The organism is Chitinophaga sp. ARDCPP14 (assembly GCF_051362515.1).
GTDB lineage: Bacteria > Bacteroidota > Bacteroidia > Chitinophagales > Chitinophagaceae > Chitinophaga.
The window spans coordinates 1,095,758-1,153,428 of sequence record NZ_JBKIXB010000001.1; the positions used below are offsets into that span (position 1 = coordinate 1,095,758).

Consider the following 57,671-nt stretch of genomic DNA (forward strand, 5'->3'; position numbering starts at 1 on the left):
AACTAGTAGATGCTGATAGTAAACCCACAGCGCCTGCCAGTAATAAGTACTTTTTGCTTGCCATAATTGTTTTTTTTATTAAAAACTGTTAAAAATTTACTAATAACCCGTTTTTTACCTAGCAAAGGTAAATATCATAAATGAATATACAAATTTTTCTTGCAATATTATTTTCATTGATAAGTCCTTCAAAATTAGAGCTTAAATGAAAGTATTTATATACCTTAATTCCAGTTAAGTTAAAGATCTGTATAACTCGTGTTAAAGGATTCCTTAACTCGTGTTAAAGGAATGTTATACTCCTTATACAAATTAAAGGCCAAAATGTTAAAATGTGATTTATAAAAGTTAGCTTAGCAATCCTTTTTTATTTAATACATGGACGATATTAAACACCTGATAGGTAAAGAATTACAGGATTTTGAAAGTAAGTTCGCAGATTCAGTAAAAAGTCATGTGCCGTTACTGGACCGGATCATGCATTATATTGTAAAGCGAAAAGGGAAGCAGATCAGGCCCATGTTTGTTTTATTATCCGCCAAACTTTTCAGTGACAATATCCAGGAAAGCACTTATCGGGCCGCCGCCCTGGTGGAACTGCTGCATACCGCCACCCTGGTACATGACGATGTGGTAGATGATGCCAACGAACGCCGTGGCCTGTTTTCCATTAATGCCCTCTGGAAAAATAAAATAGCGGTACTGGTAGGCGACTACCTCCTTTCAAAAGGACTACTGCTGTCTCTTAACAATAATGATTTCCGAACTTTACAGATATTATCAGAAGCTGTTAAAGAAATGAGTGAGGGAGAACTGCTGCAGATCGAAAAAACCCGCAAACTGAATATCAAGGAAGATATTTATTTTGAAATTATCCGCCGCAAAACCGCTTCATTACTGGCTTCCGCATGCGCTGCCGGCGCATGGAGCAGCAGCAACGATGACCATACCACCGAACAAATGCGCCTTTTCGGCGAAAAAGTAGGCATCGCCTTCCAGATTAAAGATGATCTCTTCGACTATGGCTCCGCCAAAATCGGTAAACCTACCGGCATCGACATCCGGGAGAAAAAAATGACCCTTCCGCTTATCTATACCCTGGAACATGCTTCCACTGAAACACGCAGGAGGATTATTAATATCGTCAAAAATCATAATACAGAAAAAGACCGGGTAGAAGAAGTTATCCGGCTGGTAAAAGCATCCGGTGGCATTGACTACACCAGGAAAAAAATGTTTGAATACCGGGATGAAGCCCTTACCATCCTGAATAAATTCCCTGAAAACGCTGTCAGAAACGGATTAGAATCCCTCGTACGATTTACAACTGACAGAACATTTTAGTAAGAATAAAAAATAATGTAATATGCGGAAGAAGCGGGAAGCTTAAGCCTTTAAAATATAATAATGCAAAAACGCTGGACAGTAAAGGCATATCAACCAAACCAGGAACAGTTACTACAGTCATCATTACGCATACATCCGTTGTTATGCCGGTTACTGGTACAACGCAATGTGACCAACTATGAGGCTGCCCGGCAATTTTTTCGACCTACACTGGAAGATCTGCACGATCCCTGGAAAATGAAAGACATGGACAAAGCCATTTCCAGGATTGAACTGGCTTTTTTCCAGCACGAAAAAATACTGATCTACGGGGATTACGATGTAGACGGCACTACCGCTGTTGCTACCGTGTACGCCTTTCTGCAAAAACTCTACAGCAATATTGAATTTTACATTCCCCACCGCTACCGCGAAGGATATGGTATTTCCATACAGGGAATCGAATACGCCAGGGATAATGATTTTAGCCTGATCATCGCGCTCGATTGCGGCATTAAATCAATCGAACATATCACTACTGCAAAGGAATGGGGTATCGACTTTATTATCTGTGATCATCATTTGCCGGATGCAATACTGCCGCCTGCCGTGGCGATCCTGAATCCGAAACAGCACGATTGTCCCTATCCTTATAAAGAACTGAGCGGATGCGGGATCGGATACAAACTGATCTGCGCCTTCGCACAAAAAAGAGGCCTCCCCCAGTCGGAAGCCAATAAATTCCTGGACCTGGTGGCTACCAGCATTGCAGCCGACATCGTTCCGATGACCGGTGAAAACAGGATACTGGCTTTTCATGGTCTTATAAAAGTAAATGAAGATCCTTTACCTGGTATCAAAGCACTGATTACACTCAGCGCGCTGAAAGAAAAACTGACCATTGCCAACCTCGTATTTGTAATTGCCCCACGGGTAAACGCCGCCGGCAGAATGGACGATGCCCGCAAAGCAGTGAACCTCTTCATCGAAAACGACGTGGAAAAGGCTGCTGCCATCGCAGCCGTACTGCACGCCGATAACTTCGACAGAAAAGAAATAGACAGCACTATTACCCAGGAAGCAATCGTTCTGTTACAAAATGATGTGGATATTGCACGCAGAAAATCAACCGTGCTTTACCAGGCCCACTGGCATAAAGGAGTGGTAGGCATTGTGGCTTCCCGCCTGATCGATAAATATTATTATCGCCCTACTATCATCCTCACCCAGTCGAATGATAAAGTAGCCGGCTCCGCCCGTTCTGTGATGGGGTTCAATGTATATGAAGCCATCCACCAGTGTAAAGATCTTCTCGAAAATTACGGAGGACATTTTTATGCGGCAGGGATGACCATGAAAACAGAAAATGTAAAAGCTTTCCAGGAACGCTTTGAAGAAGTGGTAGCCCGGACCATCCACCCGGATCAGCTGGTACCGGAAATAGTGATAGATACCGAAATCCATTTCACGGAAATCACTGCTGCATTTTATAATATTCTCCGGCAGTTTGAACCACTGGGACCAGATAACCTACGCCCTGTTTTTCTTGCCAGAAACCTTGTTGACAACGGCTACTCGAAGATTGTGAAAGATGACCATATTAAATTCTCCGTCAAACAGGGGAGATATGGTCCCACTATGTCCGGAATTGGCTTTTATATGGCGGAGAAATTTCCGTTGATGGCAGATAAAAAGCCTTTCGATATGGCATTTACACTGGATGAAAATGAATGGAACGGACAAACGTCCCTCCAGCTGAAAGTAATTGATATCAGGACTGCAGCTATCCAGTAGCTTTATAAAGAGAGATGAAGGCAGTTACAAGTGTTGCTTCAGCAGCCAGGTATAAACATCCTGGTTGGCGTAAGCCCTTGTCCAGGCATCATGGCCGCCGTTTGGATATTCCGTATACTGCACATTATTACCCAACGCTCTTAATGCCTTTACCAGGACACGTGAATTCTCCACATTTACAGTAGGATCGTCTGCTGAATGGAAAACCCATATAGGCATGGTTTTCAGATTTTTCATACGGTTTATATCACCTCCCCCGCTGATAGGAACAATGGCGGCAAATTTTTCGGGGTGTGCAGAACTCCAGTCCCAGGTTCCGTAGCCGCCCATGCTCAAGCCGGTCAGATACACCCTTTTGGGATCTACATGATATTTGCTGATCACTTCTTTGTATAATATATCAAGGTACTGTGGATTCCACCATCCGCTCAGGCATTGTGGTGCAATTATCACAAATGGCTTTCCTGCTGACACTTTTCCCAATCCAACATTCCTTATCATATCAATATTGTTCCCCATTTCCCCTACCCCATGAAGAAATATCACGATCGGCCATTTGTAATCTTTCTTCTCGTTATATCCATCAGGGATATAAAGCAGGTAGTTACTGATGTTGCCTCCTTTGGTGTCTATTTTTTTCGCAGTGATGCCTGTTTGCTGTGGAGGAAAAGTATCGCCTGGCGGCGGCGTTACCGGTATGGTATCCCCCGGCCGATTAGTTACCGGATTAGTCATTTCTGTTTTTGAACAGGAAAAAAATGCGAGCGCACTCAGCACAAAGACATGGCACAAAATTTTAATTGCTCTTTTTTTCATATAACTAGTACAAACTAAAGTCCCCCGGCCATACGCCGGGGGACAGTTTTACAATATTTTTCGTTTCAGTTTTTCTATTGCAACAACTGCAAATAAAAGACCAAAAGAGCAAACACCGTTAATTTTTTTTATTGTGCCCGTCTTATTATTTTTTCTCGCCCATCAATTCCACACTTCTATTCACAAATGCTGTAAGATCTGCACCTGTCAATAAATTCTGGGACAACAGCGCCAGGTCTGCCAGGTTCTTTATCTGCTTCTGTTGCAATGCGTTGTCTCCTTCCTTAAGAATTTGTGTGTATACCGGGTGGTTGGCGTTGATGGTCATATTTATTTCATCAGGCATACTCGCATACCAGCTCATTCCGCCGCCGCCCATGGCTGCCATATCTTTCATACGACGCATCAGCTCCGGACGGGTTACAATTACCGGTTGCGCTTCTGCGCTGAGTCCTTTCATTTCTACTTTGATATTGGGTTGCGTTACCTGGGAGCCAAACAACTCTTTCAAAGCACCCTCCTGTTCTTCAGATAATACGGTAGTGGTATTTTCTTCTTTATCAATCAGGTTATCGGCAATATCTGCATCCACACGGGTAAAGGAAACGTTATCCCATTTGATCTCCATGTTGTTGATGAATGCAGCATCCACCATTGTTTCCATCTTTACTACCAGGAAACCTTTATTTTTTGCGGCCTGCACATAGCTGTCCTGCTGCACAGGGTTGGTAGCATATAATACCACCAGTTTCTGTTCTTTGTTGGTTTGCAGGGCTGCTGCGGCAGTACGGTATTCTTCCTGTGTATAGAATTTACCGCCTTCCACATCTTCCATTATCAGGAACTTATTGGCTTTTTCCATGAACTTGTCGTCGGTCATCATACCATACTTCACAAACAGTCCGATGGAATCCCATTTATCTTCAAAGGAAGCGCGGTCGTTACGGAATATTTCATCCAGTTTGTCCGCAACTTTTTTGGTGATGTGAGCATTGATCTTTTTTACGTTAGGATCACCCTGCAGATAGCTGCGGCTCACGTTCAGCGGAATATCCGGGCTATCGATCACACCATGCAGCAACATCAGGAATTCCGGAACAATATCCTTCACTTCGTCTGTTACATATACCTGGTTGGAATACAGATTGATCTTGTCTTTCTGCATCTCATAGCTCTTGTTGATTTTCGGGAAATACAGGATACCGGTGAGATTAAAAGGATAGTCTACGTTCAGATGAATCCAAAACAAAGGAGGTTCTGCATATGGATATAATTCTTTGTAGAAATTCTGATAATCTTCAGTGGTCAACTCGCTTGGTTTCTTTGTCCAGGCAGGAGTGGTGTTATTAATCTGCGTGCCTTCAAAAGTTACCGGAACAGGCAGGAATTTACAGAACTTTTCGAGGATAGTGCGGATGCGTCCATCTTCCAGGAATTCTTCGCTTTCCTCGTTGATGTGCATTACAATTTCAGTTCCCCTGTCGGCCTTGCTGATTTCTTCCAGTTCATACTCAGGGCTTCCGTCGCATTCCCAACGTACAGCTGGAGCTTCTTCTTTCCAGGATTTTGAAAAGATTTCCACCTGGCTGCTTACCATAAAGGAAGAATAAAAGCCGAGGCCAAAATGACCAATGATATTGGTACCATTTTCCTGTCCTTTATATTTTTTCAGAAATTCTTCTGCACCGGAAAAGGCGACCTGGTTAATATATTTATCCACTTCTTCTGCAGTCATACCGATCCCATGATCTGCAATGGTGATGGTTTTCTTTTCCTTATCTACTCTTACATCAATAGCAATGTCTCCCAGTTCTCCTTTAAATTCTCCTACACTGGCCAGGGTTTTCAATTTCTGGGTTGCATCCACGGCATTACTTACCAGTTCGCGGATAAAAATTTCATGATCTGAATACAGGAACTTCTTGATAATTGGAAATATGTTCTCTGTCTGAACACGTATTGCACCTTTTTGCATTGATATCTGATTTTTTTGGTAACCTTTTTTCAAAGTGTGTGCCAGCGGGATGAGGGCTGACAAGATGACAACACACAAGTTGAAAAAATATTAAATATGAATATTGTGGCTGTGAATATACACTACCTGGGTTTATCCATCATTGTAATTTAATTCTGAAAAAAGGGCAGTGCAGAAAATATCTATAACAAATATGAAAATAAAATCATATTACATTCCGTCAAATTAACAAAATAATCATATTAAAAAAACCGCCGAAAGGGTTTATTCAGTAGATTTATTGTATCGAAACCCGGATTCCCCAATTTTTCAAATATTACTATGGAAAGACCTCTACTCATCTTCTTATTTATGGCTTTTTTTGTTTGTGGTAATGTAAGCGCACAAACCAATCCGGCTGTGCAGCCATTACCGTATGAACAAAATTTTGACGCGTTACCATCGACTGCCGTGATATACCCGGCGGGATGGCAGGGATGGCTGCTCAGCGGCGCTCCTTCCGGCAGCTTTAATACAGCGGCACCGGCATCCGATAAACCACTGATCAGTAACGGCAGTGCGTCGGCTACCGCCAATGGTGTTTATAACTACACCGGTAAACTGGGCTTCCTGAACAGCGGCAGCGCCGACAATTCACTGGTGCTTTCCCTTAGTACCAGCGGACAGCAGAATGTACGTTTAAGCTACGATGCCATGACCATCAGGAATCCTTACGATGGCAACTCCAATACGAGGATCAATGAAATGGTTATTCAATATCGTATAGGCGTAACCGGTACCTTTACCAGTATCAATGAAACGGCCTATCAGAATGACACCATTCCGCAAACCGGTTCAGGTGTTACCTCACCGCAGCACCTGGTGAATATGTCAGTGATACTGCCGCCGGATTGTAATAACCAGGCAATAGTGCAACTGCGATGGGTAAACCGCCAGATCAGCGGCGCGGGCTCCAGGCCGGGATTTGCCATTGATAACATCACTGCATCCGGCAGTGGCAGAGATACCACTCCCCCGGTAATCACCCTCCTGGCACCGGTTAACGCGGCAGCAGACGTGTCGCCTGTCACATCTCCCGAAATTATATTCAGCGAAAACATAAAAGCCGGTAACGGGTACATCAGGTTGCACAACAGTAACAGTGGGATAACAGACAGTTTTCCGGTAACCGGTAACGCTATTGTAATTAATAACAATAGCGTTACCCTGAAACAAATCCTGCAACCCCACAGTCATTATTACATCACGCTGGACAGTGGATTAGTAAAGGATCTGTCGGATAATAATTTCGCAGGTATGGCAGATACCACGCAATGGAATTTCACTACTGGCAGCCAGGAACTCAGCTATAACTTCAACGACTGTACGCCAATTGGCAGCAGCCAGTTGAGCGGGGGTTTCACACAATACAGTGTAACTGGCGCGCAGCTATGGGGATGTACAAATTTCGGTCAGCAGAACAGCAATGGTGTACAGATAAATGGTTACAGTGGCGGAGCTGTTGAAAATGAAGACTGGCTGATATCTCCCGTATTTGATCTCACCGGTTTGCAATTCCCGCTGTTACAATTCAGCAGCCGCACTGCGTTTGCCGGACCCGCACTTAGTCTGCGTGTTTCCACTAACTACACGGGCAGCGGCGATCCGCGCAGTGCTACCTGGACTAGGCTGAATGGCCGTTTTCCTGAACCCGGCAGCGACGTGTGGACGCTATCTTCCGGTATTAATCTCGCTGCCTACAAACAGACAGGCGTTTATATTGCTTTTGTTTATACATCCGGCCCTGCCGTTCAGGCGGCACGCTGGACGATTGATGATTTCAGGCTGACGGATACCACCGCTGCGCCGGCGCCGAGTTTGAACAGCAGTCCTGTTGCTATTGACTTCGACTACGTAAAATCCGGGCAAATATCAGAAGCACAGCGTGTTAGTTTCTGGGCCAATGATTTTACCGGAGAGCTGAAAATCACTGCCCCGGCAGGTTTCATGGTATCAGGTGACAGCTCCAGTTACAGCAGTCAGGTCATTTTCACTGCAGCAGCATTGGCTGCCGGTCCGCAGGAAGTATTTATAAAATTCGCTCCCACGGCTGCTGATCAGGCTTACAGCGGCCAACTTACCTTCAGCGGTCCCGGTTTCCCCGGCCGTTCCATTGCACTCAGCGGCACATCGTTGCGGTCATTAAAAGTGGTGAACTGGAATATAGAATGGTTTGGCAGCCCGGCTCAAAACCCGGCCAACGATAGTTTACAGCAAGCCAATGTAACCACCATCCTGAAAAAACTGGACGCCGATATTTTTGCGTTGGCAGAAGTAGTGGACACTGCCCGTTTCCGTGCGGTGGTGAGCCAGTTACCGGGTTATAGCTATGTGTTATCTGACTTTGGCTCTTATGCAGATAGTACCACGGATGCTGATTATGTTTCGGCGCAGAAGCTCGCGTTTGTGTATAAAACGGCTGTGATCCGTAAAATCAGCACTTACGGCATATTAAGACAGGGAGGCAGCAGCAATGCTTATTATAACTGGTCGTCCGGCAGGTTCCCTTATGAAATGGAGGCTACTGCCAAACTGGGTAATGACTCGGCGCGTATCCGGTTCATATTATTGCATGCGAAGGCCAATACAGGAACAAAGCCCGAAAAGATTACTTCCTGGAATCGTCGCAAAGATGGGTTGAAGGAGTTGAAAGATACGCTGGACGTGCAATATCCGTATAGCAATATTATTATGCTGGGAGATTTTAATGACGATCTGTCAAAAACTATTACAACGGAGTTATTACCGGATACTACTACTTCATATATTGACTTCATCCGCGACAGTATCAATTACCGGCCGTTGACCCTGCCCTTGAGTTTATCGGGTCAGCGTTCCACCGTCAGCTACGCCTCGGTGATCGACAATGTGATCGGTTCCAACGAGGTGGGTGTTGCTTATTTACCGGCATCCGCACGGATACAAACCCAGGTAGCGGGGCTGGTAAGCAGTTATGGTACTACTACCACGGATCATTACCCGGTATTAAGCAGGTATAATCTGGGTATTTTGGGTAATCCTTTACCGGTAGAAAACTTCGATGCCCGGGCCGATGGCGGTAAAGTGCTGGTTAGCTGGCATATGCCTTATGAAATCAACAGCAGCAGGTTTGTGATAGAACGTTCCCGGAATCTCCGGACTTATGAGGCGGTGGACACGGTGGCTGCTCATGGCAGTACCGCGGAGGCATCCGATTATATTTCCTATGATGAGCAACCCTGGCCGGGATTTTCCGCTTACCGGTTAAAAACAATTGGGCTGGACAGCAGCGTAAGGTACAGTCCGGTTAAAATGGTATTGGTAACGGACAAGGACTTCTGGCGGAAGCTGTTATGGTGCATATTTGGCCACCAGTTGCAGTATTGGCTGGATTGGCCCCGCAGTGGTGATGCTAATATAACGTTGCTGGATGTGCAGGGTCGTGTTCGTTACCAGGGCAGAACTACCTTTGTAAAGGGCCGGAACTACAGAACTATCGCTACCGACCAGTTACCTGCGGGCATATATTTCCTGAGAGTGCAGTCGGGTGAATTGGTGCAGGTGACCAAGATTCTTATTAATCAGTGATCTTTTTTGAAAAAACCATGCAAATGAGACGCCGCCCTGTTTACCGGGGCGGCTTTTTATGTATGGGTATCAAGTAATTACGCATTATTCTCTATAAAAGGCAAGATATTTAGGGAAATCGGCCTTTCATGCGTGGAAATAAGGAATAGTTCAGTATCTTTGCGGTCCTAATTTTTTAATTAAACCATTTAAAACAGGGAATTATGAACTACGAATTGATGGTGATCTTTACCCCTGTGCTTTCTGAGGACGACTACAAAGCCGCCCAAAAGAAATTCGCTGATATCATTAAAGATAACGGCGGAGAAATCACGCACGAAAATCCCTGGGGATTAAGATCACTGGCGTATCCTATCCGGAAGAAGACTACAGGAATGTATGTTGTTCTGGAATACAATGCGCCATCCGACCTCAATGAGAAGCTGAAAATCCAGCTGAATCGCGATGAAAATGTATTACGTCACATGATTACTGCGCTGGACAAGCACGCTGTTACTTACAACGGTCGCAAAAGACATGGCGTAAATGCTGAATCTAAAACCACTGAAGCTTAAAACTATGGCAGTTAAACCGAAACAAGAAATCAAGTACTTAACGGCCGTAAAAACCGAGAAACGTCAGAAGAAATACTGCCGTTTCAAGAAGTTGGGCATCAAGTACGTAGATTACAAAGACGCGGAGTTTTTGAAGAAATTTTTGAACGACCAGGGCAAGATGTTGCCACGTCGTATTACGGGTAACTCCCTGAAATTTCAGCGTAAAGTAGCCCAGGCTATTAAGAAAGCTCGTCAAATGGCTTTATTGCCTTATGTTACTGACCTTTTAAAGTAAGAAGTTATGCAAATTATCTTAATACAAGACGTAGATAACCTGGGTCAGAAGAATGAACTGGTTAGCGTAAAAAATGGTTACGCCAGGAATTTCCTGATTCCTCAGAAATTTGCGGTAGAAGCAAGCCCTTCCAACATGAAGCAGCTTCAGGAACGCCTGAAAGTGCAGAAAGTGAAAGAAGAGAAACTGCTGGCTGAAATTGCGAAAGTAGTAGAAGTGTTGAAAGCTTCTCCTGTTAAAATTGGCGCTAAAACCGGTACATCCGGTAAGATCTTCGGTAGCGTAACTGGTGTTCAGATTGCCCGTGCAATTAAAGAACAGAAAGGTTATGAAATTGACCGTCGCCGCATCCACATCCTGGATGATGTTAAAGAACTGGGTACCTACAAAGCTCGCCTCGATTTCGGTAAAGGCAACGAAACCGAACTGGAATTTGAAGTAGTAGCTGAGTAATATTCCAACTTGTTTGGAAAGAAGAAAGTCCCGGGCTGAATCAGCCCGGGATTTTTTTGTATCAATATGATTGCATTTATGTTTCATTAACGAATGGCAACTGAGTTGTTGATAGATTTGGTTATATTTGTAATGTAACCACAATGAAACCAGCAAAACACATATCAACACCTGATCCTAAAGTCATCACTATTCTGAAGAAGATGATAGCGGATAAGAAATTGATTCATGATTACATTACGAACGGCCGTGATTTATCTGAATTAAAATCTAAAGGTATTAAGTTTGTTCAGCCCTTATAAACTCACAGAATTAAAAGTCGGGTTATATCAATTTACAACTGATCAAGAGGTTGTTTATAATGTATATTTTGGGGATGGCATCTGCTATTTTCAGGATTATCCGGAATTTTCCGATGATGTAATGACATTCGGATTTGACAGGATTAGTAGCCCCCACTCTAAATCCCGCGCCGACATAAAAATCCGCTTTACAATTACCCATCACATTCTTAATCTCCTTAATGAAAAGCAAGACAAAATCTTATTTTTTGTCTGCGATAGTGCAGACAGCAGAGGAACGGCCAGAATGAGAATGTTTGAGCATTGGTACCAGCAGCAAAAAATCAGTTTTCTTGAAAAATATAATGAGTCTATCACCACATCAGAAATAGATATTCACTGTTCCATCATTCTTCATTCAAAAAACGTTATGAAGGAACACATCATTTCCAGCTTTCGCAATCTCAGTAAATCCACCGCCGAAAAACTCAAATCTTATTAGTATTTTCATACCAATATTCCGCCATGAGTATGAAAAAAATTATCTTCTTCTTTATCGTTGTTGTTACCGCCTCGGCCTGCAGCACCAGAAATCACAGGCCCGGACTTCCCCGGCTGACCACCATCAGCATCCAGGGAGAAAGCATGCCCCAGTATACCTTCCGGTATGATCAGCAGGGCAATCTCGCTGAACTGGTACATCACCGGCCATTAAACGATACCATCAGCACTTTTTCCTATGATCATTCCCACCGGATTACCGGAATGGTATTATCCAACCGGGAAAATAACGTCACAGCAGTAAAAGAGCGCGCTAAAGTCACTTCCTGGGATAAAGATGGTAACATCGCTACCGTACAATACTTTGATGCAAAGGAACAACTGCTCCGCGTTACCAATGTTCGCTGGAAGAACGGGTTACCTGCTGCCATGAAGTACTCCGATTCCACACAGGCAGTCAGCTGGAATTATGATGCCGCAAACCCAGTAAGAAAAGATATCTGTATCGATAGTTTCTCAGGCAAAAAAGAAGATACCTTAGTTACTTTGAGAACTGCAAAATACGAATGCGAAGATTCTATTAACCCCCTGCATCCCCTGGCCAATCAGTTGCTGCTCAGTCATGCTGTGGCTCCGGTCGTCAACCTTTCTCCCCAGGGTGACTTATCAGACGCTTTTCTGCACCTGAATACCCATAATCCTTTTCTTATCAAGATTACAGAAAAAGAAAAAACACGCTGCCAGCAAGGTTTACTCGAATATGACCGCACTACCACTGTTCAATATGCCTACTATTTCAACGGCGGCCGCCAATATCCGGCTGGCGCCTGGGTGCATTTACACAGTGAAGGATATACCAAATTGGGAAGTGACAACCATTTTGCACTTGAATATCAATACGAATAACGCGCAATTGGGGATTTTTCATTAACTTTTAGGAGATGAAAATCACAGACCGATTAAAGGAGATGCCGGTTACACTGGTGTTGATCGGCATAAACGTACTTGTATTTCTTTACACCATACTAACAGGAATGAGTATATGGTGGGGAGATGGAACCCACCTGCTGCATGCTGGCGCCAACTATTGGTCACTGACCATAGAGCAACAGCAGTACTGGCGGCTATTTGTCAGCATGTTCCTGCATGCAGGAATGGGCCATCTTTTCACAAATATGCTGGGACTGTTTATTGGAGGCATTTTCCTGGAACCGGTATTGCGTAGTTTCCGTTATGGCCTTGCCTATATGATCACAGGATTAATATCCGACTATGTCAGCATCTGGTATCATAAAGGCGCAGTGGGTGTAGGCGCTTCCGGTGCTATTTTTGGTATTTACGGTGTATTCCTGGCGCTGCTCACCACTCCCCTCTTCCCGGCGGAGATAAGGAAAGCGTTTCTGGCTTATATTGGTTTATTTATAGCATTAAATGTAATAGCTGCTGCGGTTTCACAAGGAGTGGATAATGCAGCACACCTGGCTGGCTTTCTGAGCGGCGCCCTTACCGGGTATCTTTTCTTTTTTACACTGACAAAAGCAGATGGGGAAAGACTTACCCGCTAAACCTCTTCCGAAATTCTAAATACTTACATTTGTACACTTAAATGCAACAAAAGATGATGAATAAGTTATGGTTTCTGCTGTGTGTATGCGCAATAATGATATTGAGCTGCAAAAACAAAACAGCAGATAACACCAACGCCACTGCCAACGATTCCACACCGCCTGCTATTAATAAAACTCCCGATGATACCGTTCAGCTGGGTAATAAAACCTTCTTCGTGTACTTTATCGAAAAAACAGATTTCGATAAATTTCCGCTTGCTCCCCCGGATTCCAGCGAAGCAGATGTACTGGCAAAAGACAGCCTCGTAAAAAGGGAAGGTAATAAACTAACCATCCAGCTGGAAAATGGAAAGCAAAAGATCATGGCGAATAACAACAACGACGGCGAAGATTATATCGGCTATACCTATGCCGGCAGTTATCCAGCTATCAAAAGAAAAGGATTTTTTATTACCTACTACGAAGGCAGTGCCTTTGAGCTGGTAAATACCCTGAATGGCGATTCTATGGTAACCTGGTCGGCCCCCGCCGTTTCACCGGATAAAAAGTATATCATCACCGCATCAATGGACCTCGTAGCCGCTTTTGATCCTAATGGGTTTCAACTGTTTTCTGTAAATGGTAACGACATAAAAGCCGTGGGAGAAGCCAGCCTCGACGACTGGGGTCCGGGCCTGGTACACTGGATCAATAACAAAACCATTCTATCTGAATACATTACAATAGACGAGGAAGGAAATACACAAATACGCTATGTAAAAATGGTAATGCAATAACAGTATTTAGTATATTTAGTGAGATATCGCATATCAAATCCACGCTCATGAAAAAACTGTTCACCGCTGGTTTATTAATAGCACTCACCTCTTGCTATACCGCTTTTGCCGCGCTCTCCCCAGTTAATACAAGATTTCAGGCGCCTACCATGAATGTGGAGGGAACTGCCAGTTCAATCGTGAGCAAACTGGATAAATCGTTGATCCTTACCGAAACGCAAAAGCCCAAACTACTTAATATCGTAACTAATTACCTGCGACAAAAAGTCAATATCCAACCACTGCAACAAAGTAACCTGAAAGCTTATACTACCAAGATGAACAGTATGCAAAATGGATTGCATGCAAAGCTGAAACCCCTGCTAACACTCACACAATACACAGAGTTCCTGGGGCTAAAACCTAAATCCTTCGACGACACAAATGTTTTGTCGCAATTATATTACTAAGCAACGCGGATTTTGTCTTGGCTCAGGATTACGCTGATTATACTGATTAGTTTGATTTTTACTTTTGGATTTTTTCTGATTTTTAGATTCAATAATAATTAAGGGAGATAAGAGCGAATATATCCGCTTCTATCTCCCTTAATCCTTTATAAAATCCAAAAGTAAAAATCAAACTAATCAGTATAATCAGCGTAATCCTGAGCCAAGACAACATCAAATGATAATCTGCCGGTCGCGCGCTACGATACGCCAGTTGGCGACCACCGCATTGCGCTCCGCTACATATGCTTTTTCATATAGCGCCACGGTGGGGCATATATGTTTTGGTACTCCATACAACACTGTGCCCACGGGATATTGGGTTGCATCCGCTACTTTCAATACCAGGTGCTCTTCACTCTGCGATACCGGTTCTGCTGCCGGTGCATTCAGGAATTGCACCCTTGGCTGCGGATTCTCTGCTGCTACGGATTTATGCCCGAGATCAACGCAAATATGCTGTTCATCGATAACAGAAATCACGCGGCTGATCACCAACGCAGCCCATTTAAACGGCTGCTCCGGCAGGTTAGCTGCGTAGCCCGCATCCCAGAAAATGAAAGTACCCGGACTGCAAGTGATACCTTTCCTTGCTGCATGTACCGGGAACGTGGGTGTGCCACCTGCAACAATCTCCGGCTGTGGTAACCCACTATTTGTTACAGCCGCTGCCAGTGCAGCAACAGGTGCATATGCTTCATCACAACGCCGTTTTCGTATATCCATATCCGTATCATGCAGGTGACCGTCGTATGCGTGTAACCCTACAGGCACTACTCCCGGCAAAGTGTTAAGATATTGGTATACCTCCAGCGCGTTGGGCCCGGGCCTGACACCGGTGCGGTTCATTCCTATATTAAGATCCACATATACGGGCAACCGGCGCCCCTGCGCAGCGAAAACAGTACTGATAGCCAGGGCAGCATCAGCGTTGTCGGTAACACAGGAAAAAACGGTATGCGGATATTTCTGTACCAGTTCCAGCAAACGCACAATCTTCGGTCCCACCGGCTGATAAGCCATTAAAGCATCAGCTGCATTTACCATCCCCAGCATCTCTCCTTCGGCAATGGTGGCAAACTTAAAACGTCTTATTCCCTCTTCCATGATCAGCTGTATTACCTCAGCGATCTTACTCGTTTTTACGTGTGGGCGTAACCGTTGTATGTCATCGATCATTGTTTTTAGCAATGAGATGTTATCCTTTATCCTGTCTTTATAAATAACAATTGCCGGAGAATCAATCTGCGCAGCATTTGTAAGTTGATACCATTCCATGCAGGGAAATTTAAACTATACTACGTATAATCATACACGTTATACAAACAAACTTAGGATCAAACAGCCAATTAAACCTGTTACTGATACAATAGTTTCCATTATCGACCAGGTTTTAATAGTGTCTTTCACAGACAAGTTAAAGTATTCCTTAAACATCCAGAAACCGGCATCATTTACATGGGAAAACATCAGGCTGCCCGCACCGGTAGCCAGTACCATCAGACTCGGATTTACACCGGATGCAGCAATCATAGGCGCTACAATCCCGGCGGTTGTGAGTCCTGCTACAGTAGCAGATCCTATACACACCCGGATGATAGCCGCAATACCCCATGCCAGGATTAACGGGTGCAGGTGCATATTCTGAAGCGTGGTAGCAATGTAACTGCTAACTTTGCTGTCGTGCAGCAACTGCGTAAGCGCACCGGAGCCGCCTATTACCAGGATGATAACGGCTACATCCCGCACGGCATCATCCATTATTACCATTACTTTTTTTGCGGGCATTCCTCTTCTCAATCCCAATAAATACATGCCGTTCAACACTGCCAGCAACATCACTATCAACGGCTCTCCCAGCCAGTTGGCCAGTCTGAAAAGAAAAGTATCTTCAGGTATCCATAACTTGACCAAAGCCGTCACCGCCAGTAAAAATACCGGTAACAACGCAGCAAAGAGACTCACAAACATACCCGGCAATTGTTCTTCCGGAATCGGTGGCGCCACAAACATTTTTCCCGGGGGATTGGTGTAGTGTTTCAGGAAACGCGAAAATACCGGTCCCGCCAGCACAATAGCCGGAATAGCCACCATAACACCGTACAACAAAGTAAGCCCCATGTTGGCATGAAACTGCTGTATCAACGCAGTTGGAGAGGGATGCGGCGGCAGGTATCCATGCGTTACTGATAAAGACGCGAGCATAGGAATACCGAGATATACCACCGGTAACTTTGTACGTGCCGCCACGGTGAAGATCAGGGGCACCATCAGCACAAACCCGATATTGTAAAACAAGGGAATCCCCACTATAAAACCAGTGAGCATCAACGACCATTGCACATACTTTGGTCCGAACAGGTTCATTAAACCGCCGGCAATCTTTTGCCCGGCGCCGCTTTCCGCCACCAGCTTTCCAAGCATGCTGCCGAAAACAATCACCACAATCAGGGACCCTAACGTTTTACCTATGCCTGTTTGAATAGACTGCGTGATGTCTGTTACGTTCATATGTAACGCCAGTCCCATCAGCAAAGACACTATAAGGAAAGAGAGGAAAGTATTTAAACGCCACCAGGCGACCAGTATTACCAGCAAGAGGATGGCCGCAATAACAATTAATAAGGGCATACAGCTGTTGTTTTACATGAACATGGAAAACAACAAGATAATAAAATATTATTCGTATCTCAAGGCTATAATCGGATCTAATTTGGAAGCCTTATAGGCAGGATATAAACCGGAAACGAGCCCTACTGCAGCACAGATAGTTACTCCAATAATGATCCAGAACCACGGTACAATGAAAGCAGAGCTCAGTAATACGGAAACAATATTTCCCAGGAGCATGCCCATAATTACACCGATCACCCCTCCCATTACACTGATAATAATAGACTCATACAGGAATTGGGTACGCACCACGTGACTAGTGGCTCCCAACGCTTTGGTAACACCTATTTCGCGGGTTCTTTCGGCTACCGATACCAGCATAATGTTCATCAGTCCAATAGCAGAACCAAAGAGCGTAATAAAGGCAATAACAATAGCAAAGAGGTTCACTTTGCCCAAACTGGAAAAAAGCATTTCTGCAATACTATCGCTCTTGCTGATCTCAAAATTATCTTCTTCATTAATATTCAATCCGCGTATAATACGGAACAGGCCTGTGGCCTCTCCCTGGGCGGCGTCCATTTGCTTGATATCTTTTACGGCTACTGCTATCTGGTAACTGGCGTTGGGCCGGTTAAATACCCTGCGGGTATTATTCACCGTGGTGATCACCACGTTATCGGCGCTCATCATTTTGCTGCTGCCTTTTGATGCCAGTACCCCTACTACGCGGTACCGGATGTCTCCCACGCGGATCGTACTGTTCACCACATTTTTAAGCTGTTTGCCAAATAGTTTCTCCGCCACATCAATTCCAAGAATAGCCACATTTCTGCCGGACTGAACATCCAGCTGGTTAAAATCCCTTCCCTGTGAAATCTCATAATTGGAAATCTGCAGGTAGTGTTCATCTCCCCCTATCACCTGTACATTGGGATTCGTTTTCTTATCATCTTTATATACCGTGGCAATACCGGTGGCCTGGAAAGACACACTCACCACAGCCGGGAAGTGATAACGGTCCCGGAAGGCCACTGCTTCCTGGTAACGGATAATTTTATTGCTGTTGGATTTTTTTACCTTTTTTACATGCTTGTTTCCCTTGGAAGCTTTATTGTTATCATCCCCGATATGCACCTGCATCCCCCGGTTACGGATAGAGAAACTGTTAGCGCCCATGCTCGCAAAGCTGCTGTAGATGCTGTTCTTCATACTGTCGATCGCCGTAAGAATACCTACCAGTACCGTGATACCCAATGCAATGATGGACACAGTAAGACCAGTACGCAACTTGTTGCTGGTTACAGAACGGTATGCCAGGGAAAAAATATCTCTTGATTGCATAATAACGGGTTACCTATAAAGTTAACGTAATATAGCTATTTAATCCATTCAATTTGGGATGAACGGCGGGTAACGGCGATCAGTATAAAAGAGAAGACCGAAGCGGATCAGGTAAATCGCTTCGGTCTTCTCCCTATGTTATAAGCTCACAGCTTTTACATCCAGCATAATAAAAGGTTCGGGAACAGGCCCAATACCAGCACCAGTGCTATGGCCAGGATCAGGGCAGCCTTAAAACCGCCTGAAACAGGTTCTACTTCGGGTTCCCCCTGTTTAAAATACATGGCAATGATCACGCGGAAGTAATAGTACACGCTGATAGCAGCACACAATACTGCTATGATCACCAGCCATAAAATATGACCATGTTCGATAGCCGCGGCTAAAACAAAATATTTTGCAAAGAAACCAGCTGTAACAGGGATACCAGCCAGGGAAAACAGGAACACTGCCACCGCTGCCGCCAGCAAAGGCTCCTTGCGGGCCAGGCCGTTGAATCCTTCAAAGGTATAATCCTTCAGTTTCATCAGTACCGCAAAAACGCCGATAGTGGCAATACTGTAGGCGGCGGAGTACAGGATAATTCCCTGCGCGCCCCTGTTATTCATAGCCACTACTGCAAACAGCATAAAGCCTGCCTGCGCAATACTGGAATAAGCCAGCATCCGTTTCACACTCTGCTGGAAAACTGCGCTGAAGTTACCAAGTATCAGGGTCGCTGCTGTGATAATAGAAAGGATCAGTGTCCAGTGTCCGCTGATGCTGCCACCGGCAAAGCTGGTGTGGAACATCCGCAGGAAAGCAACAAATCCACCTGCTTTTACCACGGTAGACATAAAGGAAGTGAATACAGTGGGGGAACCATCGTATACATCCGGTGTCCAGAAGTGGAATGGTACTGCAGATACTTTAAAAGACAGGGCAAATACCATCAGGATGATGCCGCATAACGCCAACGGATGCACGCTTTCTGCACCAAGTCCTAATGCTGCAATATCAAAAGTGCCGGCGGCGCCATAAATCAGGGTAATACCCATGAGCAGGATACCGGTAGAAAAAGACCCCATCAGGAAATACTTCAGGGATGCTTCATTGCTTTTGAGGCTTTTCTTATCTGCTCCCGCAAGAATATATTGCGGGATAGACATAATTTCAATCGCCAGGAACAACATCAGCAGGTTACTGAACGAGGTAGCCAGCGAAATACCCGCCAGGATAAAGAATACCAGGGCGAAATAATCAGCTACATGTTCTCCTACCTTTTCAAATTCACTGCCCGACAACAGGAAATATAACAAAGTGGCGCCCAATGCTACAGCGTTGAACAACACACCAAATTTGGTCACTTCAATCATGCCATACATGATATACCCGCCCTGCTCTACAGACGGATATTGCGCCAGATTAGCAATAAATGCTATGAGGATGGCCGCGATGGCAAAAAATTTAATATGCTGCTTATTGCGTACAAATAAACCAACAAACATCAGTACAACGCCCGATAAAGCAGTAGAAATTAGTGCATTCATATTTTTGCGTTACAAAACCCCGTTACAAATTTTTCCATTCCGGTATTCAGTTTTTGGCTGAAGATCAGAATAATTTACTTACCACATCAGACGTGCCGCTCACCAGATCCAGCATAGGTTTGGGATAAACGCCCAATACTATGATCATGATCACCACCAGGCTCAGTGCCAGTGTTTCACCCGGCTGCAGATCTGTAGTAGTTTCGGTTAATTCATTTCCTTCGCCAAATATCACTTTCTGAATCATACCCAGGGTATATACAGCAGAGAGAATGATACCTAATCCGGCAAATGCCATAAACCAGTGATTATATTGGAACAATCCGCTGAACATCAGGAACTCACCAATGAAACCATTGGTCAGTGGTAAACCGATGTTAGCCAGACTGATAATAACGAGGAAAATAGCCATGCGTGGCGCCTTCTGTGCCATGCCGCCCATCTGGTCGAGATTTTTGATCCCTAAACGGTTCTGAATGACTTCCACGATGATCCACAAACCAATAATATTGATACCGTGGTTAAACATCTGTACCATTACTCCCTGCAGGCTTTGTTCGTTATTGGCGAAAATAGCGGCGCACATCAAACCGATGTGGGCAATGGAAGAGTAAGCAATCAGGCGTTTCAGGTCGTTTTGTACCATTGCAATGCAGGAAGCATAGATGATACCGATGATACATAATACAATAGCTACATCAGACCACATGGCAGCGCCCTGTGGCACTACCGGCAGCAGCCAGCGGATCACCCCAAATAAACCCATTTTCACCATTACCCCGGAAAGGATCATGGTAACAGGGGTGGGCGACTGCTCGTAAGTATCGGGCTGCCAGGTGTGAAACGGAAATACCGGCATCTTGATGGCGAATGCCACAAAGAACAGCCAGAACAGCCATTTCTGGTCGTCCGGATTTAGCGCCGCACTTGTAAAGGAAGCCCAGCTGAAGGAATGATCCGGTGTTTGAAAGTAGATATAGATAATACCTACCAGCATCAGCAACGAACCGAGGAAAGTGTATACAAAGAATTTAAAGGTAACGGCGATCCGTTTTTCACCACCCCATAAAGAGCAGAGGAAATAAACAGGTATCAGGGCCAGTTCCCAGAATATGTAAAACTGCAGGGCATCGAAAGCGGTGAATACACCAGTTAAGCCAGCCTGCGATAATAACATCAGACCATAAAAGGCATTGGCCTTTTCGTAGTTGCGGTTATAAATAGTAATGAAAACAAGCAGAGAAGCAATCGCTGTAAGTAAGCAAAGCATCACACCCATTCCATCTAATCCAACACGGAATTGACTTCCCAGCTGCGGAATCCAGTCGGCAACAAAGTTCAGGCTGTCGGGAGCAGTACGAAAGCGGCACCACGATCCAATTGCCAACACCACTGTTGCCAGCGATGAGATCATGCCCAGCACTTTTGGCCCGGACCCCTTCAGACCAAATGCAATAAGGCCCGCTATGAAAGGAATCAATATTAATAAAACTGTCAACATAATTTATCTGCGCTTGTAACTTCTGCTATTGGTTTATAATAAGAATCCGATCACAAATAATACGATCATACCGATGACCATGGCAAAGATGTAAAAACCTACCTGCCCGTTTTGTACCAGGCGGATCTGCTGACCTCCCCATTGTACACCGCGGCCTACACCGTTCACCAGCTTGTCGATACCCGCCTTTTCCACCGTATCACGGAAGAAACGGGACGACAATTCATACAATGGTTTTACGATAATAGTATCATACAGTTCATCTATATACCATTTGTTTTCGAGCACTTTTGCCAAACCAGTACTTTCTGTACCCGCATCTTCAAACTTCGTAAATTTCTGACGCGCCAGCAGGATAAATACAATCACCAGCACACTGCTCACACCCATCAGCAACCATTCTGTACTGTGCGACAGGTGATGTTCCACTGCAAAAGGTGCAGATGGTGCAAACACCGGCGCCAGGTATTCGGCCAGCATATTCTTTGTTCCAAACACTTCGGGTAAACCAACATAACCACCTATCACGGAAAGTACTGCCAGGATTACCAAAGGAATGGTGATAGCAGAAGGACTTTCATGCAGGTGATGCTCCTGTTCGTGTGTGCCACGGAATTTACCAGTGAAGGTGATGTAGTATAAGCGGAACATGTAGAAGGCAGTCATCAGTGCGCCTAACAGGCCCAGTACATATAATACCGGGTTGTTGGCAAATGCCTGCGCCAGGATTTCATCTTTGGAGAAGAAGCCGGAGAAACCGGGAATACCCGCAATCGCCAGGCATCCTACCAGGAAGGTCCATGCAGTAGTAGGCATGAATTTTTTGAGGCCACCCATCTTCCTGATATCCTGTTCGCCACCCATTGCGTGGATCACGGAACCGGAACCCAGGAACAGGAGGGCTTTGAAGAAGGCGTGTGTCATTACATGGAACACAGCCGCTCCATAAGCGCCCACACCGAGGGCAAGGAACATATAACCTAACTGGCTCACCGTAGAATAAGCCAGTACTTTTTTAATATCGTTTTGCTTTAAAGCAATAGAAGCTGCAAACAGGGCAGTAGCCAGACCGATGATCGCGATTACTGTCTGGATATGCGGCGCGAGTGTATAAATCACGTTGCTGCGTGCAATCATATAGATACCGGCGGTCACCATCGTAGCAGCGTGGATCAGCGCAGACACCGGGGTAGGACCAGCCATCGCATCCGGTAACCAGGTATATAAAGGAATCTGTGCTGATTTACCCATTGCGCCAACAAACATCAGCATGGCAATAGCGGTGATAACGCCATTGTTCATTCCCAGCGGCGCCGCTTTGGCAAACACGTCGGGGAAAGTAACCGTACCAAACTGCAGGATCATGAAGAAGATAGCAATCAGGAAACCAAGGTCACCGATGCGGTTCATCACGAATGCTTTTTTAGCAGCATTGTTATAGCTGGTATTTTTAAACCAGAAACCGATGAGGAGATAGGAACAAAGACCAACACCTTCCCAGCCGATAAACATCATCACATAGTTGGCGCCCAGCACCAGTATCAACATGGAAAACACGAAGAGGTTGAGATAAGCGAAATATCTTGCAAAGCTTTCGTCACTTTCCTCATGCATGTAAGAAGTAGAGTAGATATGGATCAGGGTACCTACGCCGGTGATCACCAGCAGGAACAAGGCACTTAACTGATCTACCTGGAAGGCGAAAGGAATCTGCAGAGAACCTACAGAAATGAAATCAAACAGGTGTACTGTCTGAGCAGAAAATCCGGGAGCTTTAACTTCCAGGAATATTAATAAGCTAATCACAAAGGACGCCAGAACTGCGCCACTGCCAACAAATCCTACCAGGGACTTGGATAAAAATCTGCGTCCCAATCCATTCACCAGGAAACCCAATAATGGTAAAAATGGTACCAGCCAAACTAGATTAATCATTTATCAATTCTATTTACGACGTCGAAAAATTTAATAATTAAGACAGCAGAATTATTAATTTTTCAGCCTGTTAAGAATGTTAATATCTACTGAGTGTGTGTTTCTGTAGACCATAGTAATTATAGCCAGTCCTACTGCTACTTCCGCAGCCGCTACCACCATAATAAAGAATACAAAGAGTTGTGCAGAACCTGCATCTACCCTTCCTGCATCTGCCCACATTTTGGAAAATGACACCATCAACAGGTTTACTGCATTCAGCATCAGCTCAATGCACATAAAAATAATAATCGCATTTCTGCGCATCAGTACACCCATCACACCTATGCAAAACAAGGCGATACTCAGGAATATGTAATATTGAACAGGCATAAAATAAATTACGGGTTAGGAATTACGAATTACAACAGGCAATCCGTATTACTATTCTTTTTTACCAATTACCACGGCGCCGATCATTGCGCTGAGGAACAAAATACTGCTCACTTCAAACGGCACCACATATTGTTTGAACAGGATCATACCGAGATTTTTAATTAACCCGATATCAGTAGCATTTGTGCTCAATGCCGGCATGCTGGCATCGCGTAATGCAGCTACCAGTACCACCAGTAAAGCGCCCCCGCTGATAGCGCCGGCGTATTTCAGCCAGTTGCGTTTCTGCGGTTCCAGGTCAGCATTCAGGTTCATGAGCATCAGCACGTAGAGGAACAATACCATGATGGCCCCTGCATATACAATGATATGCACTACTGCCAGGAACTGGGCATTCATCATAATATAATGCCCGGCTATGGTAAAGAATGTTACGATCAGGCACAACACGCTCGTTACAGGATTTTTACTCAATACCACGCCCAACGCTGATACCAGCGCAACGACCGACAGCACCATGAAAATTATTTGTTGTATACTCATTCCCATCTCTGCTATGTTTGACTATTGTATTTTTAGCTAAATGTGCGCTGTGAATAATATTATTTGCCTTCTTTCGGATGAGGAATCAGCAGATCATCTTTTCCGTAGATAAAGCCTTTACGCTGATAGTTTGCAGGAGCAAAAGTTTCAGACATATACACTGCATCTTTGGGACAAGCTTCTTCACAAAAACCACAGAAAATGCAACGGAGCATATTGATCTCATATTTCGCTGCATACTTTTCTTCCCTGTACAGGTGCTCTTCTCCCTCTTTCCTTTCCGCTGCTTCCATGGTAATGGCTTCAGCAGGACAGGCTACTGCGCACAATCCGCAGGCAGTACATCTTTCACGGCCTTCTTCATCCCGGTTCAGTACATGTAAACCACGGAATACGGGACTGAAATCACGTGTCTTTTCAGGAAAACTAACGGTAGCTTTCTTCTGAAAAAGGTGCTTAAAAGTGATCCCCATACCTTTGGCAATAGCAGGGATGTACATCTTCTCGGCGAATGTCATCGGCCGGCGGTCTACTGCTTTCGCCCTGTTAGTTAATGCTTGCATAATGAATGCTTTATTTAATCCACACGTTTGGTGTGTATTTAATCAGATAATATTAATGTTGACGAGCCAATACCAGTGCCCCGGTGATCAGCATATTTACCAGTGCCAGCGGAATCATGATCTTCCAGCCCAAACGCATCAGCTGATCGTAACGGAATCTCGGAACGGTCCAGCGTACCCACATAAAGAAGAAAATGAAAAACAGTGTTTTCAGGAACAGCGCCACAAATCCGAGGATGGTGACCATGTTCGGATCCAGTCCCAGCTGATCCATATACGGGAAGGCATACCCGCCGAAGTACATGGTAGAGATCAGCGCAGAACTGATAAACATGTTGATATATTCCGCAAACAGGAAGAAACCCAGTTTCATGGAAGAATATTCCAGGTGATAACCACCGTTCAATTCGTTTTCTGCTTCCGGTAAATCGAAGGGAGCGCGGTTACATTCAGCAAAAGCGCATACCAGGAAGATGAAAAAGCCTAATGGCTGATATACTACGTTCCATAAACCATGACGCTGTTGTTCCACAATATCCTTTAAGCTCAGGGAGCCGGTCAGCATCAGTAATGCGATCAGGGCCAGTCCCATTGGCAGTTCGTAGGAGATGATCTGCGACGCGGCACGTACAGATGCCAGCAAAGAGTATTTATTATTGGAAGCCCAACCGCCAATCATAATACCATACACCCCCATGCTCACTACGCCGAAGATGAAAAGGATCCCGATGTTCACATCTGCTATCTGCAGGGAAACGGGACGGCCGGCAATTACCAGGGTATCACCCCAGGGAATCACGGCGCTGGTCATACAGGCCACCAACATCGCGATGGAAGGGCCCAGTACGAAGAGAAAGCGGTTAGCGTTGGTAGGAATAATTTCTTCTTTGAAGAAGAGTTTACCACCATCTGCCAATGGTTGCAGCAATCCCATAAAACCGGCGCGGTTTGGACCTAAACGGTCCTGGATCCAGGCTGCCACCTTTCTTTCACCCCAGGTAGAATACATAGCCACTACCAATGAAAGTACCAGTACCCCTGATATCAGGAGTACTTTTTCAATTATAAAAAACCAATCTATGCTTAATAAGGTCATACTTACACGTAATTACGATTGTTACTTCTTAAAATCATCAGAGTGAGCCGGGCCGTCGATCTTCGACAAATCAATGTCCGGTCTGTTTACCTGGCTTTCAGAGTGAATATTAAACAACAGTTTGGGTTGTCTTCCGTCCAATACATCCACCAGCGGATCTTTAGGTTTTACAGTATTCACGTAATGCCCCTGGGAAATAACGCTGTTACGTTCTATTTTGCGTGGACCTTCAATGATCCAGTCTTTTGCTTCTTTTTTTTCAAAGCGGCAAACATCGCAGATAAAGTCTTCCACTTCGCCGTATTTATCTTTACGGGCGGTTACGCGGAATACTTCGTCGCCGCGCATCCAAAGCACAGTTTTACCGCAGCATTTTGGATTTTCGCAATTGCGGTGTGCATCTACCGGTTTCAGGAACCATACGCGGTTTTTGAACCGGAAAGTTTGATCGGTTAAGGCCCCTACCGGGCAAACGTCGATCACGTTACCGATGAAGTCATTATCAAGCGACTGGGAGATGTAGGTGCTGATTTCAGAAGCATCACCACGGCCCAGGATGCCATGTTCGCGTTTTTCGGTAAGCTGATCAGCGGTGTACACGCAGCGGTAGCAAAGGATGCAGCGCGTCATGTGCAATTTAATATGATCACCGAGATCTACTTTATCAAAAGTTCTGCGTTTAAATTCGTAGCGGGTGCTGTCGGCGCCGTGTTCGTAACTCAGATCCTGCAGGTGGCATTCCCCGGCCTGATCACATACCGGGCAATCCAGCGGGTGATTGAGCAACAGGAATTCCACTACTCCTTTACGAGCATCCAGTACTTCCGGGGAAGTGATGTTGGCTACTTCCATACCATCCATTACAGTAGTACGGCAGCTGGCCACCAGTTTAGGCATGGGGCGTGGGTCGGCATCGGAACCTTTGGATACTTTTACCAGGCAGGTACGGCATTTACCGCCGCTGCCCTGCAGTTTGGAATAGTAACACATGGCCGGCGGCACTACCTCTCCTCCTATCTTCCGGGCCGCATTCAGTATGGTTGTACCGGGTTCCACCTCCACAGAGATGTTATCGATTTTAACCTTAAATAATTTTATTTCCTCCGCCATCTTAATATCTTTTGTGCTCGCGGGGAGCAACGTTTATTTTATATATTGATTCTTTATTTCAGTATATGCATACCCGTTATACAGCAGCTGGTGTTGGCGCCGGCAATGGGTCTGCGTAATGAGCCAGACCGAAATTGCGGGTCTGTGATTCTTCAGGATTTGCCACATGCCATTCAAATTCATCGCGGAAGTGGCGGATAGCTGCTGCTACCGGCCATGCTGCTGCATCGCCAAGCGGGCAGATAGTGTTTCCTTCAATTTTGCGTTGAATATCCCACAGTAAATCGATGTCGCTCATTTTGCCTTTACCATACTCGATGTTCTGCAGCACTTTCTTCATCCAGCCGGTGCCTTCACGGCAAGGGCTGCACTGACCGCAGCTTTCGTGGTGGTAGAAGCGGGCAAAGGTAAGGGTATTGCGCACAATACACTGGTCCTCGTCCATTACAATAAATCCGCCGGAACCCAGCATAGAGCCTGTTGCAAAGCCGCCATCGGCCAGGCTTTCATAGGTCATCATACGGGTTTCACCTTTTGCTGTTTTCAGCAGCAGGTTAGCCGGTAACACCGGAACGGAAGAACCGCCGGGGATACAGGCTTTCAGGCGTTTGTTATTTTTGATACCACCGCAGTATTCGTCGGAGTAGATGAATTCTTCTACGGAGATATTCATTTCTATCTCATAAACGCCGGGTTTGTTGATATTACCGCAGGCAGAAATGAGTTTGGTGCCGGTAGATTTGCCGGTACCGTATTTAATATATTCGTCGCCGCCGATGTTGATAATAGGCACTACTGCGGCGAGTGTTTCCACGTTATTTACTACGGTGGGCGATTGCCATAATCCTTTTACCGCGGGGAATGGTGGTTTGATGCGCGGATTACCGCGTTTCCCTTCCAGGGATTCTATCAGGGCAGTTTCTTCACCACAGATGTAAGCGCCTGCACCACGTTGTACGTATATTTCGAGATCGAAGCCGGTGCCCTGGATATTTTTACCCAGCCAGCCTTTATTTTTTGCTTCTGCAATGGCCTGTTCCAGGATGTCCGGAATCCAGGCGTATTCACCGCGGATGTAGATGTAGCAACTGTTAGCGCCGAGGGCAAAGCTGGAGATCAGTAATCCTTCAATGAGGAGGTGGGGGATGAATTCCATCAGGTAGCGGTCTTTGAACGTACCTGGTTCCGACTCATCTGCATTACAAACCAGGTAGCGCGGAACGCCTTCCGGTTTGGCGATGAAACTCCATTTCAGGCCGGTAGGGAAACCCGCACCGCCACGGCCTCTCAGGCCACTCTTCTTCACTTCATCCAGTACGCCGTCCGGCCCCAGGGTTTTCAGCGCTTTTTCAGCTGCAGCATAACCGCCGTTGCTCCGGTAGGTGTCATAGTACCGGATGCCTTCAATATGTGCTTTATCTAACAGTAATTTGCGTCCCATTGTCTTCCTTATGGTGTAATGTTACCGGTATTCCCGGCGCCATTATCAGATTTGTGTATATCTTTTATGCCTTACGTATGCCGTGTTGCGAAATGCGTTCTGCCAGTCTGTAAAACAGGAGCCCGGCACTTACGCCACAAATAACGGAAACCAGCCAGTTATCGATCCGCCATAATGCGGTGAGTAACGCCATCAGCAGTATTGCTTCCACTACCTGTAATTTGTGGCGCTGATACATTTCCTTAAAACGCATGATCAGGTTATTTTTTGGATGCATCAGTTGGCGTTTGCTTTAGATCTGCATTCTGCGATGATTTCATCTACTTTAGCCGGTGTAAGGTGCTCCCGGTAATGTTTTCCCAATTGCATCATGGGAGCATAACCACAGGCGCCGAGGCATTCCACCGTTTTAAGGGTAAACAGCCCGTCGGCGGTAGTTTCACCTACGCCGATACCCAGCTTATTTTTAATGTAATCAATGATCTGATCAGAACCACTTACCATGCACGGGCCTGTTTGGCACACCTCAAATAAATAGGTGCCTACCGGTTTCAGGTTAAACATGCTATAGAAAGTAGCTACCTCATACACTTCAATTGATTGCAGTTGCAGTAAAGTTGCAACGTAGTCCATTGTTTCTGCACTCAGCCATCCACCAAATGCTTCCTGAGCCAGGTGCAACACCGGTATCAACGCACTTTTCTGCTTCCCTTCCGGGTAGCGTGCAATGATTTCTTTTACTTTATTCAGTTTCTCTTCAGAAAATTGAACCACAGCCATTATTTTATTCAGCTTTAATCTTCGAAATATTCAATAGCGTAACTACGCATCCAGTTCACCTGCGATCAGGTTCAGACTACTCATACAAACGATCGCATCGCTCAACATGGCGCCTTCCACCAGCTCGGCGTAGGCCTGGTAGTAAATGAAGCATGGACGACGGAAGTGCAGCCTGTAAGGACTACGGCCACCATCGCTGATCAGGTAAAAACCAAGTTCGCCATTGGCGCCTTCCACTGCGTTGTACACTTCACCCGGAAGCATGTCTGCTTCACCCATCACAATTTTAAAGTGATAAATGAGCGCTTCCATCTTTGTATAAACATCCTGTTTTTCAGGGAGGTAATAAGCAGGTACATCTGCGTGGAACACATCTGCCGGCAGGCTTTTCACCTTATCCATGGCCTGGCGGATGATACTGAGACTTTCCCACATTTCCGCGTTACGCACCTGGAAACGGTCGTAGCTGTCGCCGGTAGTACCTACCGGTATGGAGAAGTCGAAATCCTGGTAAGAGCTGTAAGGATTGGCTACACGTACATCGTAATCCACGCCTGCTGCGCGCAGGTTTGGACCGGTGAAGCCGTAGCTGAGTGCCCTTTCTGCAGTAATAGCACCTACGCCCTGTGTACGTTCCATGAAGATACGGTTACGGGTAAGCAGGGTTTCAAACTCTTTCAGTACAGCAGGATATTCGTTCAGGAAGCGTTCTATTTTTGCGAAAGCTGCGGGCGTGAAATTTCTTTCAAAGCCGCCGATACGACCAATGTTGGTGGTAAGACGGGAACCGCAGATCTCTTCATATATTTCGTATATCAGTTCACGGTAGGTCATCACGTATACGAAACCGGTTAATGCGCCGGTATCTACTCCCATTACGGAGCTACAGATCAGGTGATCTGCAATACGCGCCAGCTCCATGATAATAACACGCAGATAATCCACTCTTTTAGGCGTTTCAATGCCCAGGAGCTTTTCTACGGTCAGTAACCAACCCATATTGTTAATAGGGGCAGAGCAGTAGTTTAAACGGTCTGTCAGTGGCGTGATCTGGTAATAGGGACGGCGTTCAGCGATCTTTTCAAATGCGCGGTGGATATACCCTACGGTAGAAACAGCGCTCACAATGCGTTCGCCATCGATTTCCAGAATGTTCTGAAATACGCCATGCGTGGCCGGGTGTGTAGGACCCAGGTTGAGCGTGGTCGTATCTTTTTCTATAGAGCCTTCCGGCAGCTTTATATGTTGTTTCTGATCTAACATAACCTCGTTGTATTAAAGATTTCCTCCCCTTCCAAACATCTCATCATCTTTATCAATACGCATGGAGTCTTCCAGCGGAAATTCCTTTCTCATGGGGAAATAGGTCATTTCGTCCACATTCAGCACACGGATCAGGTTGGGATGTCCTACAAAGTTGATCCCGTAGAAGTCGTAAGTTTCGCGTTCCATCCAGTTGGCCGATGCGTACAGCTGGGTAGCGGTAAAAACGTCCGGTTTGGCTACGGGTGTGAATACTTTCAGACGGAGCCTGATGTTATCCTGCAGGTTGTGTAGGTGATATACTACTGCCAGTTCTTCGTTTTTCCTGTCGGGATAATGCACTGCGGTGATATCCGTTAAAAAACGAAAACGCAATTCCTCATCATCAAACAGGAATTGCATTACTTTCAGGTTATAATCTTTCTGTGCGGTGAGGGTAAGCAGCCCAAACGGCTCTTCAAAGCCGGTTAGCACATCTCCAAACTTCTCCGTCAGGCGTTGCTGTATGCGTTCGTTTGTTAAAGACATTAACAATTTGAAATTTACGATTTACAATTAACCATTCCCCTCTCCTTACTTGATACCGTAAGACTCCATCAGTTCTTTATACCTGTCGGAGTTACGGCGGCGGAGACTTTCCTGGCCTACCAGGGCCTGTATTTTCATGAAGCCATCGATGATACCTTCCGGTCTTGGAGGGCATCCTGGCACATATACATCTACCGGGATCACCTGGTCGATTCCCTGTAATACAGAGTACGTATCAAATATACCACCGCTGGAAGCGCAGGCGCCTACGGCCATTACCCAGCGTGGCTCTGCCATCTGCAGGTATACCTGGCGCACAATAGGTCCCATTTTTTTGGAAATGGTCCCCATTACCATGAGTAAATCGCACTGGCGTGGCGTAAAGGCCATACGTTCTGCCCCGAAACGGGCCATATCGTAAGTAGCCGCCATGGTAGCCATGAATTCGATTCCACAGCAGGAGGTAGCAAATGGTAAAGGCCAGATGGAGTTTTTACGCGCCAAACCTATTACCTTGTCAAAAGAGGTGGCATAAAATCCTTCACCGGAATATCCCTCGGGGATTTCCACCATCTTCACCTTGTTATTATATTGAACCGGACGAGCCATTGGTTTTAATTTAAAGAGTTAATTAATCTTCCCATTTCAGAGCACCCTTCTTTGTGATATAGATAAATCCACACAAAAAGAAGCCCACAAACATCAGCACGGCCGTAAAGCCTTCCCATCCCAATTCCCTGAAATTAACCGCATAAGGGTAGAAAAAGATTACTTCTACATCAAATAACACGAAAAGAATAGCGGTCAGAAAGTATTTGATGGCTACCGGCTGGCGGGCGTTACCCTTTTGCTCGATACCACTTTCAAAGTTGATAAGCTTGTCGCTGGTTTTGCGTTTAGGACCTAAAAAGTGAGTAGCTAACATCGTGATCCCAACGAAACCTAAAGCAGCAATTAATTGCAGTACTATAGGGAAATAGCTAAAAGGAGTAGTCGTTGCTGACAAAAATACAGTTTCTGTATACATAAGCTTCCCGATAAAAACATTGTCCGAATGCGCAAAAATACTGTAAGTTGACCAATTATCAAATCTATTAAGAGTTAAAATATTATCTTTTTTCACCAACCGGAAACTAAAAAACCTCCTGCGGGTACAGGAGGTTTTTAGCAATTATATGTAATTAATAACTATTTCTTGTTCTGACCCTGCTTTGCAGCTGGTTTGGCGGCTGGTTTTTCACGGGCAGCCATATTTTCATTGATCTGTTTAACAGCGGTGTTATTCGGATCTAAGGCAGTCAGTTTATCAGCATATACTTTTACATTGGCTTTATCTTCCTTAAAGTAGTAGTATAACAGCTCATAAGTGTAAGCGTTGATCAGCGTACCCCTGTTTTTAGCAGGATCAACTTCAGAGATTTCTATGTATTTATCATAGAAAGGTTTTGCTACACCGGCCTGGGCCTGTGGATCTTTAGCAAAATTGCTCTGGCCTCTCCAGTAGTAACCGGTACCCAGCTCAGGTTTTGCTTCAATTACTTTCTGGAAAGCAGAATCGGCTTTAGCCAGCAAAGTAGTATCGAAAGGCTTAACATTTACGGCACCGTAGTAGTAGTTGATACCTACGTTGAAGTAATCGATCGCCTGCAGTTGCTCTTTATTAGCGAGAGATAATTCGTTCGCTTTTGCATACCATTCTGCCGCAGCAGTATAGTTACGGGCTCCTTTCAGCTGCTCTGCGATCTGGATAAAGGTTTCCGGATCTTTTGTAGTGATAGAACCTGCATATTTTTCCAGGTAAGCCAGGGCCTTTGTATTGTATTGGTTCTGGGTAGCGGAATCAGAAGATTTCAGCTTCATGTAGATGGCTGACAACAGTTTGTAATCCGCAGAATCCAGTTTGCTTTCTCCCACCTGCTGCACATAAGTATCCATTGTTTTCTGGGCGTTCAGGGAATCACCTTTCTGGAGGTAAGAGTCCCCGATCAGCAGTACCAACTGGTTCTTATAGGCGTCGGTGGCATTTGGCAATGCTGCCTGACCTTTACTGATAGCGGCATCATAATCTTTCTTGAAGAAAGAAATAGAAGCTGACAGCAGTTCATTCTTGGTTTTATCAGCAGGATCGGCTACCGCCATATATTTCTCCAGGTATTGCGCTGCATTTTCCCAGGAAAGCTGATCTTTTTTAGGAGTGGTGTAGAACAGGAACAGTTCATATAAGGCCGGACCATATTTCGGATCCATGTTGGTGGCTTTCGTATAATCTGCTACTGCTTCTGCTTTCAGCCTGGCGTTATAGTTCACCAAACCCTGTTTCATTACTGCTTCAGCGTTGTTTGGATCGAGTTCCAGTGCTTTTTCATAAGTGGTGATGGCTTTACCGCCGTTTTCACCACCGAGGAAGCGGTAAGCATCTCCCAGCTCAATATAATCGGCTGCAACGGGAGTATATTGTTCTTTTTTCTTACGGCCTTCGTTGTTCAGGAGTTTCTCCATTACAGTGAGGGCATAAGCGCGGTCGCCACCTTTGATTTCGCTGTTTGCATCAGCAATAGCGCGGGCAACATCTCCATCGCGGCCCTGTGTGGCGGCGCTGGCGGCATCAAATTTCTGTTTTGCGGCGGCGGCATTACCATTGATCAGATCAATACGGCCCATACCAGCCTGCAGTAAAGCAGATGTGGGTACTGCCTGTAAGCCTTTCTGGAAGGTAGCAGCAGCACCTGCAGCATCATCCATTCCGAGTTGGGCTATACCGAGGTAATAATACGCTTTGTCTTCCGTAGGCTTTGCTGCGATCACTTTCTCTAAATTCTGCTTGGCAGACAGGTACTTACCGTAATACAGGTCTTTCAGTCCGTCCTCCACAGATTGGGCCATCACACCGCTTGAGGCGGCGCAAAGCAATGCTACGATTAAACTTTTCCGTTTGTTCATGCAATCTGGTTTTTTAGTTTTAGTTGTGTTTTTCTTCTACTTAAGGTTGGCTTCCCTGAATACTACATTCAATCTCGCCGGGAATAAACGGAACTGCTTCATTACCAGCTGTCCCTCATAACTACCGAGAAAGGTTGCAAATCCACTGCCAAGTCCATGATATGGTTCTTTCAGGCAATAGAAGAAGCCGCGTTTTAACGGATAGGTGCCAATACCAATATAGGCCTGGTATGGCTTAACAAATTCTGAACCATTGTCTGCTCTTAGTCTGACTACAGATACCTCACGTGTAAAAGCCATAGACAATGAATCGTTCGGATCAGAGATCCAGCTAACACCTATAACACCAATCGCGTCTTTGTTTTTTGTCACATAATCCACCACTTCCGGGTTGGTTTTCGCAGCCATTGTATTGGTTGGCAGAGGTTTACCCTTGTTGATGGAATCCATGATATACCGCACGGTGCTTGAGTTGGCATTGTCAAACACCAGTTGCCACTTCCTGTCTTTATTGGTGCCGTCCATAATCTCACGTACCTGATTCATATTCAACACAGAATCAGGATTCTCCTTATTTACCACCAGCGCAAGCGCGTCCCAGGCAAGTAAAAGGCTGTTAGGCGTAATTTTGATTTGCTTGAAGTAATCGCGTTCCTGCTGGTTGAAATCGCGGGTAACGATTACCAGGCGGGCACTATCATTTAAAAGATCTTTAAAGCAATCAGCCTCCGGTTTATAGGTAGGGATGATATGTGCTTTTGGATACAGCGATTGAAAAACTTTTATTTCCGAATCAATCAGCGGCTTATATGTCTCATCCACACTTATATGGATGGTGCCTTCTGTAGCTGTATCTAATTTTTTCGCATTTGGATTCTGTCCGCAAGCGGCCATCATCAATGTAATAGCTGCTAAATATACAGCATTCATTCTTTCTAAACTGAAAAACATATTACACCTCTTTAGTTCCTGTTAAAAAAAAGTTTTCTCACTCCATTATAAACCCTAAAGAGGCCGTAAACTATTAAAACCGCACCAACAATACTCATCATCTGTGGCGATATTCTGAATTCCCCGAATCCCAGTTTCTCCGCAAAGATTGCGAACAAACCAAAGAGGATAAAAAATATTCCCCTGATCAGCTCACCCATTGGCCGATACCTGTTTTCCTGCCGTCTGCTTGTTTGTTCTTCGTGTGTTTCCATGTTGCGAATTACAATTATACAAAAAATAATTTTTTAATCGGTCATAGAGAATTTTAGAGGAATGTTAAAAAACTGACTTAAAACCGCACCCTTTTGCTTGTCCAGCCGCAATTTGAGGCATTTTTTCAACATGTTGTTATTTTTTGATTTACAATATGATCATTTACTGACTATTACAATTTGCGGCAAATACTTCTTTGTAACTCATAAATCCCCGTTTTTTTCTTCTAATTCCTGTTAAAAGATGCAAATACACCCACATTTCCATAATATCTTGTAGGTTTGCGGCCTGATATTCAAATATTCATCCGCATGAAGATATTGATGGTTTGCCTGGGTAATATTTGCCGCTCCCCCCTTGCAGAAGGGATTATGAGGCACCTGGCAGCAACAAGGGGACTGGACTGGGAAATTGATTCTGCCGGTACCGGTAACTGGCACGTGGGCCATTCACCAGATCACCGCTCCATAAAGGAAGCCCGGAAAAATGGTGTGGATATCACCGGCTTACGGGGCAGGCAGTTCCAGACCGCCGATTTTGATACCTTTGACCGCATCTATGTAATGGACAGGAATAATTATGCCGATGTGCTACGCAAAGCCCGGAACAACTCGGATAAAGCAAAAGTAGCCTTCCTGCTGCCGGATCAGCAGGATGTACCTGACCCCTGGTTTGACGATGCCCTGTTTGCACCTGTTTATAAAATGATCTATCAGGCCTGTGAAAACATCGCAGACCAGCAACCATAAAACTTTTAATATTTTTCAGAGATGATAAAGCCCGGTATTCCTAAAGGCACCCGTGATTTTGGCCCGGTGGTAGTGAGAAAACGTAATTATATTTTCCAGACCATCCGCGAAACCTTTGAGGTATTTGGTTTCCAGCCGTTGGAAACACCCGCGATGGAGAATTTATCCACCCTCACCGGCAAGTACGGAGAGGAAGGAGATAAACTGATGTTCAAAGTACTGAACAACGGAGAGATCTATAACGAAGCCCATCAGGCTAAAGATAATAAGGAACTCGTTTCCGCCATTACTGAAAAAGCATTGCGCTACGACCTCACCATTCCATTCGCACGCTACGTGGTAATGAACCAACACGAACTGGCCCTTCCCTTTAAACGCTACCAGATGCAACCCGTATGGCGCGCAGACAGACCACAGAAAGGCCGCTACCGCGAGTTTTATCAATGTGACGCCGACGTGGTGGGCAGCAATTCCTTACTTAATGAAGTAGAATTACTGCTGATATATGATACCGTGCTAACAAAACTTGGCTTGCAGGGTTATGAATTACGCATCAACAACCGTAAAATATTATTCGGCCTCGCTGAAGTGATCGGTAAAACGGAATTACTCACCGATATTACCATCTCCATAGATAAACTTGATAAAATTGGTGCAGACGGCGTAAGAAAAGAATTACAGGAACGAGGTTTAACCACTGCCGATATTGATACCATCGAAAAGTTCCTGGCGATTGAAGGGAGCAGCGAAGACAAACTGGCACAACTGAAAGAACTCCTTCAGTCTTCTTCCACCGCGTTAAAAGGTATTGAAGAATTGTCGTTTGTGCTCAACTCCGGCTATGCTACCTTCAATACCACTCCCATCATTGATGTGACGCTTGCACGTGGACTTAACTACTACACCGGATTAATCGTGGAAGTAAAAGCCCCGGCTACCGTGAAAATGGGCAGCATTGGCGGTGGTGGCAGATATGATGACCTCACCGGCCTCTTTGGCCTGCCAGGTATTTCCGGCGTAGGGATCTCCTTTGGCGTTGACCGTATTTACGATGTGCTGGAAGAACTGAAACTATTCCCGCAAACGGCGCAGCAATCTACCAAAGTATTATTCCTCAACCTGGGAGAAGCCAGTTCCCGCGCAGCTTTCAGCTATATGATGCAATTACGTCAGCAGGGCGTTGCCGCGGAGTTATTCCATGAACCAGCGAAGATGGATAAACAAATGAAGTATGCAGATAAAAGAGCGATTCCTTATGTCATTATCCTCGGGGAATCTGAACTGCAGGAAAACCTGGTAAGCGTGAAAAACCTCACCACGGGCCAGCAGGAGAAGATCAGCGGGGCGGAATTGATTAGCTACGCATTTTGATTCAAGCAATAAAAAAGAAGGCCGTTTGTATGATACAAACGGCCTTCTTTTTTTATAACAACCTGTTTATTTCGCGTGACGTTTTGCAAACTCCGCTTTGGCATCTTCAAGATACTTTACGAAGGCGTCTACATTTTCTTTCGGATCATAGCCATAACCGATGTTCAGCAGTGCATTACCTTCCAGGTCTACCGGAATGTAGTATGGCTGCGAGTTACGGTTAAACTTGGTGATCTGGATATCCTGGTTCTTCAACCCAACATCCTTTACATTCAACCCTGAAGTTTTAGACTCATACCTTTCCTCATCGGAAAGCTTTGTCTTCTCATCGGTGTACAAAGAAGCCACGATAAAATCGTTGCGCAGGATCTTCATCACTGCAGGATTGGATAATACCGACTTTTCAAACTTACGGCAGTTTACGCACGTATGCCCGGTAAAGTCAATCATCAATGGCTTGTTAGCCACTTTAGCTGCTGCCAGCGCTTCTTCATAATCAAAGAAAACATGCTCCACGCCGGGAATTTCAGAATGCAGGATATCCACCAGCTTCTTCGGTTTTACAGTGTTGGCATTGTTGCCGCCGCCAGTACCGCCACCTTCGCCGCTTTCCAGTGCTGCCTGTATATTTACCAGTGATTTGTTGAGATTAAAATCCTGAGAGCCTTCATGCGGCAGGAATCCACTGATTCCTTTCAGCGGGGCGCCCCACATACCAGGCACCATGTACACCGTGAATGTAAACGCAGCAATGGCAAAACAGAGACGGGTTACTGTGAGGAAAGGCACATCGCTGTCGTGGCTCAGTTTCAGCTTACCAATCAGGTACAGCGTGAGCAACGCAAAAATGGCAATCCACAGCGCCAGGAATATTTCACGGTCCAGCAGGTTCCAGTGATAAGCCATATCCACATTAGACAGGAATTTCAACGCCAATGCCAGTTCCAGGAAGCCCAGCGTAACTTTCACTGCATTCAGCCAGCCGCCGGATTTGCCGATCTTATTCAGCAAACTCGGGAACAGGGCGAATAGGGAGAATGGTATAGCCAATGCCAGCGAGAAGCCAAACATCCCGACCAGCGGGCCGGAGTTTCCTCCTTTTGCCGCCAGCACCAACAGGTTACCCAAAATAGGACCTGTACAGGAGAAAGACACAATTGCCAGCGTAAGCGCCATAAAGAAAATACCCGCCATACTACCCATGCCCGCTTTAGAGTCAGACACATTGGCCCAGGAGCTGGGTAAGCTGATTTCAAAGGCGCCCAGGAACGAGAACCCAAACAACAGGAAGATCACAAAGAAGATCATGTTGGCGATGCCATTGCTGGCCAGTGAGTTCAGCGCACTGGCACCAAATATTTTGGTGATCAGGAAACCCAGCAGGGTGTAGATAACGATGATTGACAGGGAATAAGTAAATGCGTTCTTGATACCTTCTGCCCTTGTTTGGCTACGTTTGGTGAAGAAGCTTACTGTAATGGGAATCATGGAGAATACGCAAGGCGTGATCAGCGCAATGAATCCACCGCCAAAGCTGGCGATAAAGATCCACCACAAAGATTTGTTAGATGCGTCGTCGTCCGCTATGCCGCCTTTTACAGCAGCGGTACCTGCAGTATCAGCGCCTGCTTTCGCGGCGGCAGGATCTCCTGTAGGCACTTCAAAAGTGGTTTCTTCAGGTACCGCATCCTCTCCCTTCAGCACCATGTAAGTAATGGTGCCGGAAAGTTTGGAAACGGGTCCGGTGGCTTTTACCGCTGCCACCAGTTCTACCTCATTTTCAAAATATTTGATGTCCAGATTATCGAATAATGGTTCTTTGCGGTTTTCCAGTTTACCATTCTCTGTGATACCTGTAATAGTGGCTTTTACGCTGCTATCCAGTACTACCCTGGTATTAGGATCATCGTTTCCCATTGTGGTGGAAAAAAGCAACCAGCCTTTTTCTACAGTGCCCTTCAGATGCAGCACATATTCCTGGTCAGTTTTCTTTTCTGCAGAAAACTGCCATTTAACAGGCTTCGGGCTTGCGTCCTGCGCGTTTGCACTAAGTGCGAACAGGGCAAAGACAGGTATTAGAAATGAAAGCAAATGCTTCATATAGTCAATAGGCTTTAAATAATATAAATCTGAGAAAACAAGAAACGAGTTCCGTTGAGGAACTCGTTTTGCAAGTATTGTTATCAGTTACCGGATTCAATTTATTTTCCTCCAACACTTACTGCAAATTCCACTTCTTTCGGTGGCAGGCACTGATGGTCATCACAAACCATGTACTCCACAGATCCTTTTACTTTGGTAGCGGCTTTGCCTTTTACCGTTACTTTTTGTACAAAGTCTACAGAGCTTTCGTAGAATTTCAGTTCTGAGTTAAAGTTTTTGTCGAATGACTTATGCAGTTTACCTACTTCTTCCACCTTACCTACAGCGGCAGTCAGTGGATTTTTGGTGAACTTAAACGAGGTAGCTACCGGACCTTCTCCCGCTTCCTGTGCGTACAGATGCCAGCCGGCATCAATCGTAGCAGTAGCGTGTACTTCGTAGGTAGTGGCATTCACCTTCTTCGCTGTAAAGCTCCATTTTACCGGGTTCTCTATCTGTGCACTTGCCAGGATGGGCAAGGCGAATAAAGCCAGTGCTGTTAATAATTTTTTCATGCTTTTCTTTTTAATTGGTTGGTTGATTTTAATCTATCTAGTTGTTATTGATCAGACTTTGTAAGATCAGCTGCCCGTCCGTATTACCCAGGGCCAGGCTTGTAGCCCTTTCCGGGTGAGGCATCATACCAAAAACATTTCTTGCTTTGTTACAGATGCCTGCTATGTTACGGATGGCGCCGTTATGGTTAGCAGTTTCAATAATGTTGCCAAACTCATCGCAGTAGCGGAATAACACCTGGTTGTTCTTAAACAGCTCATCCAGGGTAGCGTCGTCGGCATAGTAACGGCCTTCTCCGTGTGCGATCGGGATCATTAATGGTCTGCCGGCTACATCTTTGGTGAGGGATGCAGTGGTATTTTCGCTTTTCAGGTATACATTTTTGCAGATGAACTGCTGGTGCTGGTTCTGTAATAATACGCCCGGCAGAAGACCTGCTTCACATAATACCTGGAAACCGTTGCAAACACCAATGACACGGCCACCTTTGTTGGCAAATTCAATCACACTCTGCATCATAGGGCTAAATTTCGCAATAGCGCCGCAACGCAGGTAGTCGCCAAAGGAAAAGCCGCCCGGTAATACGATACAATCTTCTGTGCTGAATGCGCTCAGGTCTTTATCCTTATGCCACAGTTCTATAACTTCCTGTCCCAGGTCATTACGCAGGGAATCAATCATATCATGATCACAATTAGAACCGGGAAAGGTGACAACGCCAAATTTCATCTGAAAATGTTTTGTGTTTATGTGTAAATAATGCTTTTAAAAAACGTTTTTTTCCACATTTTTGCCACCATTTATACGAATGACAAAACTAATGGGAAAGGACAAAATTACTTCGCCGTTCGCAATTTTCCATTGCCGTTTGTCCTGATTTAACAAATTACTGGTAATCAGGCCCTTAAAATGGGGGAATCAGCTGAAATATTGCATAACAATCACATATGCCAGTGCAAAGAAGTGGATAATGTTGGCAAAAGTGTCGTTGGTAACCGACCAGAATACGTTACCGGCGAACATGGAAATCGGCAAAACTGCCAGTACCCAGTAGGCTGCTGAAAAGTGAACATTAAAGAACGGTATCATCATGGCTACCAGTACATATATGATGAGTGCCGCCCATATTTTACGGCCCTGTATCAGCATTTTTTTAAGCGGGCGCTGCAACAGCAGCCATCCTATCACGAAAAAGAGCAAACAGGCGATCATGGCGCCCCAAACCTTATAATCGGTGATCATGGGCAACGAGGCGCCCATATTCGGGATTTTCCAAAGAAGGGTCATCTGACCGGTGAGGAACAGGTAGGTGCCCATCAGGTATAACGGACAAATCAGGCCCAGCAGGGCAATGATCCATTCCGCCAGCCGGAAAGCCCGCATAATCAGCATGCTGGACAGCAACAAAGAACAGAATATAACAGAAGGAAAATAAAAGAGCCCGCTTATCCCCAGTGCAAACCCGATATTAAACACTACATCACGGGCGGAGGTACGTGTATACAACTCCGTTATACTGGTAAATACCCACAACATGATGAGGTTTACGATCAGTGCCGGAGAAAATACGTTCCAGCTTTGCAGCATGGACGTAAACAGCAGGTAACACATGGCCGGCAGGTAAGTAGGCCGCGGAAATAACCGGTGATGATTAATGATACGGGTGAAAAGCAGGGATTGCAGAAACAACAGTAAAACTGCCATCGACGTAAACACCAGCGGGCTGCCGCCTGTAAACGTATGCATCCATTTCACCAGCAGGTGATACAAAAGCCCTTCTGATCCGTCTGCCATATAGGTAGATGGGTGGATCAGATAGTAAAACTTAACAACCAGCGTGTATATTAACAACAGCAATACCGTTAGCGGATTGCCTGAGCGGAAAAATCTTATCACAGTGCAAAGGTGTGATTAAAAGTCAATTTTAGCAAAGCAAATATAATTCCTGTAAATGCATGGTATCACTACCGTACGGCCACTGATTTGTTTGCCATACCGGGGCATCCAGGTGAAACCCTTATCCAGGTTACGCAGCGTAGGCATGCGGTTCACTTTACCTCCCGGGGCCAGACTTACATCCGTCAACATATAATTCCTTCTGTCCAGTTCATTATACAGAAAACGTAATTCGCTGCCCACGTTTACCATCAGGTAAGACAGGTACAGGTCGGCGTTATCGTCATACTGGCTCTTATGAACAAAGTTATTCCACTGCATATTGCCCTCATCGTCGAAAGACAATACCGCTACGTTATCATAGTGATAACGCAATCCCTGTGAATTATTCCAGTAGTAGGGATTGTAGTACATGGAAGAGTAAGGCGAGTAGTAATAGGGGGCGTACATGCCGCCGTAAGGACTGCCGTACATATAATTCCACCGGTTCCAGGGCTGGTAGCGGGAAGAGGTGGAGAAAGATTCTGCCGTAAGGAGGAATCCACCGTTACTGGTATTGATGATCTTACGGATGAAGTAGTCGTTAAAGGCCGCGGCGGTGCTGGATTCCCCACGGGCGTTCATTTTCAGGTCATCGGGGAATACCTGCGATTTCTCATACACCGTTTTATGATTGGCGTAGTCGTACTTGTACAGATACAAGCCATCTACATTTCCCCTTTTCTGTTTATAATAAAAAGCGGTGACCAGAGCCGTTTGCTTATTATTATCAAGCTTCATTTTCACTTCATCCAGCAGCTGTGCTTTGAAGGCCATTACAGAGGTTTCAAAGCTGTCGACCAGCGAACGTTTCACGACCATACTGCCGCTCACCACATAGTCGCGGTTGGACGTGCGTTCCAGCTTATTAAAGAGCAGGTCGCCGGTATTGGTAAGATTAAAGTTGCTGAGGAACTGTTTCTTTTGCATGGGCATGGATAAACGGCTGTTGTTCACCAGGCTCATGGCACTGTCGTACAGGAAGGTATAGAATACGTTGTTGTTTTCGTTATCCTGGTTGATCTTATACACCATGATGCGGTTCTTATCTTCCGATACTTCAACAGAATATACTTTGTTCTCTTTGGAGTAGATACCGATGCGGGTGGAGTCGATCAGGATGGGTGCATCTGCAAATTTAGCTTCCGGCGACATGGTGGCGCAGAAACTGTATACCGCATCCTTGCGCTGGAATTGGTAGATCATCAGCACTTTATCCGGATAGGCCACAAAATCCATACTGATCACCTTACGGGGCAGGAAGTCCAGTTTAACCCTTTCTTTCAGCTGCATCGCATTGTCATATACAGACACCACATAGTCGCCGCGGTCTGTTTTATACACCAGTATATTCCCTGCTACCTTGCCAATAATTTCAAACTCGGTGCTTTTATAGTCGTCCTTCTCCGGTTCAGAATAGGTTATTTTCTGTGCCGTTGCTGCTGTGCCGGCGAAAAGCAGCAACAATAATAACTGTAGGCGGTATAGCGTATGCATGCGGTTATATAGATTTCAGATATTTTTGTGATAATGCAGATGGCCCATTTGCATGTGCCATTTTCAAACTTACATTAAAATTCAGAAATTAACTTGTCAATTTAAAGCCGGTAAGTCCTGCTTTTACATAAATTCCAAAAGGCCCGATTTATTGTGTATTTTTAATAAATTATTTTAAAAAAGCAGCTATTATTGGATGGAAACCGTTATTATAACCGGTGGAACAGGACTTATAGGGACGGCATTAACCCGGCTGCTGCTGGAGCGCGGCTATAAGGTGATTATTCTCAGCAGGCGTCCTGATAAACGCAGCAACACGAATGTAACATATGCCCACTGGAACGTGGAATCCCAAACCATAGATAAAGAAGTTATTCAACAGGCGGATTATATCGTACACCTGGCGGGCGCCAACGTGGGAGAGAAACGTTGGACAGCAGCGCGTAAACAGGAAATCATTGACAGCCGTACCCAAAGCAGTGAATTAATTTTCACTGCACTTAAAAACTTCCCCAACAAGGTAAAGAAGGTGATCAGCGCTTCGGCAACAGGTTATTATGGCGACTTTACAGACCACATCTTCACCGAAACAGACCCTCCTGCTACCGACTACCTGGCCACCACCACCCATACCTGGGAACAAAGCATTTCCAAAGTAACTACACTTGATAAAAAGCTGGTGATTTTCCGGACCGGCATTGTGCTCAGCCCCGATGGCGGCGCTTTAAAGGAATTCTACAAACCATTGCGGTTTGGATTTGCCACCATACTTGGATCTGGCGAACAATTTGTTCCCTGGATACATATTCACGACATTGTACGGTTGTACTTCAATGCTATTGTGAACGACCGGCTGGAAGGCGTTTACAATGCAGTGGCGCCCAATCCTGTTACCAACCGTGAACTGATACTCAGTATGGCCCGGATGGCCAAAGGACGCAGCTTTATGACTACCTATGTACCTGCTTTTGCCCTGAAACTGGCATTGGGGGAAATGAGTGTGGAAGTATTGAAAAGCGTGAAAGCGTCTGCCGACAAAATACAACGAACCGGTTTCCAGTATTCTTATCCTACCATTAACGATGCAATGGAGCAGCTGTTTAGCCGATAACGGTTTTCTCCATAGCAGCAGCTTTCAGTAAGCATTCTTCCCATTCTTTTTCCGGATCACTGTAAAAAGTGATGGCAGATCCGGTCTGAAAAGAGAGGTAGCGGTTATCTGCGTTGTACAGTATGCTGCGGATCACCACATTAAAGTCGAAATCACCTGCCGGCGTAATATATCCTATGGCTCCGGAGTAAAGTCCCCGGCGGGTTTGCTCATATTGTTCAATCAGTTGCATCACCCTTAATTTTGGCGCGCCTGTCATGGATCCCATCGGGAAAGCATTCCGCAATACTTCCGTGAAGGGCGTTTCGGGAGATAATTGTGCGGAGACGGTAGAAATCATGTGATGCACATGGGCAAAGGAATAGATGCCAAACAGTTCTGTTACTTCCACGGTGCCCTGCAAGGCAGTATGGGATAAATCGTTGCGAACAAGATCTACTACCATTACATTTTCTGCACGTTCTTTCGCACTGTTCAGCAGGTCCTGTTGCAGCTGGCGGTCTGTTACCGGGTCTGCATCTTTCCGGCTGGTGCCTTTAATCGGCTGGGAGATAACGGTGTTGCCTTTCTTTTGCACAAACCGTTCCGGGCTGGAACAGGCGAGGTAACGGTGATGCAGGCGATAATATGCGGCAAAAGGCGATGGCGACAAGGCATTGAGCCGGGTAAATAAAGCCGGTGGATGTATGCTGATATTTTCCATGAAGTTTTCGCGGCAGAAATTAACTTCATAACAATCGCCCTGCAGGATGTGTTGTTGCAGGTTTTTCACTGCAGCAATATAGCGTTGGTGATCCAGGCGGCTTTGCAGCGGCTGCACCAGGGAAGTAACTACGGGTGATGTATCCGGCGGCGTGCGCAAAACGGCTGTAAGGACTTCCTGCGCGTCTTCCCTGGTAAAGGCTTCTCCACCGATATGCACCTGGTTTTTTTGCAGTTGTATGATGATGCGGGGCACAAAAAAGTGCATATCCGGAAAACCGATACCATCGTAGTGGTGTGAATGCAGACCTGCCGTTTCGTTTTTGAGATCATAGGCAAGGTGCCCGAAGAGCCAGCCGGCGTGTGTTTGATGGAATTGCTGTAAAGCGGGGAATGCGTTGCCGGCGTTTACTTCGAGGGTATGCAGTGCATCTGCAGCGAGTATGGCTTCATATTGATGCCAGGGAGAATCGTAATTATTATTGTCTAAAAAACAACAAATGTTGAACTGGTTTCCCCAATCCAACATTTGTTGCTTAAATATTTTCTGATTATCAACCGGAAAAGTGTGAAATATCCTGATAACAATCGTGTTTAGTGCTTAAAAATCATCATCGTCATCATCAAAACGATCGTTGAACAGATCCATGTCTTTGAATTCATCATCGATACCCAGATCGTCGTCATCATCGGCTTTTTTGCTGCCAGTGCTGGGACGGCCGCGTTTACCTTTCGACTTAGGCATGTCAAACTCCTCAAAATCAGGATCATAATCATCATCTTCTCCTTTCTCCCACGCATCATCTACATCATCCTCCTCATCTGCGTCGTCTTCTTCCTCATCATCATCTTTACGTTTTGATTTGGATGCAGACTTATCTGATTTCTTTGAGGCAGATTTGGAAGGTTTCACATCTTCATCCTCCTCCTCCTCATCATCATCATCCACCTCTTTCTTAGGCTTGGCCGCAGCTTTGGGAGCTTCTTTTGCAGTCTTAGGAGAAGTAGTTTTTTTGGTCTCTTTCTCTTTATCAGATTTTGATTTCATAATAGGTTACCTTATTTCTTTGCCGTAAAGTTTTAATAGTTTTTTTTATTCGCCAAATTTTTTTTGCTGTTTTTTTTCCTTACTTTTTGGTTCTACTTTTCAAGGATCTGATCGCGCCCAGGTCCGTTGGAAACGTATTTCACGGGAACGCCCAGATACGTGTCTACTGCTGTAACAAATGCTTTCATCTCCGCTGGTAACTCGTTGAACTGCTGACAGGTAGAAGTTTTATCACTCCATCCTTTAAATGTTTCCCAGACTGGTTTAATGTCCAGACCGTTAATCTGGAAAGGCAGTTGCTTTGTTTGTTTTCCGTCAATTTCATAAGCGGTGCAGGCGAGTACCTCGTCGAATTCGTCGAGCACGTCGCTTTTTGTCATTACCAGTTGGGTAACGCCGCTCAGCATACAGGTATAATTCAGCGCTACCAGGTCGATCCAGCCGCAACGGCGTGGACGGCCGGTTACCGCACCAAATTCATGGCCTGCAGAACGCAGTTTCTCGCCGGTTGCATCATGCAGTTCGGTAGGGAAAGGACCGCTACCAACGCGGGTGCAATAGGCTTTGGTAACACCAATCACTTCTCTGATCCACTGTGGAGCAATACCTAAACCGGTACATACGCCGGCAGAAATGGTATTGGAAGAAGTAACAAAAGGATAAGTACCAAAATCCACGTCCAGCATACTTCCCTGGGCGCCTTCAGCCAATACTTTTTTACCGGCTTTCAGTTTCTCATTCAGGAAATATTCGCCGCTTACCACATTCATTTGCTGCAGGAAAGGGATGGCTTCGAAGAATTCAGCTTCCCAGTTGGCAATATCTTCTGAAAATTCATTTATATCGTACTGACATAACAGCTGCAGGTGTTTCTGCTTCAGTTTTTCGTACAGTGTTTTAAAATCGGGGGATAAAACATCACCTACGCGTAAACCATTTCTGCCGGTTTTATCCATGTAAGCAGGGCCGATACCTTTTAAAGTAGAACCTATTTTATCATTTCCTTTCGCTATTTCAGACGCCTTGTCCAGCGCGCGGTGTGTAGGAACAATGATATGGGTTTTTTCAGCAATAAACAGATTTTTTGTCAGATCTACTCCCAGGGCTGAAATATCTTCGCTTTCTTTTTTGAAAGCTACAGGGTCCAGCACCACGCCGTTACCGATCAGGTTGATGGTCTTATCATGAAATACACCGGATGGAATGGTGCGCAATACTACTTTCTGACCGTTTACATACAAAGTGTGACCAGCATTTGGTCCACCCTGGAAACGGGCAATCACGTCGTACCTGCCGGCAAAATAGTCCACAATCTTACCCTTGCCTTCGTCGCCCCATTGCAGGCCTAACAAAACGTCTACCATAATGATTTAATTAAATATCGGAGGTTTGTTGCTTTAAAAGAAGTCGCAAAATTAAGGCGAATATTAAGAATTACAAACAAATTACTAATTACACACCGGAATTGCGGATAAAAGGGAAGATTTCATCAAGATCTTCTGAAATCTTCCCTTTTACCCGCCCTTCTTTATTTGCTGTTTGTATTTTTTACTTTAAGATTCTTCGAGGCGCTGGATAGATTGTATTCCATCGAGCGTTTTAAGCCTGTCCACGAGCTCGTCCAGTTCTTCCTTATCGTGAACATATACTTTGATCAAACCCTCAAATAAGCCTTCTTTTGACTCAATGCTGAGGGCGGAGATATTAATCTTCAGTTCACCGGAAATAATGTTGGTGATTTTGTGGATCACCCCTACATCATCCATCCCGATAATGCGCAAGCCTGTCAGGAAGGAAATTTCACGGTTCTTCACCCATTTGGTTTTTACCACGCGGTGGCCATAATTAGCCAGCAGCTGTGCGGCATTGGGGCAGTTGGTACGGTGTATCTTCAACCCCTCGCTGGCAGTGATAAAACCAAATACGTCATCTCCCGGGATCGGGCGGCAGCAGTTCGCCAGTTTGTAGGCGATTTTATCCGAGCTTTCACCGAAAATGATCAGTTCTGCATCCTTTTTGGAAGGCAGCTGGTGTTTTACATGTTCTTCCGGTACGTGTTCCGGTACTTTCACCGGTTTTGGGGGTTCCAGTTTATCGCCCAGTACAGAAAACTGCTTGAGTTCTTTCAGATCAATGTTGCGGACCGCCACCTGGTAATATAAATCCAGCGGGGACGGTTGTTTATAGAACTGTACCAGTTCATTGATATTATGCTGACTGAAAGAAATATTCATGTGCGACAGCTTACGCTCCAGTGCTGCCTTTCCGTCCATCGCCACTTTCCGCTTTTCTTCCTTCAGCGCATCCTTGATCTTGGATTTGGCTTTGGCGGTGAGCACAAAGTTCAGCCAGTCTTCCGAAGGCTTCTGTTTATTGGAGGTAATGATTTCCACCTGGTCTCCGCTGCGCAGTTTATGGCTCAGGGGCACCAGTTTGTAATTCACTTTGGCGCCGATACATTTGTTACCCACGGCACTATGGATAGAGTATGCAAAGTCAAGCGCAGTGGAGTTTACCGGCAATATTTTCAGATCCCCTTTGGGGGTATACACATAAATTTCTTCTGTGAACAGGTTACTCTTAAAATCCGCGAGGAAGTCGAGCGTATTGGAATCGGGGTTGTTCAGGATTTCCCGGATCTGGGTGAACCACTGATCAAATTTAGATTCCTGCTGGGCGGAGGCATTGCTGCCTTCCTTGTACCGCCAGTGTGCGGCCACCCCTTTTTCCGCATAGTCGTTCATGCGTTTGGAGCGGATCTGCACTTCCACCCATTTACCACTGGGACCCATTACGGTTACGTGCAACGCCTCGTACCCATTGGATTTAGGGTTGCTGAGCCAGTCGCGGGTTCTTTCCGGGCTTGGGTGGTAAAAGTCGGTAATAATGGAATACACCTTCCAGCAATCTGCCTTTTCCTTATCTATCGCGGAATCCAGGATGATACGGATGGCAAAAAGGTCATATACTTCTTCAAAGGCAACGCCTTTTGTTTTGATCTTATTATGGATGGAATGAATGGATTTCGGGCGGCCATAAATCTCGAATTCAAATCCTTCATCCTGCAGCACCTCTTTGATTGGCTTGATAAACTCGTTGATATAGCGGGTGCGTTCGCGTTTGGTTTCTTTGAGACGCTTGGCTATTTCACGGTAGGTTTGCTGCTCCGTGTATTTCATGGCCAGGTCTTCCATTTCGGATTTAATATTGTATAACCCGAGACGGTGGGCCAGCGGCGCATAAATGAACACGGTTTCAGAAGCTATTTTCAGTTGCTTTTCGCGGCTCATGCTGTCGAGCGTACGCATATTGTGCAGCCTGTCTGCCAGCTTGATCAGGATCACCCTGGGGTCATCTGCCAGCGTCAGTAATATTTTCTTGAAGTTTTCTGCCTGTGCGGTGCTGGTACTGGAGTCTATTACGGTAGATATTTTTGTGAGACCATCTACAATGTGAGCGATCTCATTCCCGAACTCGCGGGACACATCTTCCAGTGTTACTTCGGTATCTTCCACGGTATCGTGGAGCAGGGCACATATGGCGGAGCGTACGCCAAGGCCTATTTCTTCCACGCAGATCTGCGCTACGGCCAGCGGATGCAAGATATAAGGTTCCCCGGATTTACGCCGCATTTCCTTGTGTGCATCTGCTGCCATTTCAAAAGCAGTACGTACCAGCTCCCTGTCGCCTTTTTTCAAACGGGGCTTCAACGCCCTCAATAAAGCACGGTAATGCCGAACGATTTCCTTCTTTTCCTGCTCTTCGTCTAAATTATATTTTTGTACAACCACTGTTTCCATTGCAATAAAGTTACGATTTAATATAATCTGAAAGAAAAAACAGGGTGCTGCAAAAAAACACCCACCCTTTGCCGGGATAAACCGGAAAGGGCGGGCAGGTTGATTATCAGGCGGGAAAAAAATGCTATCAGTGAAGAGGCACGGTGATCTTTACCGGCAGGATGTCTTCCGGCACATTCAGGCGGAGCCCAACGTTGTAAACGGTTTCCAGCTCTATGCGCGGCACCAGCCGGAGCAGCCTGCGTACGCGGCCGATAAATACGTCCATACTGCGACTGGCATAAAAATCTTCTTTTCCCCAAACCCGCAGCAATACTTCATCCTTTTGGACGATGATATTGGGCCGGCTGAGGAAATAACGCAGCATTTTTGCCTCGATGGGAGAAATTTTGCCTTTGGCCAGTTTGCTGCTGGTTTCGAAGATCTTGAGTTTCCGGTAATGGAAGGTGTAATTCGCCACTGTGTGCCCTACCAGCAACTCTGTTCTGTTGGGACGGGTCCACTTCAGCATCACCTTCATTCTTTTTACCAGTTCCTCAAAGCTGAATGGCTTTACGAGGTAACCATCCCCTCCCAGCTGGAATCCGCTGATGCGGTCAGCTTCGTCCGTCTTTTCTCCTGTCAGGAAAAAGATCGGCGTCAGCATGGTCACATTCCGGATTTCCTTCGCCAGTTCAAATCCGCTCATTTTCGGAAGAACGATGTCGATAAGACAGATATCATATTTGGACCTTGAGTAAAGGTTCCAGGCATCTACGCCGTCGAAGCAATGTTCCACACTGTAGCCGGCCTGCTCCAGGTGCTGTTTGACGATACCGCCGAATGCCTTGTCATCGTCAACAAGCAAGACTTTTGGATTTCTGTTCATATAGCTACCATTTGTGATCAGTTCGACTATAAAACAAAAAAGAGATGTCCGCGGGTAAGCGTCCATCTCTTTTTTTTATTTATCAACACTAATTCACATTAATTCACACTACAATCACAGCTTTTCCACAGCCGGTATTTTGATAGCTATAGCATGCTGAAATCCTTTATCACGGATAGATGCAGGGATCTGCACTTCCACTCCTGCTGCCGTAGTTTTCCACACCAGCTTATTATTGGCCCCCAGCACCTGTAAACGGGCGCCTTTAACCGGCGTTAATCCTTTAAATGAAATTACTGCGGGCAGTTTCTCATTTTGATCCAGGAGATAGATCGCATATACGCTGCCGTCTTTTTTACGGGTGAAACACACTTTCCCGTCCTTGTAAGGCGCCACCGCACGGGTGCCGTAAATAGCGTCCCCGTTGATATGGATCCACTCGCCAATATGCTTCATGGTAGTATAAGCATCGTTATGCAGCTCGCCATCAGGGCCAGGCGCCACATTCAGCAGGTAGTTACCGCCTTTGGCTACAATGTCCACCAGGTTGTGGATCAGTACATTCACGGACTTATATTTATCGTCCGGCACATAAGACCAGGAGCTGCCCATGGTCATGCAGGTTTCCCAGGGATAGCTGAGCGGCTTGTCGGGGATCTGCTGTTCAGGGGTCCGGTAATTTTCGTACGGGCCATGCACACTGCGATCCACTACAATCAGGCCGGGCTGATGGCTGCGGGCCATGGTGGCAATTTTGCCCATGTCTATATCCTGGTCCTGCGGAGCAGTTTGGCTCCAGGAAAGCGATTCCTTGGTTTGCTGCTTCAGCGGGCGCACCCAGCCGCCATCTAACCAGAGGATATCCAGTTTACCATAACCGGTCATCAGTTCTTCAATCTGGTTATAGGTGTATTGCTTGAACTGGTTCCATCTTTCCGGGTATTTCTTCAGATCATAATTCGGATTGCGGTCCTTTGGCGGGAAGTAGCTCCACCAGTAGTATTCGGTGTGCCAGTCGGGCTTGGAAAAGTAAGCCCCTGCGTGAATACCTTCCTCACGGAAAGCCTGGAATACTTCCTTCGCCAGGTTGGCGCGGGGGTTCTTGCTAAAAGCGCCGTCCGCAGCGGTTATTTTATAATCGGTTTGTTTGGTATCAAACATACAGAAGCCATCGTGGTGCTTGGTGGTAAACACCAGATACTTCATCCCTGCGTCCTTCGCGGCTTTCGCCCATTTTTCGGGGTTGAAGTGAACGGGGTTAAAGGTTTTCCCTAATGCCTCGTACTTTTTCAGGTAATCGTAATAAGGAATACCTGCCGGCTTACGCTGTGTCCAGCCTTCATCTTCCGGGCAAATGCTCCAGGATTCCACCACGCCCCATTGGGAATAAGGTCCCCAGTGCATGATCATCCCAAATTTCCAGTCCTGCCACTCATCCAGCTTCTTCACCACCGCCTGGTCTGTTTCAGGTACATAAGGCGGTTCTTCATTCTGTGCGTGCAGACTATTAAAGCCCAGCAACGCAAATCCCAATAAAACCAGGTATTTCTTTTTCATTGTCAGTTTTTATAAGACGATACTAAAGTAGTTACTTTCAAAGCCTGGTGGATAAGTTCGGGCAGTTGTCCTGTCCGCAACCGGATGGTCCGGGTTTCTCCCGGCAACAAATCAAAGTAATTATCTTCAAAATGATCGGTTGCAGTGGCATTGTCAAGCGACAGGTAAACATTTCTTGCCAGCTTATCCGTTTTCAGGCGGATATAAACAACGCCGTTATCTTTGGCCACCTTGCTGGTTACCACATCCAGGTGCGGCACTTCCAGGTTCATATCTTTCGCTGGAGCAAAGTAAAAGATATTCCGCTCCATATCCTTACTGTCTATTCGCAGTTGCGCATAGAATATTACCCTTGCCGGGTTATTTCCCTGTAAAATAGCGGCGGTATCTATGCTGTGCAGTTTTTCGCTGGTATTTCCTTTTACAGCGATATCCGTTAATTCCTTTTGCCAGATCACCTTGCCATTCAGGTCCACGGCCTTCATCAATAAATCAGCTTTGCCTTCGTATTCGTCTGTTACGAGGTAGGTACACAGCTGTCCGTTTTCAATGACGCTGGATACCAGTCGCGGCTTGAACGCATCTTTTACATAATACTGCAATGCTTTCCAGCGGCCATCGTAATCCCTGCCCGACCAGGAAGCTCCCGGCCAGCAATCGTTCAGCTGCCAGTACAGGGTGCCCATGCAATAAGGCATAGCCCTGCGATGGGCTTCTATGGCTACTTTCATACCTTCTGCCTGTAATACCTGGCTGAGGTAAACAAAGGAGGGAAAGTCTTTCGGCTCGCGGTAGTAATGCAGCATATATGTTTTGATCGCCGTATTTCCTTTCGCAGGACTTTTCTGGTGGGCCTGCATTACATTGGAGAAGATATCGTAATCTTCTTTCGCAGCAAACGTGCGGATCGTTTCCATAGATGGGAAGGACTGGAAACCATATTCACTCATGAAGCGTGGTATATGTGTATTGAATGCTTCAAACCATTCCATGCCATGCCATACGCCCCAGTAGTGATTGTCTCCTTTGGTAAAATCTTCCGGCTTGCCCCAGTTGCTGATGGGCGAAGAATGGAAATAAAAAGCGCCCGGCTGATAAGCCGCTACCTGTTGTGGCAGCACTTCTTTAAACAGTTTATCATACCCCTGCTGCAAACTTTCCCACTGCGTATTCGTATAGGCGTAACCGCTTTGCCAGCCCCAGTTTTTAATAGCTACGGCCACCTCGTTATTGCCGCACCATAGCGCCAGCGAAGGATGATTGCGCAAACGTTTAATATTATCGGCTGCTTCCTGCTTTACATTGTCCAGGAACGCCTGATCGGAAGGATAAAGGGTACAGGCAAACATAAAGTCCTGCCACACCAGTATCCCGTGCTGATCTGCCAGTTTATAAAAATTATCATCTTCATAAATACCTCCACCCCATACGCGCACCATATTGAAGTTGGAGCTTACCATATCCTGGAACAGCTTTTCCTGTTTTTCCTTGGTTACACGCGGCAGAAAATTATCCTGGGGAATATAGTTGGCGCCTTTCATAAACACCGGGCGGCCGTTTACTTTTACATAAAACGGCTCCCCGAGGCTGTCTGGTTTATTCACTACTTCGATGGTACGTAGCCCCACCCTGGCGCTTTGCGCAGCCAGTACTTTTTTATTGCTGAGCAGATTTGCCTGCAACTCGTAAAGGAACGGTGTGCCTATACCGGCAGGCCACCACAGCACCGGTTTGGGTATGGAGAAAGGTACTTTTATTACGTTTATCCCCGCCTGCAGGCTTACCGGCAATTTTGCCAGTTCGCGCATAGCTTTCCCTGGCAGCACCTGCAAGGTATAATCGCCTGCGGCAGCGGCTTCAATGGTTATTTCCGCCTGCATGTCTGCCTTCGCGGAATCCAGCTGCAGCTGTTGCCAGTACACATCGCGGATCACTGCTTTATTCCAGCTCCGCAATACAATTGGGCGGTAGATCCCGGAGGTAACCAGCCGTGGTCCCCAGTCCCAGCCATAGTGATACGGCGCTTTACGTGCATAAATACTTAACGGCATATCGCTGGCATCATTACCAGCGGGATAGATGATGCTGTCCTGCAAAAATTTGGGCATGTCTGTTTTGATGGGACTTTTAAACAGGATGCGCAATTCGTTGTCGCCCGCTACCAGCCATTCTTTCACAGTTACCGTATGCGAAACAAACATGTTGGCCGATTGCAAAATTAAATGGTTATTGAGATATACATCTGCATAGGTATCCAAACCTTTAAACTCCAGTTCTATCACCTCTGCATTCAGCTCCTGCTTTTTGATATGCCATCTTTTCCGGTATTGCCAGTTTTTCTTATCTACCCACTGCACGGCCTTTTCATTGGTTCCCACAAAAGGGTCGGGGATTAAATGCTGTGCCAGCAAATCGGTGTGAACCGTGCCGGGTACGGTAGCCGGCCGCCAGATGCCTTCATCGGCGCGGGAAAATTCCCAACCGGTGAGCATAGGGTTATTTTGTGCTATTCCATTGGTAAACAGGGTAAAAAACAGTCCCACTGTTAACAGTAAATATTTCATGTCCTATTTTTTCAGAAGAACCAAAAATAGCACTGATTTACGATCTTTGGGAGATGAAAAGTATCTGGCAACAAATATTGAGGTATCTGTATATAGGCAAGAAGGATCCCAATGCACCAAAAACACGTTACGTGGCTATGATGCATGGGATGAACAGAATTTCACTGTTACTTTTTATCATCGCTATTATTATCATGGTGATCAAGCTGATCAGGCGGCACTAAGCGATAGCGTATTCGTAGATCACTTCTGCAGCGCGGCGGGAAGCATCCTTTTCTCCCAGCTTATGCCACAATTCTGCATAGTCTTTCATGACGCGGCTTCTGGCAGCTTCATCATTCAACAGCGCATTTAATTCCTTTAACAGGTTTTCTTCTGTGAGGTCGTGCTGAATTAATTCTTTTACCACCAGTTTGTCCATCACCAGGTTTACCAGGGAGATATATTTTACTTTGATGAGGTGTTTGGCGAAGAAGTACGAAATAGGATTTCCTTTATAGCATACTACTTCCGGCACGCCGAACAAAGCTGTTTCCAGCGTGGCAGTTCCGGAAGTTACCAGTGCGGCTTTTGCCTGGCGCAATAACTTATAGGTTTGTCCTTTTACCATGGACACGTTGGGATGCTGACCGGTGAGACTTTCCAGGAAATGGTCGTCCAGGCTTGGCGCCTGTGCCACTACAAACTGGTATTGCGGAAAGTGCTTTGCCATGGTGAGCATAATCGGCAGCTTTACGCTGACTTCCTGTTTACGGCTGCCCGGCAATACGGCGATCACGGGTTTATCTGATAACGGCGCATCTGCGGGTTGTTCCCTGGCAGCTTTGATTACTTCCACCAGCGGATGCCCTACGTATTCCGTTACATAATTCCATTTATTGTAAAAGTCAGGTTCAAACGGGAGGATGCACAGCATTTTATCTACATACTGCCTGAGTTTTTTTACCCTGTTTTCTTTCCAGGCCCATACCTGCGGGGAAATATAATACACTATTTTAAATCCCTGTTGTTTGCCCCATTCGGCGATGCGCATGTTAAACCCGGGATAATCTACCAGTACCAGCACATCTGGTTTAAAGGCAGCGATATCTTTTTTACACAGTTCTATATTCTTTAAAATGGTGCGCAGGTTCATCACCACTTCCACAAAACCCATGAAGGCCAGTTCTTTGTAATGCTTTACCACATGGGCGCCGGCGGCTTCCATCAGGTCGCCTCCCCAGCTACGTATATCCGCTGACGTATCTAATTGCCGTAATTGTTTTACAAGATTGCTGCCATGCAAATCACCTGACGCTTCTCCTGCAATAATGTAATATTTCAATATTCTTCGATTAAAAATTATCTGATCAGTTTGAGTAACAATATGCCGATAGCATACAGCATGGTCATCAGGAAAATACCTTTGGCTGTAATATCCAGCCGTTTTCTTGTATACAGGAAAAACACCAGTCCGTTTAATAACAGGCAGATGCTGGTGAGCTTCGGAATCATCTGTTTATTATCTTTCAGAATACCGAGAAACTGTCCCAGTCCCACGTTATTATGCGGTTTGATGACAAAAAAGTAATACAGGAAAAACGCAAGCAGGGGTGTTAAAAACCCCAGTAAAATCCCTAACGGAAGATTGTCTTTTTTTAACATACTGTAATTATGATGGCGATATAACGAATGTTTACAGGTCTTTCCAATCTTCTTCCAGCTTCTTTTTCAATGAATAGTTCGTCAGGTCAAACTGCACTGGTACCATAGAGGCGTAATTATTTTCCAGTGCCCACACATCTGTATCCTGTCCGGTATCGCGGTTTTTAAATTCTCCTGTCAGCCAGTAATATTTTTTACCGTGCGGGTCGCGGCGTTCATCAAATTCTTCCACCCATTTTGCGTCTGCCTGCCGGCTGATCTTCAGTCCTTTGAAATCCTTTTCACTCACTATCGGGATGTTCACATTGAACAGGGTGCCCGGTGGCAGATCGGATTCCAGCATTCTTTTGGTGACACTGTGCGCTACTTTTTTGGGCAGCGAAAAATCAGCATCATAGCTGTATTCCAGGAACGAGAAGCCTACGGAAGGAATGCCTTCAATGGCCGCTTCCATTGCGGCAGACATTGTACCGGAATAAATTACGTTGATAGAGTGATTGGCGCCGTGGTTGATGCCGCTCACGCAGATGTCCGGTTTGCCATGCAGGATTTTGTCGCGGGCCAGCTTTACACAGTCGACCGGCGTGCCGGAGCACTGCCATGCCTCTATTCCTTCAAAGATATCCACCTTTTCCAAACGCAAAGGAACGCCGATGGTAATGGCGTGTCCTTTACCCGACTGCGGACTATCCGGCGCTACCACCACCACTTTGCCCAAAGGTTTCACTGCTTCTATCAGCGCCCGGATGCCCGGCGCCGTGATGCCGTCATCGTTTGTTACCAGTATAACCCGCTCTTGTTTTGCCATAATTCACCTTTTTTCTTTGCTCAACAAATTTAAGCTCTCTGCCAAACATTTCGCTTTAAAAGAATGTGAAATATATGGATATTTCTACAGATCGGATTTTAATATTTTCCTGAAAACCAGGTAGATGCCCAATGCGATATAGGCTATCATGGCGGTTACATACACGTACGCTTCGTA

At 45.7% G+C, this 57,671-nt stretch carries 55 protein-coding genes (2 of these 55 running past the window's edge); 15 read left to right on the top strand and 40 right to left on the bottom strand.

All coding sequences use genetic code 11. From position 1 onward, the window contains the following. Positions 1–64 carry the 5' portion of an OmpA family protein gene (locus ACLHR0_RS04220; protein ID WP_429044756.1) on the bottom strand. 1,487 nt of this gene lie to the left of the window's left edge, so 64 of the gene's 1,551 nt are visible here — the first part of the coding sequence; the start codon lies at positions 62–64; the stop codon falls past the left edge of the window. Positions 65–378: 314 nt separating this feature from the next. Between ACLHR0_RS04220 and ACLHR0_RS04225 the strand changes: the two genes are divergently transcribed. Next, positions 379–1,344, top strand: coding sequence for a polyprenyl synthetase family protein (locus ACLHR0_RS04225; RefSeq protein ID WP_429044754.1), 966 nt, complete (start codon positions 379–381; stop codon positions 1,342–1,344). 63 nt (positions 1,345–1,407) lie between these two features. After that, complete coding sequence (gene recJ / locus ACLHR0_RS04230) at positions 1,408–3,120, top strand: single-stranded-DNA-specific exonuclease RecJ (RefSeq protein WP_370909294.1); 1,713 nt, start codon at positions 1,408–1,410, stop codon at positions 3,118–3,120. A gap of 24 nt (positions 3,121–3,144) precedes the next feature. Here recJ and ACLHR0_RS04235 read toward each other — a convergent pair whose 3' ends face one another. Further along, on the bottom strand, positions 3,145–3,855 hold the full coding sequence (locus ACLHR0_RS04235) for a prolyl oligopeptidase family serine peptidase (RefSeq protein ID WP_436484961.1): 711 nt from the start codon (positions 3,853–3,855) through the stop codon (positions 3,145–3,147). Positions 3,856–4,081: 226 nt separating this feature from the next. Continuing rightward, the gene (htpG, locus tag ACLHR0_RS04240; RefSeq protein ID WP_429044750.1) at positions 4,082–5,911 is read right to left on the bottom strand and encodes a molecular chaperone HtpG; all 1,830 of its coding nucleotides are present in this window, start codon (positions 5,909–5,911) and stop codon (positions 4,082–4,084) included. Between the two features lie 321 nt (positions 5,912–6,232). Here htpG and ACLHR0_RS04245 point away from each other — a divergent pair, with 321 nt between their 5' ends. The 9 genes from ACLHR0_RS04245 (at position 6,233) to ACLHR0_RS04285 (ending at position 14,376) form a co-directional block, all read left to right on the top strand. Next, on the top strand, positions 6,233–9,517 hold the full coding sequence (locus ACLHR0_RS04245; protein ID WP_436484963.1) for an Ig-like domain-containing protein: 3,285 nt from the start codon (positions 6,233–6,235) through the stop codon (positions 9,515–9,517). Positions 9,518–9,720: 203 nt separating this feature from the next. Beyond that, positions 9,721–10,071 (top strand): 30S ribosomal protein S6, encoded by a 351-nt coding sequence (gene rpsF, locus ACLHR0_RS04250; RefSeq protein ID WP_227024404.1) that lies wholly within the window; start codon positions 9,721–9,723, stop codon positions 10,069–10,071. Between the two features lie 4 nt (positions 10,072–10,075). Further along, a complete protein-coding gene (gene rpsR / locus ACLHR0_RS04255; RefSeq protein WP_079470050.1) occupies positions 10,076–10,348 on the top strand; it encodes a 30S ribosomal protein S18 in 273 nt (90 codons plus the stop codon). Between the two features lie 6 nt (positions 10,349–10,354). Further along, positions 10,355–10,801: a 50S ribosomal protein L9 gene (rplI, locus tag ACLHR0_RS04260; RefSeq protein WP_079469410.1), complete on the top strand. Its 447-nt coding sequence runs from the start codon at positions 10,355–10,357 to the stop codon at positions 10,799–10,801. Between the two features lie 285 nt (positions 10,802–11,086). Then, positions 11,087–11,584 carry a DUF6169 family protein gene (locus ACLHR0_RS04265; RefSeq protein ID WP_370909290.1) on the top strand — a complete coding sequence of 166 codons (498 nt, stop codon included), beginning with the start codon at positions 11,087–11,089 and terminating at the stop codon, positions 11,582–11,584. Between the two features lie 29 nt (positions 11,585–11,613). Beyond that, positions 11,614–12,489, top strand: a complete 876-nt coding sequence (locus ACLHR0_RS04270) for a hypothetical protein (protein ID WP_436484966.1) — start codon at positions 11,614–11,616, stop codon at positions 12,487–12,489. A 35-nt stretch (positions 12,490–12,524) separates the two neighbouring features. Beyond that, positions 12,525–13,148, top strand: coding sequence for a rhomboid family intramembrane serine protease (locus ACLHR0_RS04275; protein ID WP_436484968.1), 624 nt, complete (start codon positions 12,525–12,527; stop codon positions 13,146–13,148). A 53-nt stretch (positions 13,149–13,201) separates the two neighbouring features. Beyond that, on the top strand, positions 13,202–13,927 hold the full coding sequence (locus ACLHR0_RS04280) for a hypothetical protein (RefSeq protein WP_436484970.1): 726 nt from the start codon (positions 13,202–13,204) through the stop codon (positions 13,925–13,927). Positions 13,928–13,974: 47 nt separating this feature from the next. Beyond that, positions 13,975–14,376, top strand: a complete 402-nt coding sequence (locus ACLHR0_RS04285; protein ID WP_436484972.1) for a hypothetical protein — start codon at positions 13,975–13,977, stop codon at positions 14,374–14,376. A 213-nt stretch (positions 14,377–14,589) separates the two neighbouring features. Here ACLHR0_RS04285 and ACLHR0_RS04290 read toward each other — a convergent pair whose 3' ends face one another. The 21 genes from ACLHR0_RS04290 to ACLHR0_RS04390 all read right to left on the bottom strand — a co-directional run bounded on the left by ACLHR0_RS04290 (position 14,590) and on the right by ACLHR0_RS04390 (position 35,181). Further along, positions 14,590–15,693, bottom strand: coding sequence for a D-TA family PLP-dependent enzyme (locus ACLHR0_RS04290; RefSeq protein WP_436484974.1), 1,104 nt, complete (start codon positions 15,691–15,693; stop codon positions 14,590–14,592). 39 nt (positions 15,694–15,732) lie between these two features. Then, positions 15,733–17,046, bottom strand: coding sequence for a gluconate:H+ symporter (locus tag ACLHR0_RS04295; protein ID WP_436484976.1), 1,314 nt, complete (start codon positions 17,044–17,046; stop codon positions 15,733–15,735). A gap of 48 nt (positions 17,047–17,094) precedes the next feature. Further along, positions 17,095–18,372 (bottom strand): ABC transporter permease, encoded by a 1,278-nt coding sequence (locus ACLHR0_RS04300; protein ID WP_429044726.1) that lies wholly within the window; start codon positions 18,370–18,372, stop codon positions 17,095–17,097. Positions 18,373–18,527: 155 nt separating this feature from the next. Then, positions 18,528–19,901 carry an NADH-quinone oxidoreductase subunit N gene (locus tag ACLHR0_RS04305; protein WP_429044725.1) on the bottom strand — a complete coding sequence of 458 codons (1,374 nt, stop codon included), beginning with the start codon at positions 19,899–19,901 and terminating at the stop codon, positions 18,528–18,530. A gap of 64 nt (positions 19,902–19,965) precedes the next feature. Then, positions 19,966–21,402 (bottom strand): complex I subunit 4 family protein, encoded by a 1,437-nt coding sequence (locus ACLHR0_RS04310; protein ID WP_370909281.1) that lies wholly within the window; start codon positions 21,400–21,402, stop codon positions 19,966–19,968. 33 nt (positions 21,403–21,435) lie between these two features. Beyond that, a complete protein-coding gene (gene nuoL, locus ACLHR0_RS04315; RefSeq protein WP_436484979.1) occupies positions 21,436–23,337 on the bottom strand; it encodes an NADH-quinone oxidoreductase subunit L in 1,902 nt (633 codons plus the stop codon). A gap of 54 nt (positions 23,338–23,391) precedes the next feature. Beyond that, complete coding sequence (nuoK, locus tag ACLHR0_RS04320) at positions 23,392–23,709, bottom strand: NADH-quinone oxidoreductase subunit NuoK (RefSeq protein WP_079469422.1); 318 nt, start codon at positions 23,707–23,709, stop codon at positions 23,392–23,394. 51 nt (positions 23,710–23,760) lie between these two features. Then, positions 23,761–24,255 (bottom strand): NADH-quinone oxidoreductase subunit J family protein, encoded by a 495-nt coding sequence (locus ACLHR0_RS04325; RefSeq protein ID WP_370909279.1) that lies wholly within the window; start codon positions 24,253–24,255, stop codon positions 23,761–23,763. A 59-nt stretch (positions 24,256–24,314) separates the two neighbouring features. After that, positions 24,315–24,818: an NADH-quinone oxidoreductase subunit NuoI gene (gene nuoI, locus ACLHR0_RS04330; RefSeq protein WP_370909278.1), complete on the bottom strand. Its 504-nt coding sequence runs from the start codon at positions 24,816–24,818 to the stop codon at positions 24,315–24,317. A 52-nt stretch (positions 24,819–24,870) separates the two neighbouring features. Then, a complete protein-coding gene (gene nuoH / locus ACLHR0_RS04335; protein ID WP_370909277.1) occupies positions 24,871–25,914 on the bottom strand; it encodes an NADH-quinone oxidoreductase subunit NuoH in 1,044 nt (347 codons plus the stop codon). Between the two features lie 21 nt (positions 25,915–25,935). Next, on the bottom strand, positions 25,936–27,024 hold the full coding sequence (locus tag ACLHR0_RS04340; protein WP_436484983.1) for a 2Fe-2S iron-sulfur cluster-binding protein: 1,089 nt from the start codon (positions 27,022–27,024) through the stop codon (positions 25,936–25,938). A gap of 76 nt (positions 27,025–27,100) precedes the next feature. Next, on the bottom strand, positions 27,101–28,465 hold the full coding sequence (gene nuoF / locus ACLHR0_RS04345) for an NADH-quinone oxidoreductase subunit NuoF (protein WP_429044718.1): 1,365 nt from the start codon (positions 28,463–28,465) through the stop codon (positions 27,101–27,103). A 64-nt stretch (positions 28,466–28,529) separates the two neighbouring features. Beyond that, positions 28,530–28,718 (bottom strand): hypothetical protein, encoded by a 189-nt coding sequence (locus tag ACLHR0_RS04350; protein ID WP_420987513.1) that lies wholly within the window; start codon positions 28,716–28,718, stop codon positions 28,530–28,532. A 23-nt stretch (positions 28,719–28,741) separates the two neighbouring features. After that, the gene (locus ACLHR0_RS04355) at positions 28,742–29,245 is read right to left on the bottom strand and encodes an NADH-quinone oxidoreductase subunit NuoE family protein (protein WP_079469428.1); all 504 of its coding nucleotides are present in this window, start codon (positions 29,243–29,245) and stop codon (positions 28,742–28,744) included. 42 nt (positions 29,246–29,287) lie between these two features. Continuing rightward, positions 29,288–30,508, bottom strand: a complete 1,221-nt coding sequence (locus ACLHR0_RS04360) for an NADH-quinone oxidoreductase subunit D (protein ID WP_370909273.1) — start codon at positions 30,506–30,508, stop codon at positions 29,288–29,290. Between the two features lie 12 nt (positions 30,509–30,520). After that, on the bottom strand, positions 30,521–31,036 hold the full coding sequence (locus tag ACLHR0_RS04365; protein WP_079469430.1) for an NADH-quinone oxidoreductase subunit C: 516 nt from the start codon (positions 31,034–31,036) through the stop codon (positions 30,521–30,523). Positions 31,037–31,081: 45 nt separating this feature from the next. Further along, a complete protein-coding gene (locus tag ACLHR0_RS04370) occupies positions 31,082–31,645 on the bottom strand; it encodes an NADH-quinone oxidoreductase subunit B (RefSeq protein WP_142683785.1) in 564 nt (187 codons plus the stop codon). A gap of 22 nt (positions 31,646–31,667) precedes the next feature. Next, positions 31,668–32,063, bottom strand: a complete 396-nt coding sequence (locus tag ACLHR0_RS04375) for an NADH-quinone oxidoreductase subunit A (RefSeq protein ID WP_079470052.1) — start codon at positions 32,061–32,063, stop codon at positions 31,668–31,670. A 161-nt stretch (positions 32,064–32,224) separates the two neighbouring features. Continuing rightward, positions 32,225–33,976 (bottom strand): hypothetical protein, encoded by a 1,752-nt coding sequence (locus ACLHR0_RS04380; protein ID WP_429044714.1) that lies wholly within the window; start codon positions 33,974–33,976, stop codon positions 32,225–32,227. A 36-nt stretch (positions 33,977–34,012) separates the two neighbouring features. Next, positions 34,013–34,927 (bottom strand): substrate-binding domain-containing protein, encoded by a 915-nt coding sequence (locus ACLHR0_RS04385; protein WP_370909271.1) that lies wholly within the window; start codon positions 34,925–34,927, stop codon positions 34,013–34,015. Between the two features lie 11 nt (positions 34,928–34,938). Continuing rightward, the gene (locus ACLHR0_RS04390) at positions 34,939–35,181 is read right to left on the bottom strand and encodes a hypothetical protein (RefSeq protein ID WP_370909270.1); all 243 of its coding nucleotides are present in this window, start codon (positions 35,179–35,181) and stop codon (positions 34,939–34,941) included. Between the two features lie 312 nt (positions 35,182–35,493). On the opposite strand from ACLHR0_RS04390, the gene ACLHR0_RS04395 reads away from it, so the two are divergent. Next, positions 35,494–35,931, top strand: a complete 438-nt coding sequence (locus tag ACLHR0_RS04395; protein WP_429044711.1) for a low molecular weight protein-tyrosine-phosphatase — start codon at positions 35,494–35,496, stop codon at positions 35,929–35,931. Between the two features lie 21 nt (positions 35,932–35,952). Beyond that, entirely contained in the window at positions 35,953–37,302 is a 1,350-nt protein-coding gene (gene hisS, locus ACLHR0_RS04400; RefSeq protein ID WP_436484990.1) for a histidine--tRNA ligase, read from the top strand. Positions 37,303–37,368: 66 nt separating this feature from the next. Here the strand turns inward: hisS and ACLHR0_RS04405 are convergent, their stop codons facing one another. From ACLHR0_RS04405 to ACLHR0_RS04425, 5 genes are all read right to left on the bottom strand, one after another. Next, a complete protein-coding gene (locus tag ACLHR0_RS04405) occupies positions 37,369–39,402 on the bottom strand; it encodes a protein-disulfide reductase DsbD family protein (RefSeq protein ID WP_436484992.1) in 2,034 nt (677 codons plus the stop codon). A 101-nt stretch (positions 39,403–39,503) separates the two neighbouring features. Further along, entirely contained in the window at positions 39,504–39,959 is a 456-nt protein-coding gene (locus ACLHR0_RS04410) for a protein-disulfide reductase DsbD domain-containing protein (RefSeq protein ID WP_370909266.1), read from the bottom strand. A 37-nt stretch (positions 39,960–39,996) separates the two neighbouring features. Further along, entirely contained in the window at positions 39,997–40,689 is a 693-nt protein-coding gene (gene purQ / locus ACLHR0_RS04415) for a phosphoribosylformylglycinamidine synthase subunit PurQ (RefSeq protein WP_089892832.1), read from the bottom strand. Positions 40,690–40,878: 189 nt separating this feature from the next. Next, complete coding sequence (locus ACLHR0_RS04420; protein WP_436484995.1) at positions 40,879–41,856, bottom strand: hypothetical protein; 978 nt, start codon at positions 41,854–41,856, stop codon at positions 40,879–40,881. 15 nt (positions 41,857–41,871) lie between these two features. Next, on the bottom strand, positions 41,872–43,392 hold the full coding sequence (locus ACLHR0_RS04425; protein ID WP_370909264.1) for a hypothetical protein: 1,521 nt from the start codon (positions 43,390–43,392) through the stop codon (positions 41,872–41,874). Positions 43,393–43,588: 196 nt separating this feature from the next. Between ACLHR0_RS04425 and ACLHR0_RS04430 the strand changes: the two genes are divergently transcribed. Continuing rightward, positions 43,589–44,503 carry a TIGR01777 family oxidoreductase gene (locus ACLHR0_RS04430; protein WP_436484997.1) on the top strand — a complete coding sequence of 305 codons (915 nt, stop codon included), beginning with the start codon at positions 43,589–43,591 and terminating at the stop codon, positions 44,501–44,503. On the opposite strand, the gene ACLHR0_RS04435 is transcribed toward ACLHR0_RS04430, so the two are convergent. From ACLHR0_RS04435 to ACLHR0_RS04465, 7 genes are all read right to left on the bottom strand, one after another. Continuing rightward, positions 44,493–45,734, bottom strand: coding sequence for an anthranilate synthase component I family protein (locus ACLHR0_RS04435; protein ID WP_436484999.1), 1,242 nt, complete (start codon positions 45,732–45,734; stop codon positions 44,493–44,495). The two genes, ACLHR0_RS04430 and ACLHR0_RS04435, sit on opposite strands and share 11 nt — an antisense overlap. Positions 45,735–45,806: 72 nt before the next feature. After that, positions 45,807–46,253, bottom strand: coding sequence for a hypothetical protein (locus ACLHR0_RS04440; protein WP_436485001.1), 447 nt, complete (start codon positions 46,251–46,253; stop codon positions 45,807–45,809). A gap of 92 nt (positions 46,254–46,345) precedes the next feature. Continuing rightward, positions 46,346–47,617, bottom strand: coding sequence for an adenylosuccinate synthase (locus tag ACLHR0_RS04445; RefSeq protein WP_370909260.1), 1,272 nt, complete (start codon positions 47,615–47,617; stop codon positions 46,346–46,348). 189 nt (positions 47,618–47,806) lie between these two features. Then, a complete protein-coding gene (locus ACLHR0_RS04450; protein WP_436485003.1) occupies positions 47,807–50,053 on the bottom strand; it encodes a RelA/SpoT family protein in 2,247 nt (748 codons plus the stop codon). A 127-nt stretch (positions 50,054–50,180) separates the two neighbouring features. After that, positions 50,181–50,921 carry a response regulator transcription factor gene (locus tag ACLHR0_RS04455; RefSeq protein ID WP_370909258.1) on the bottom strand — a complete coding sequence of 247 codons (741 nt, stop codon included), beginning with the start codon at positions 50,919–50,921 and terminating at the stop codon, positions 50,181–50,183. 114 nt (positions 50,922–51,035) lie between these two features. Next, the gene (locus ACLHR0_RS04460; RefSeq protein ID WP_436485006.1) at positions 51,036–52,478 is read right to left on the bottom strand and encodes an alpha-L-fucosidase; all 1,443 of its coding nucleotides are present in this window, start codon (positions 52,476–52,478) and stop codon (positions 51,036–51,038) included. Positions 52,479–52,480: 2 nt separating this feature from the next. Next, the gene (locus tag ACLHR0_RS04465) at positions 52,481–55,042 is read right to left on the bottom strand and encodes a beta-mannosidase (protein WP_436485008.1); all 2,562 of its coding nucleotides are present in this window, start codon (positions 55,040–55,042) and stop codon (positions 52,481–52,483) included. A gap of 53 nt (positions 55,043–55,095) precedes the next feature. Between ACLHR0_RS04465 and ACLHR0_RS04470 the strand changes: the two genes are divergently transcribed. Next, positions 55,096–55,266 carry a DUF6728 family protein gene (locus ACLHR0_RS04470; RefSeq protein WP_370909255.1) on the top strand — a complete coding sequence of 57 codons (171 nt, stop codon included), beginning with the start codon at positions 55,096–55,098 and terminating at the stop codon, positions 55,264–55,266. Here the strand turns inward: ACLHR0_RS04470 and lpxB are convergent. The 4 genes from lpxB to ACLHR0_RS04490 form a co-directional block, all read right to left on the bottom strand. Continuing rightward, entirely contained in the window at positions 55,263–56,366 is a 1,104-nt protein-coding gene (gene lpxB, locus ACLHR0_RS04475; RefSeq protein WP_370909254.1) for a lipid-A-disaccharide synthase, read from the bottom strand. The two genes, ACLHR0_RS04470 and lpxB, sit on opposite strands and share 4 nt — an antisense overlap. Before the next feature lie 17 nt (positions 56,367–56,383). Then, positions 56,384–56,686 carry a hypothetical protein gene (locus ACLHR0_RS04480; RefSeq protein WP_370909253.1) on the bottom strand — a complete coding sequence of 101 codons (303 nt, stop codon included), beginning with the start codon at positions 56,684–56,686 and terminating at the stop codon, positions 56,384–56,386. A 31-nt stretch (positions 56,687–56,717) separates the two neighbouring features. Continuing rightward, the gene (gene surE / locus ACLHR0_RS04485) at positions 56,718–57,494 is read right to left on the bottom strand and encodes a 5'/3'-nucleotidase SurE (RefSeq protein WP_370909252.1); all 777 of its coding nucleotides are present in this window, start codon (positions 57,492–57,494) and stop codon (positions 56,718–56,720) included. Between the two features lie 84 nt (positions 57,495–57,578). Continuing rightward, a protein-coding gene (locus tag ACLHR0_RS04490; RefSeq protein WP_429044691.1) for an ABC transporter permease crosses the window boundary here: on the bottom strand, positions 57,579–57,671 show its end. The gene runs 684 nt beyond the window's last position; the window shows 93 of its 777 coding nt (coding positions 685–777); its start codon lies beyond the right edge, outside the window; it ends in the stop codon at positions 57,579–57,581.

Excerpts from the sequence above, each read along its gene's own strand:
- ACLHR0_RS04225 (WP_429044754.1), top strand. The coding sequence starts at position 379 with ATGGACGATATTAAACACCTGATAGGTAAAGAATTACAGGATTTTGAA.
- recJ (WP_370909294.1), top strand. The coding sequence starts at position 1,408 with ATGCAAAAACGCTGGACAGTAAAGGCATATCAACCAAACCAGGAACAG.
- ACLHR0_RS04235 (WP_436484961.1), bottom strand. The coding sequence starts at position 3,855 with ATGACTAATCCGGTAACTAATCGGCCGGGGGATACCATACCGGTAACG.
- htpG (WP_429044750.1), bottom strand. The coding sequence starts at position 5,911 with ATGCAAAAAGGTGCAATACGTGTTCAGACAGAGAACATATTTCCAATT.
- ACLHR0_RS04245 (WP_436484963.1), top strand. The coding sequence starts at position 6,233 with ATGGAAAGACCTCTACTCATCTTCTTATTTATGGCTTTTTTTGTTTGT.
- rpsF (WP_227024404.1), top strand. The coding sequence starts at position 9,721 with ATGAACTACGAATTGATGGTGATCTTTACCCCTGTGCTTTCTGAGGAC.
- rpsR (WP_079470050.1), top strand. The coding sequence starts at position 10,076 with ATGGCAGTTAAACCGAAACAAGAAATCAAGTACTTAACGGCCGTAAAA.
- rplI (WP_079469410.1), top strand. The coding sequence starts at position 10,355 with ATGCAAATTATCTTAATACAAGACGTAGATAACCTGGGTCAGAAGAAT.
- ACLHR0_RS04270 (WP_436484966.1), top strand. The coding sequence starts at position 11,614 with ATGAAAAAAATTATCTTCTTCTTTATCGTTGTTGTTACCGCCTCGGCC.
- ACLHR0_RS04275 (WP_436484968.1), top strand. The coding sequence starts at position 12,525 with ATGAAAATCACAGACCGATTAAAGGAGATGCCGGTTACACTGGTGTTG.
- ACLHR0_RS04280 (WP_436484970.1), top strand. The coding sequence starts at position 13,202 with ATGATGAATAAGTTATGGTTTCTGCTGTGTGTATGCGCAATAATGATA.
- ACLHR0_RS04285 (WP_436484972.1), top strand. The coding sequence starts at position 13,975 with ATGAAAAAACTGTTCACCGCTGGTTTATTAATAGCACTCACCTCTTGC.
- ACLHR0_RS04290 (WP_436484974.1), bottom strand. The coding sequence starts at position 15,693 with ATGGAATGGTATCAACTTACAAATGCTGCGCAGATTGATTCTCCGGCA.
- ACLHR0_RS04295 (WP_436484976.1), bottom strand. The coding sequence starts at position 17,046 with ATGCCCTTATTAATTGTTATTGCGGCCATCCTCTTGCTGGTAATACTG.
- ACLHR0_RS04300 (WP_429044726.1), bottom strand. The coding sequence starts at position 18,372 with ATGCAATCAAGAGATATTTTTTCCCTGGCATACCGTTCTGTAACCAGC.
- ACLHR0_RS04305 (WP_429044725.1), bottom strand. The coding sequence starts at position 19,901 with ATGAATGCACTAATTTCTACTGCTTTATCGGGCGTTGTACTGATGTTT.
- ACLHR0_RS04310 (WP_370909281.1), bottom strand. The coding sequence starts at position 21,402 with ATGTTGACAGTTTTATTAATATTGATTCCTTTCATAGCGGGCCTTATT.
- nuoL (WP_436484979.1), bottom strand. The coding sequence starts at position 23,337 with ATGATTAATCTAGTTTGGCTGGTACCATTTTTACCATTATTGGGTTTC.
- nuoK (WP_079469422.1), bottom strand. The coding sequence starts at position 23,709 with ATGCCTGTTCAATATTACATATTCCTGAGTATCGCCTTGTTTTGCATA.
- ACLHR0_RS04325 (WP_370909279.1), bottom strand. The coding sequence starts at position 24,255 with ATGAGTATACAACAAATAATTTTCATGGTGCTGTCGGTCGTTGCGCTG.
- nuoI (WP_370909278.1), bottom strand. The coding sequence starts at position 24,818 with ATGCAAGCATTAACTAACAGGGCGAAAGCAGTAGACCGCCGGCCGATG.
- nuoH (WP_370909277.1), bottom strand. The coding sequence starts at position 25,914 with ATGACCTTATTAAGCATAGATTGGTTTTTTATAATTGAAAAAGTACTC.
- ACLHR0_RS04340 (WP_436484983.1), bottom strand. The coding sequence starts at position 27,024 with ATGGCGGAGGAAATAAAATTATTTAAGGTTAAAATCGATAACATCTCT.
- nuoF (WP_429044718.1), bottom strand. The coding sequence starts at position 28,465 with ATGGGACGCAAATTACTGTTAGATAAAGCACATATTGAAGGCATCCGG.
- ACLHR0_RS04350 (WP_420987513.1), bottom strand. The coding sequence starts at position 28,718 with ATGCGTTTTAAGGAAATGTATCAGCGCCACAAATTACAGGTAGTGGAA.
- ACLHR0_RS04355 (WP_079469428.1), bottom strand. The coding sequence starts at position 29,245 with ATGGCTGTGGTTCAATTTTCTGAAGAGAAACTGAATAAAGTAAAAGAA.
- ACLHR0_RS04360 (WP_370909273.1), bottom strand. The coding sequence starts at position 30,508 with ATGTTAGATCAGAAACAACATATAAAGCTGCCGGAAGGCTCTATAGAA.
- ACLHR0_RS04365 (WP_079469430.1), bottom strand. The coding sequence starts at position 31,036 with ATGTCTTTAACAAACGAACGCATACAGCAACGCCTGACGGAGAAGTTT.
- ACLHR0_RS04370 (WP_142683785.1), bottom strand. The coding sequence starts at position 31,645 with ATGGCTCGTCCGGTTCAATATAATAACAAGGTGAAGATGGTGGAAATC.
- ACLHR0_RS04375 (WP_079470052.1), bottom strand. The coding sequence starts at position 32,063 with ATGTATACAGAAACTGTATTTTTGTCAGCAACGACTACTCCTTTTAGC.
- ACLHR0_RS04380 (WP_429044714.1), bottom strand. The coding sequence starts at position 33,976 with ATGAACAAACGGAAAAGTTTAATCGTAGCATTGCTTTGCGCCGCCTCA.
- ACLHR0_RS04385 (WP_370909271.1), bottom strand. The coding sequence starts at position 34,927 with ATGTTTTTCAGTTTAGAAAGAATGAATGCTGTATATTTAGCAGCTATT.
- ACLHR0_RS04390 (WP_370909270.1), bottom strand. The coding sequence starts at position 35,181 with ATGGAAACACACGAAGAACAAACAAGCAGACGGCAGGAAAACAGGTAT.
- ACLHR0_RS04395 (WP_429044711.1), top strand. The coding sequence starts at position 35,494 with ATGAAGATATTGATGGTTTGCCTGGGTAATATTTGCCGCTCCCCCCTT.
- hisS (WP_436484990.1), top strand. The coding sequence starts at position 35,953 with ATGATAAAGCCCGGTATTCCTAAAGGCACCCGTGATTTTGGCCCGGTG.
- ACLHR0_RS04405 (WP_436484992.1), bottom strand. The coding sequence starts at position 39,402 with ATGAAGCATTTGCTTTCATTTCTAATACCTGTCTTTGCCCTGTTCGCA.
- ACLHR0_RS04410 (WP_370909266.1), bottom strand. The coding sequence starts at position 39,959 with ATGAAAAAATTATTAACAGCACTGGCTTTATTCGCCTTGCCCATCCTG.
- purQ (WP_089892832.1), bottom strand. The coding sequence starts at position 40,689 with ATGAAATTTGGCGTTGTCACCTTTCCCGGTTCTAATTGTGATCATGAT.
- ACLHR0_RS04425 (WP_370909264.1), bottom strand. The coding sequence starts at position 43,392 with ATGCATACGCTATACCGCCTACAGTTATTATTGTTGCTGCTTTTCGCC.
- ACLHR0_RS04430 (WP_436484997.1), top strand. The coding sequence starts at position 43,589 with ATGGAAACCGTTATTATAACCGGTGGAACAGGACTTATAGGGACGGCA.
- ACLHR0_RS04435 (WP_436484999.1), bottom strand. The coding sequence starts at position 45,734 with ATGTTGGATTGGGGAAACCAGTTCAACATTTGTTGTTTTTTAGACAAT.
- ACLHR0_RS04440 (WP_436485001.1), bottom strand. The coding sequence starts at position 46,253 with ATGAAATCAAAATCTGATAAAGAGAAAGAGACCAAAAAAACTACTTCT.
- ACLHR0_RS04445 (WP_370909260.1), bottom strand. The coding sequence starts at position 47,617 with ATGGTAGACGTTTTGTTAGGCCTGCAATGGGGCGACGAAGGCAAGGGT.
- ACLHR0_RS04450 (WP_436485003.1), bottom strand. The coding sequence starts at position 50,053 with ATGGAAACAGTGGTTGTACAAAAATATAATTTAGACGAAGAGCAGGAA.
- ACLHR0_RS04455 (WP_370909258.1), bottom strand. The coding sequence starts at position 50,921 with ATGAACAGAAATCCAAAAGTCTTGCTTGTTGACGATGACAAGGCATTC.
- ACLHR0_RS04460 (WP_436485006.1), bottom strand. The coding sequence starts at position 52,478 with ATGAAAAAGAAATACCTGGTTTTATTGGGATTTGCGTTGCTGGGCTTT.
- ACLHR0_RS04465 (WP_436485008.1), bottom strand. The coding sequence starts at position 55,042 with ATGAAATATTTACTGTTAACAGTGGGACTGTTTTTTACCCTGTTTACC.
- ACLHR0_RS04470 (WP_370909255.1), top strand. The coding sequence starts at position 55,096 with ATGAAAAGTATCTGGCAACAAATATTGAGGTATCTGTATATAGGCAAG.
- ACLHR0_RS04480 (WP_370909253.1), bottom strand. The coding sequence starts at position 56,686 with ATGTTAAAAAAAGACAATCTTCCGTTAGGGATTTTACTGGGGTTTTTA.
- surE (WP_370909252.1), bottom strand. The coding sequence starts at position 57,494 with ATGGCAAAACAAGAGCGGGTTATACTGGTAACAAACGATGACGGCATC.